The organism is Streptomyces sp. AB3(2024), assembly GCF_041862025.1.
Lineage (GTDB): Bacteria > Actinomycetota > Actinomycetes > Streptomycetales > Streptomycetaceae > Streptomyces.
The window spans coordinates 1-56527 of record NZ_JBGWAB010000027.1 but is presented as its reverse complement, the minus strand read 5'-3'; the positions used below and the strand labels follow the sequence as shown (position 1 = coordinate 56527).

Genomic DNA, 56527 nt, shown 5'->3' with positions numbered 1-56527 from the left:
GCGGCAAGCACGCCGGGACCGTCATCGACCTGCGCGACGCCATCCGTCCGAGCCTTGCCGCCGCGTACGAGGCGTACGAGAACGTGTCCGTCCCGATGCCCGACGATCCGGACGACTACGCGACCCCGGACCTGACCATCGGTCCCCGCGCCTTCAAGGAGGACGACGGCTGGCTCCTGGAGGTGGACGCGATCGCCCTCGCGGTAGAGGTCATCTCGCCCAGCGAGCGGCTGAGGGGGATCAACGAGAAGACCGCGTGGTACGCGGCGGCACGTGTCGCCCGCCTGTTGCAGATCGACCCGCGCACGGGCACGTGGTCCCTGTTCACCCGTCCGGGAGAAGGCGAGTACAAGGGCGTCGTCCACGGAAAGTACGGCGAACCGGTCCCGCTGCCCGACGACCTCGGCGGCGACCTGCCCACTTCGGGCCTTCCCCTGTACGGGACGCCGCCCGGCTCTTGAGACGCCGAGGGCGCCACGGACAGCAGTCCACAGCGCCCTCACCCATCCCAGAGGTCAGCCGAGAACCTTGGCGATCGCGAGAGCGATCCGCTCGATCCAGTCGATCGCGTCCGTCACGTCGGCGTCGGAGATGGGGCGGCGCCGCTTGAGGTCGCCGTCCAGCAGATCCGCGTCATGGGCGATCTTGTTGCGGCGGTCGGTGATCGAGATGTACTGCTTCTTGAGGGTCTGGTCGGTCATCCCCGTGCGGCCGTGGTTCCACTCGTTGAGCTGGACCGCGGCCTTGCCCCAGATGTTCTCCTCCGTGACCAGCTTCAGCGCCTCGCTGATCTTGCGCGGGTTCTGAAGGGAGGCGTTGGCCCACTTCGCCTTGACGTGCTCGGACACGGCGTCGGCGAGTGTGGTGGTTCCCCGCCGGACCTCCTCGACCTTCTCCAGCGGCAGCTCGAACTTGGTCAGCTGGTAAGGCATGCCGGGACTGTCTTCGGCGGCGAGGTCGGCCACCCGGCGGTACAGCTCCTCGTGGAACCAGTGGTCGATGGCACTGACCGCCTGCACCCACGCGGCACGGTAGAAGTCGCCGATGTCGAAGACGGGGGACTGGAAGGCGGCCAGGCTCTGGCCGGCGAGGACCATCTTCCGGGCGTACTCGATGTTGGTCTTGAACGCCTGGAACTCGCGCGTCTGTGGCTGCGGAACTGCCATGGGATGCCCCCGTCTCGCTGATCGATCGAGATCAAGACTTTCGGCGAGACGGGGACGGGTCAACTCAGTTGCGGGTCATGCGCCTTCGCCTGGCTGGATCTCGTCAGTATCGGCCGAGATCTCGCCACCGAGAGCCTCCGCGATCGCGGCGAACTCGCTGAGTGCGGCCTGCAAGTCCTCGACGATCTCCTGCGCGATCACCTCGGGCGGCAGCAGGCTGTCGGCGTCGTCGAGGGCCGGGTCCTTCATCCAGGTGATGTCGAGGTTCACCTTGTCGCGGGCGATGAGCTCGTCGTAGTCGAAGCACTTGAAACGCTCGGTTTCCACGCGCTCACTACGAGACTTGCCCGGCAGGTACGCCTCGACGAACTCCTCCAGAGCCGCGCGGGTCAGCGGGTGCTGCTTGAGGGTGAAGTGCTTGGCGGTGCGGAAGTCGTAGACCCAGAGTTTCGCGGTGTTGTGCGCGCCTCCGCTGCGGGGCGGCTTCTTCTCGAAGAACAGGACGTTCGCCTTGACGCCGCCCGCGTAGAAGATGCCGGTGGGCAGACGAAGGATCGTGTGGAGGTCGAAGTCTTCGAGCAGGCGACGCCGGATCTTCTCGCCGGCCCCGCCTTCGAAGAGCACGTTGTCGGGGAGGACCACCGCCGCGCGGCCGTTCATCTCCATCAGCGACATGATGTGCTGGAGGAAGTTCAGCTGCTTGTTGGTGGTGGTGGCGCGGAAGTCATCTCGGTCGTAGGAGATGTCCTGCTTGTCGGCCTTGCCGTCGGTGCCGACGATGGTGATCGCGGACTTCTTGCCGAAGGGCGGGTTGGCGAGGACCAGGGAAGCGTGCTGCTTGGGCTGTTCGGCGAGCGCGTCCCCTTCGGTGATGAGGGACTTGCCGTCGGCGTCACCGATGCCGTGCAGCAGCATGTTCATGGCGGCGAGGCGGGCGGTGCCGGTGACCAGCTCGTTGCCCCAGATCTTGCCGTCCCCGAGCGCGAGCCGCTCCTCGCGGGAGAGGTTCTGCAGCGCCCGAAGATCTCCTTGACCTGGGCCAGGACATCCTCGGCGTGGTCCTCACCGACCGCGAAGATCAAGGTCTTCGGCAGCTCGCTGCGGCCCGGGAACCAGCGCTGCCAGTTGTCCCGGTACGCCGTCAGCACCGCCCGGATCTCGTCCACCGTGACCACCGACCGGCCGATCTGCCCGGTCGTGTACGTGAAGTCGTCGTCCAGCTCCTGGTAGCGCTGCCGCCGGGTCTTGCGGTCCTTGATCCGTACCGTCGTACCCGACTCGATCTTCGCCCCGCCGTTCTCGCGCAGGTCGGTCCGCATCCGTACGACGTCGAAGTCGACGTTCACCCCGTCCGCGACCGCCTGCGGATAGGTGTACTCGGAGACCAGGTTGCGGCCGAAGAAGCCGAGGGTCTGGAGCGTGGGCGTGGCGGTCAGGCCGACCAGATGCGCGTCGAAGTACTCCAGGACCCCGCGCCACAGCCCGTAGATCGACCGGTGGCACTCGTCCACGATGATCAGGTCGAAGGACTCGATCGGTACATCGGGGTTGTAGGAGACATCGATCGGCTGGTCGGTCGCATACGTGTCCTCGGACATCTCGTTGTCCGCGGCCTCGTCCGCCTGGTCGTCTTCCGTGAGGGGTTCCCCGCGCAGCAGCGAGTACATCTTCTGGATCGTGCAAATGGTGACCGAGGAGGTGTCCTGGAGTCCGGCGGCACCCAGGCGGTCGACGTTGTAGATGTCGGAGAGCTTGCGGCCGTCGTCGGGCGTCGTGAACTTGCGGAACTCGTCGTACGCCTGCCGGCCCAGGTTGTTGCGGTCCACGAGGAACAGGATCCGCCGGGCCTTGGCGTGCTTGAGCAGCCGGTACGTCTGTGCCACGGCCGTGAAGGTCTTGCCGGCGCCGGTCGCCATCTGGATCAGCGCCCGCGCGCGATCTTCGCCCAGGGACTTCTCCAGACCGGTGATCGCGTCGATCTGGGCGAGGCGCAGGCCGTTGGGCTCCAGTACCGGCAGCTGACGCAGAGCCGCGCGGAACGTGAGGGCGCCCGGTGTCCCCTCGGCACGCCGCATCCACGCGGCCACCGTCTCGGGCCGGTGGAACGAGAAGACCTCGCGGGAGCGGGCGTCGGGGTCGAGGCGGTTGATGAAGTACGTCTCGGTGCCGGTGGTCGCGTACCGGAACGCGAAGGGCTCCGCCTCGCGCCAGACCGCGAGGCGGTGCTCCTTCAGGACTCCGGACGCGTAACGGTCGTTCTGCTCGACGGCGCTGGACAGGTGGTCGCCCTCGCGCTTGGCCTCGACCACGCCGACGATGTGCCCGTCGACGTACAGGACGTAGTCCGCGCGGCCGGTCGCGAGGGTGAACTCGCGGACCGCCACACCCTGACCCGCCTCCGGGTTGACCTGGTCGCGGTCCTGCACGACCCAGCCGGACGCGCGCAGCATCCCGTCGATGGCGTCGCGGGCCTGCACCTCGTTGAGCGGGGCCGGCCGCTGCGCACGGTGGATGATCGCCTCGCGGCGCTTGGCGTCCACCTGCCGGGGCTGCTGACGGGCAGCCTCGTACTTCGCCTGCTGAGTGGTACGCAGCTCATCGATCTGTGAGGTCAGCTGCTCGACGCGGGCCAGCAGCTCGCTCTTGTTCGCGTCGGCGCTGGCGATGAGGTGCTCGGCCTCGGCCCGCGCCTTGCGCTCGGCTTCGAGAGCGTCGCTGGACTCGGCGAGCCTGGTCCGGGCCTGGGTGAGCGCCTTGCGGTGGCCGTCGAGGGCCTCCCGCAGTTCGGCCAGCTCGGCCGGGTCCGTGACCTGTGCGCTGTCACCGGGATCGGTGGGCGGTACGAACTCCGCGACCGTCCGCCGCCCCTCGATGGCGTCGTGGAACCAGAGGCAGAGTTTGTAGCAGACGCGTACGGCGGCCAGAGCCTTCGCCGTGTCGAAGAGGTGGCTGTGCGCGGCCTTGTTCCGGTCGCGCCGCAACCGGTCGAAGTCGTCACGGATCTCGGGGACCAGCACTCCGGCACGGGTCAGCGCGACCAGCCGGTCGATCTGCCGGTCGCCCTCGATCCGCATGCCGATGCGGGTGATCAGCTCCTCGGCGAGGACCTCACCGAACTGGCCGGCCTGTACGAGGGACGAGTTGGGGTGGGTGAACACCGTGGCCTCGGCCGAGGCGCCGTAGAGGGAGAGCAGGGGCTGGTGCTGGTAGAGGACACCGAAGTTGGGTGACCCCTTCGCGAAATCCCGGAGCCTGTCGTCCACGTGGTGTCCCCCGAATGCTGCTGGTCTGCGGGTAGCCATGGTGCGAACACAAAAAGACCCCCCGAACAGTAGCGAAACTGTTTGGAGGGCCTCTGTGGCACTTCCTGCGAAGTGCCCCCGGCAGGATTCGAACCTGCGCACACGGCTCCGGAGGCCGTTGCTCTATCCCCTGAGCTACGGGGGCGTGTCGTTCGCGTTGCGGCGACGGGTTGAACACTACCAGCTTCCTTGGGGTGATCAGGAACCGATTTGGGCGGGAGAGGGAGGTCGGTCGCCCGGAGGGGGTGGAAGTGGCGAAAACCCGGACGCGGGGGCTTAGGGCGACCTACTCTCGAGTTGTGCCAGGCGCCTCGGGCCGGGTGCTTGTTGTCGACGACAACAAGGTCATCCGGCAGCTGATCAAGGTCAATCTCGAGCTGGAGGGCTTCGAGGTCGTGACCGCGAGCGATGGTGCCGAGTGTCTGGACATCGTTCACCGGGTGCAGCCCGATGCGATCACCCTTGATGTGGTCATGCCCCGGTTGGACGGGTTCGGGGCGGCCGCGCAGTTGCGGGCCGATCCGCGGACGCGGCACCTGCCCGTCGCCATCGTGAGTGCCTGCACCCAGCACGAGGTCGAGGCCGGGATCGCCGCCGGGGTGGACGCCTTCCTCGCCAAGCCCTTCGAGCCCGCCGAGCTGGTGCGCATCGTGCGCAGGCTCGTCGAGCGCAAGGACCGCCGTGAGCGGAAGGGCGCGTCGGCCGGCAGAGGGGCCTGAGGGTTCCTTTTGGTGTGGCCGGCCGGGGCGGTCGGAGGGGTCTGTTCCAGGGCCTGGTCCGGGGTCCGTTCACATGGGTGTTCACATGGCGAAACCGGGTGCGGGCCGACGGGGCTTCTCCCCTAGGCTGGGCGACGTGATCCCCGCCGACCTCTCTCGTGCCGTCGTACACGCCGTGCGCCGTGCCGTCGAGAGCGGCGAGCTGGGCGGTGGGTGCGTGCCCGAGCGGGTCGTCGTCGAGCGGACGCGGCCCGGCGGGGTGGGGGAGTACGCCACCCCCGTCGCCTTCCACGTGGCCAAGGGGTCCGCCCGCGTTCCCCGTGACGTGGCGGACGTGCTGGCACGGCTGCTCGCCGAAGAGCCCGGGATCGCACGCGTCGACGTCACCGGAGCCGGGTTCCTGAACTTCACCCTCGCCGCCCGCTCCGAGGCCGCCCTCGTACGGGAGGTCCTGAGCGCCGGAATCCGGTACGGGTACGCGGACGGCGGCGCCGAGGCCGACCCCTTCTGCTGGGCTCCCCACGTCGGGCCGCGCGAGCGGGCCGTCCGTGAGGCCGTCGGGCGGATCATGAGGTCCCAGGGGCAGGCGCAGGGACAGGGCTCCGGGGTCACCCCCTTGGCCCCCGTCGCCCGGCGCGACGGCGACGTGATCGCCGTCTACGGGCAGGACGCCGCCCGCTGGGCCATGCTCTGCGTCCCGGCCCGGGAGACCCCCGCCTTCACGCCCGGCCTCCTCGTCCAGGACGAGTCCAACGAGCTCTTCCGGGTGCGGTACGCCCACTCCCGCGCCCGTGCCCTGAGCCGCAACGCCGACCAGCTCGGGTTCCGGGCCGAGGCGGGTGAGGAGACGGGGAGCCACGAGCTGGTGCGCGTGATCGCCGAGTACCCGCTCGTCCTCGAAGCCGCCGCGCACCACCGTGCCCCCGAGCGCCTCGTCCGGCACCTCGTCAGCGTCGCCGACGTGCTCCTCGACCACCAGCACCACGTCCTGCCCCGAGGGGACGAGAAACCCTCGGCCGCCCACCGCGCCCGGCTGGCCCTCGCCGAAGCCGCCGGCACGGTGCTGGCCGGCGGCCTGGCCCTGCTCGGCGTAGACGCCCCCGACTTCCTGTGACCCGCGAAGAGAGATTCCGATGAGCCGTTCCGCGCACCCCGCCGGGCCCCGCCACGCCGACGTCCTGCCCGAGGGCCACTACGCCCCGCCGCCCGCCGACCTGAACGTGCTGGACGAGAAGGTCTGGGCGCGCACGGTCACCCGCGGCGACGACGGGGTCGTCTCCGTCGGCGGGATCGAAGTGACCCGGCTCGCCGAGGAGTTCGGGACCCCCGCCTACTTCCTCGACGAGGAGGACTTCCGCGCCCGCTGCCGCGCCTGGGCGCACGCCTTCGGCAAGGACGCGGACGTCTTCTACGCCGGCAAGGCGTTCCTCTCCAAGGCCGTCGTGAAGTGGCTGAAGGAAGAGGGGCTGAACCTGGACGTGTGCTCCGGCGGTGAACTGGCGACCGCCCTCGCCGCCGAGATGCCCGCGGAGCGGATCGCCTTCCACGGCAACAACAAGTCGGAGGGCGAGATCCGGCGGGCCGTCACCGCCGGCGTCGGGCGGATCGTGCTCGACTCCTTCCAGGAGATCGCCCGCGTCGCGCACATCGCCCGTGAGCTGGGCGTGCGCCAGCCCGTGCAGATCCGCGTGACCGTGGGTGTGGAAGCCCACACGCACGAGTTCATCGCGACTGCGCACGAGGACCAGAAGTTCGGCATCGCCGTGGCCGACGGCTCCGCCGCCGAGGCCGTCCGCCGCGCCCTGGGGCACGAGAGCCTCGACCTGCTCGGGGTCCACTCCCACATCGGCTCCCAGATCTTCGACATGGCCGGCTTCGAGGTGTCCGCCAAGCGGGTCATCCAGCTGCTGGCCGCCGTACGCGACGAGCACGGCGTCGAGCTGCCCGAGATCGACCTCGGCGGCGGCCTGGGCATCGCCTACACCTCCGCCGACGACCCGCGCGAGCCGCACGAGATCGCCAAGGCCCTCACCGAGATCGTGGCGCGGGAGTGCGAGAGCGCCGGGCTCAAGGCGCCCCGCATCTCCGTCGAGCCCGGCCGCGCGATCGTCGGCCCGACGGCGTTCACCCTGTACGAGGTGGGCACGATCAAGCCCCTCGAAGGCCTGCGCACCTACGTCTCCGTCGACGGCGGCATGTCCGACAACATCCGCACCGCCCTCTACGACGCCGAGTACGGGGTCACCCTCGTCTCCCGCGTCTCCGACGCCGAGCCCATGCTGGTCCGCGTCGTCGGCAAGCACTGCGAGAGCGGCGACATCGTGGTGAAGGACGCGTTCCTGCCGGCCGACCTTGCGCCCGGGGACCTCCTCGCCGTGCCCGCCACCGGGGCGTACTGCCGCTCCATGGCCAGCAACTACAACCACGCCCTGCGCCCGCCCGTCGTCGCGGTGCGCGACGGCGGGGCGCGGGTGATCGTCCGGCGCGAGACGGAGGAAGATCTCCTGCGTCTCGACCTCGGATGATTCCCATATTTCTGGGAAAAGCCCCCGGACCCCCAAAATAGGTATCTCAACGGTGTCTCACTCAATGGACCGAGGATGGAAAGTCCTGTCCATTGAGTGAGACTGGTTCAGGACCCGCGCGCAATCCGCGCACGGGTTACGGATGGAAGATCGAAAGGCGTAGGTCGAATGATGCGTACGCGTCCGCTGAAGGTGGCGCTGCTGGGCTGTGGAGTGGTCGGCTCAGAGGTGGCGCGCATCATGACGACGCACGCCGACGATCTGACAGCCAGGATCGGCGCGCCCGTCGAACTCGCCGGCGTGGCTGTGCGCCGTCCCTCCAAGGTGCGCGAGGGCATCGACCCGGCGCTCGTCACCACCGACGCCACCGCCCTCCTCAAACGCGGTGACATCGACGTGGCCATCGAGGTCATCGGCGGCATCGAGCCCGCCCGCACGCTGATCACCACCGCCTTCGAGAACGGCATCTCCGTCGTCTCCGCGAACAAGGCGCTGCTCGCCCAGGACGGCGCCGCGCTGCACGCCGCGGCCGAGACGCACGGGCTCGACCTCTACTACGAGGCCGCCGTCGCCGGCGCCATTCCGCTGGTCCGCCCGATGCGCGAGTCCCTCGCGGGCGACAAGATCAACCGCGTGATGGGCATCGTCAACGGCACGACGAACTTCATCCTCGACAAGATGGACTCGAGCGGCGCCGGCTACCAGGAGGCCCTCGACGAGGCCACCGCCCTGGGCTACGCCGAAGCCGACCCGACCGCCGACGTCGAGGGCTACGACGCGGCCGCCAAGGCCGCGATCCTGGCCGGCATCGCCTTCCACACCAGGGTCCGCCTCGACGACGTGTACCGCGAGGGAATGACCGAGGTCAGCGCCGCGGACTTCGCCTCCGCCAAGCGCATGGGCTGCACCATCAAGCTCCTCGCGATCCTGGAGCGCGCCGCGGACGGCCAGTCCGTCACCGCCCGCGTGCACCCGGCGATGATCCCGCTCAGTCACCCGCTCGCCTCCGTCCGCGAGGCGTACAACGCCGTCTTCGTCGAGGCCGAGGCGGCCGGGCGGCTCATGTTCTACGGGCCCGGCGCGGGTGGCGCCCCGACCGCGTCCGCGGTCCTCGGCGACCTCGTCGCGGTCTGCCGCAACAAGCTCGCCCAGGCAACGGGGCCCGGCGAGTCGGCGTACACCCAGTTGCCGGTCAGCCCCATGGGGGATGTCGTCACCCGCTACCACATCAGCCTCGATGTGGTGGACGAGCCGGGCGTCCTCGCCCAGGTGGCGACCACCTTCGCGGAGCACGGTGTCTCGATCGACACCGTACGTCAGCAGGGACGTCCTGAAATTGGCGGCGAGGCCTCCCTCGTCGTCGTCACCCACCGCGCACCCGACGCCGCCCTCTCCGGGACCGTCGAGGCGCTGCGGAAGCTGGACACCGTGCGCGGTGTCGCCAGCATCATGCGTGTTGAAGGGGAGTAAGGACCCATGAGCAGCAATCGCACCCACCAGTGGCGCGGCATCATCGAGGAGTACCGGGACCGCCTGCCGGTGACGGACACGACCCCGGTGGTCACGCTCCGCGAGGGTGGCACTCCCCTCGTCCCCGCCCAGGTGCTCTCCGAGCGCACGGGCTGTGAGGTGCACCTCAAGGTGGAGGGCGCCAACCCCACGGGGTCCTTCAAGGACCGCGGCATGACGATGGCCATCACCAAGGCCAAGGAGGACGGCGCCAAGGCCGTCATCTGCGCCTCCACGGGCAACACCTCCGCCTCCGCCGCGGCCTACGCGGTGCGCGCCGGCATGGTGTGCGCGGTGCTCGTGCCCCGCGGCAAGATCGCGCTGGGCAAGATGGGCCAGGCGCTCGTGCACGGCGCGAAGATCCTGCAGGTTGACGGCAACTTCGACGACTGCCTGGACCTGGCCCGCGCACTGTCCGACAACTACCCGGTGGCGCTGGTCAATTCCGTCAACCCGGTCCGCATCGAGGGCCAGAAGACGGCCGCGTTCGAGATCGTGGACGCGCTCGGCGACGCCCCCGACATCCACGTCCTGCCGGTGGGCAATGCGGGCAACATCACCGCGTACTGGAAGGGCTTCAAGGAGTACAAGGCCGACGGCCCGGCCTCCCGTACGCCCCGCGTCTGGGGTTTCCAGGCCTCGGGCTCCGCGCCGATCGTGCGCGGCGAGGTCGTCAAGGAGCCGCACACCATCGCCACGGCGATCCGCATCGGCAACCCGGCCTCCTGGGACTACGCCCTGCAGGCCCGGGACGAGTCGGGCGGCTTCATCGACGAGGTGACGGACCGCCAGATCCTGGCCGCCTACCGCCTGTTGGCCGCGCAGGAGGGCGTCTTCGTCGAGCCCGCCTCGGCCGCGTCCGTGGCCGGCCTGCTGAAGGCCGCCGAGGCCGGTCTCGTCGACCCCGGCCAGAAGATCGTGTGCACCGTCACCGGCAACGGTCTGAAGGACCCCGACTGGGCGGTCGCCGGCGCTCCGCAGCCGGTCACCATTCCGGTGGACGCCGAGGCCGCGGCCGCCCGTCTCGGCCTGGTCTGACCCCTGGCGCGGGGAGGTCGGGGCCCCGGCCCCGGCCTCCCGGCCCGCCGCCCCGTTGCCGGATTCCGGAAATCCGCGGAATCCGGCAACTCGGCCCGTACGACACCAAAAGTCAAGGCGGAACCGGGGAAGACCGCGACACGCATCGTGCGCCTCCTGTGCGCCCTATGTCGCGAGAGAACCTTCCTTCGATACGCTGTACTTACATCCGCCACCGCGCATATGACGCGGTGCTGCCCCAAGGGCCTTCGGGTGTCGTACGTTCTCCAGTACATTCGCAGCGAAGATCCCGCACCGACACCAGATCTCGCACAGTCACAAGGAGTGTCATCGACCGATGGCAGGTCCAGCGTTCCGCGCCGCCGCCGTACGGGTGCGCGTCCCCGCCAGCAGTGCCAACCTCGGCCCCGGCTTCGATGCCCTCGGCCTGGCCCTGGGGCTCTACGACGACGTGGTCGTCCGGGTCGCCGACTCCGGCCTGAACATCGACATCGCGGGTGAGGGTGCCGACACCCTCCCGAGGGACGAGAGCCACCTCCTCGTACGTTCCATGCGCACGGCCTTCGACCTGCTGGGCGGGCAGCCGCGCGGCCTCGAGGTCGTCTGCGCCAACCGCATCCCGCACGGCCGCGGCCTCGGCTCCTCGTCCGCCGCGATCTGTGCCGGCATCGTCGCCGCCCGCGCCGTGACCATAGGCGGCGAGGCCAGGCTCGACGACGCGGCGCTGCTGGAGCTCGCCACCGAGATCGAGGGCCACCCCGACAACGTCGCCGCCTGTCTGCTCGGCGGCTTCACCCTGGCCTGGATGGACGGGGGCAGTGCCAAGGCGATCCGGATGGACCCCGCCGATTCCATCGTTCCGGTGGTCTTCGTTCCGTCCAGGCCCGTTCTGACCGAGACCGCGCGGGGACTGCTGCCGCGCACCGTGCCGCACGTGGACGCGGCCGTGAACGCGGGCCGTGCCGGCCTGCTCGTGGAGGCCATGACCAGGCGTCCCGAGTTCCTGCTGCCCGCCACCGAGGACCGGCTGCACCAGGACTACCGGTCCCCCGCGATGCCCGAGAGCGTGGCGCTCGTGGGCCGGCTGCGGGGGGACGGCATCCCCGCGGTCATCTCCGGCGCGGGCCCCACGGTCCTCGCGCTGGTCGACAACGACGCGGCCGACAAGGTCGCGCAGCTCGCGGGCGAAGGGTGGGCGGCCAACCGGCTCGCACTCGACGCCGCGGGCGCGAGCGTCCTTCCGCTGGGCGCCCAGGGCGGGCAGTCCGTGTCGTGACGACACGGCCCGCCGGGGTGGGCGGCCGGGCAGGCCGCCCACCTGCGGAAGGGGCTATTGCCGGTGATTGAGAGGGGGAATAACTGTTGGATCCGGTAGTGTTAGTCTCAAGTGCGCATCCGAAGTCGCCATGGCTCGGTGCTCAGTGTCCCCATCCGGGACCACCTTTCTTCCGGGAGCCTCCCCGACTGCTTTGATCGCTGCCAGCAGTTTCGGGCACGCTCCGGAATCGGCGTGACATTCCCACGCTTCCAGCTCGGGGGCTTCTCGCCGGAACCACCCACGCACGTTTCTCTCCGCCGTACATCGATCGGCGGACCACCGCCCCGGCTGCGGTCCATGACCCATCAGGTCATGCTCCGTCGTCGGACAGCACAACCGGTCGCCGAGCCAGACAGGCCGACGTCCGCTCCAGGGAAGGACCCTTCGTGAGCGACACCACCGATCTGATGGGCGCTGCCGACACCAACGTCGACACCAGTGCCCCCGCCGCGGGCGCCGCACCCAAGCGCCGCCGCTCCGGCACCGGCCTTGAGGGCATGGTCCTGGCCGAGCTGCAGCAGGTCGCGTCGGGCCTCGGGATCAGGGGCACCGCGCGGATGCGCAAGAGCCAGCTGATCGAGGTCATCAAGGAGGCGCAGGGCGGCAGCGCCCCCAAGGCCGCGGCCCCCGCCGCCGACGCCGCCGAGGCCAAGCCGAAGCGCCGCGCCACCAGCAAGGCCCGTACGGGCGAGGCCGCCGCCCCGGCGCCCGCCGCCGAGAAGCCCGCCGTCCAGGCGCAGATCGACATCCCGGGTCAGCCGGCAGGCGGCCCCTCCCGCGCGAGCGAAGCCGAGCGTGGGGGAGAGGACGCACCGGTCGGCGAGCGCCGCCGCCGTCGGGCGACCGCGCCCTCCGGCAGCCCGGAGTCCTCGGCACCCGCCGTCGTGGCGGTCGAGCAGAAGACCGAGGCCGCTCCGGCTGCCTCGGCCGAGCCCCAGGCCGAGGCGGCGACCGCCGTCACCGCCCAGGGCCAGGCGCAGGAGGCCGGCGAGGGCCGTACCCGCCGTGACCGCCGTGACCGCGGCGAGCGCGGTGACCGTGCCGAGCGCGGTGACCGTCCCGAGCGGGGCGAGCGCCAGCAGAGCCGCCGCGAGCGCGGCGCCAAGGCCGACGACCAGGGCCAGGGCGGTCAGGGTCAGGGCGGTCAGAGCCAGGGTCAGGGCCAGGGCGGCGGCCGGCAGGACCGCGCCGACCGTCAGCAGCAGGGTGGCCGGGGCCAGGGTCAGCAGGGTCGTCAGGACCGTCAGGACCGTCAGGACAACGGCCCGCAGGACGACTTCGACGGTGAGGACGGCCGCCGTGGCCGTCGCGGCCGCTACCGCGACCGCCGTGGCCGTCGTGGCCGCGACGAGTTCGCGCCGAACGAGCCGCAGGTCGCCGACGACGACGTGCTGATCCCCGTCGCGGGCATCCTCGACATCCTCGACAACTACGCGTTCATCCGGACCTCGGGCTACCTGCCCGGCCCGAACGACGTGTACGTCTCCCTCGCCCAGGTCCGCAAGGCGGGTCTGCGCAAGGGCGACCACACCACCGGTGCGGTCCGCCAGCCCAAGGACGGCGAGCGCCGCGAGAAGTTCAACGCCCTCGTGCGTCTGGACTCCGTCAACGGCATGGCGCCCGAATCCGGCCGCGGCCGCCCGGAGTTCCAGAAGCTGACCCCGCTCTACCCGCAGGACCGGCTCCGTCTGGAGACCGACCCGGGGGTGCTGACCACCCGCATCATCGACCTCGTGTCGCCGATCGGCAAGGGCCAGCGAGGCCTGATCGTGGCCCCGCCGAAGACCGGCAAGACCATGATCATGCAGGCGATCGCCAACGCGATCACCGTCAACAACCCCGAGTGCCACCTGATGGTCGTCCTGGTCGACGAGCGTCCGGAAGAGGTCACCGACATGCAGCGGTCGGTCAAGGGCGAGGTCATCTCCTCGACCTTCGACCGCCCGGCCGAGGACCACACCACCGTCGCCGAGCTGGCCATCGAGCGCGCCAAGCGTCTCGTCGAGCTCGGTCACGACGTGGTCGTCCTGCTGGACTCCATCACCCGTCTGGGCCGCGCGTACAACCTCGCGGCGCCCGCCTCCGGCCGCATCCTGTCCGGTGGTGTCGACTCGACCGCGCTGTACCCGCCGAAGCGCTTCTTCGGTGCGGCGCGCAACATCGAGGACGGCGGTTCGCTGACCATCCTGGCCACCGCGCTCGTCGACACCGGCTCGCGCATGGACGAGGTGATCTTCGAGGAGTTCAAGGGCACCGGCAACATGGAGCTCAAGCTCGACCGCAAGCTCGCCGACAAGCGCATCTTCCCGGCCGTCGACGTCGACCCGTCGGGCACCCGCAAGGAGGAGATCCTCCTCAACAGCGAGGAGCTCGCCATCGTCTGGAAGCTGCGCCGGGTGCTGCACGCGCTCGACTCGCAGCAGGCGATCGAGCTGCTTCTCGACAAGATGAAGCAGACGAAGTCGAACGCCGAGTTCCTGATGCAGATCGCGAAGACGACCCCGGCCGGCAAGAACGACGACTGACCGGGTCCGCCTCACCGAAGCCGCCCCCGCCGCACCCGCGGCGGGGGCGGCTTCGTGTCGTCACGCCCCACGGTTTCCGCGTTCGGGGCCTGTGCGACCTTCGCCACATTCGTGCCTCGGAATGAACCCCTGAGCAGGCTCGTACGTTCTCGATCCGAACCCCGGGTGGCCGCGGCGTCACGCGCTGTCGACCCCCGTCGAGGGGAGCCGCCCCCGGGGTTCCGTACGCCCCGCGCGCCGTGGAACCCTGGAACGCACTCGTCCGTCTGAGTGAGAGATACAGCGGGCAACGCATGCAGGACTGAGGAGAGCATGAGCGAGGAAACCAAGGGCCGCGGCCGGCGTGCCGTCACCCGGCGCCGCCGGAAACCGCCGCAGCGCCGCCGCGCCCTCACCGTCGCCGCGTGGACCGCAGCGGGTGTCGTCCTGCTCGGAGGCGGTGGCCTCGGCTGGTTCTACTTCAAGCTCAACGGCAACCTGAAGACCGTCGACATCGACCAGGCCCTCGGCAAGGACCGCCCGCCCAACGTCGACAACGGCTCCATGGACATCCTCGTCCTCGGCTCCGACTCCCGCGACGGGGCCAACAGCGAATACGGCGCGGACGACGGCGGCTCCGCCCGCTCCGACACCGCGATGATCGTCCACCTCTACGACGGCCACAAGCAGGCCAGCGTCGTGTCGATCCCGCGCGACACCATGCTCCCCAGACCCGCGTGCGCCGTCGGCAAGGGCAAGACCGACCCCGGCAGCAAGCGCGCGCAGTTCAATGAGGCCTTCACCATCGGCGGGGCCGCCTGCGCGGTCAAGACGGTCGAGACGATGTCGGGGATCCGTATGGACCACTACATCGAGGTCGACTTCACCGGGTTCAAGAAGATCATCGACAACCTCGGCGGGGTCGAGCTCACGACCACCAAGCCGATCAAGGACCACGGCAGCCACCTCGATCTGCCGGCCGGCTCCCACAAGCTCAACGGCGAGCAGTCCCTCGGCCTCGTCCGCACGCGCAAGAGCGTCGGCGACGGCGGCGACCTGGGCCGAATACAGCTGCAGCAGGCCTTCATCAAGGCGCTGATCAAGCAGGTCAAGGGCGTCGGCGTCTTCGACAGCCCGAAGAAGCTCTACGGCCTCGCCGACTCCGCGACGAAGGCGATCACCACCGACAAGGCCCTCGGCGACGTGAAGGCCCTCGCGGGCTTCGCGCAGGGCCTCCAGGGCATCGGCGCGGAGAACATGCACATGATCACCCTGCCGGTCGGGCAGGACCCGCTCGACAAGGACCGCGTGGTGGCCCTGCCCAAGGGCTCCAAGATGGTCTGGGACGCCCTGCTGGCCGACCAGCCCATCCCCGCCGCCGCCACCGAGAACTCCACCGGGGACAAGAGCGCGGCCGGCTCCATCGTCCAGTGACCGCTCCCGCCCGACCCGGCCGGAATAGATGCGAGGCCTTCCCCGTTGAGGGGAGCGTCCTCAGAATTTTGACAGGCGGCCCGGTCCTGGCAGACTGGTCTGTCGGCCCCGGTTCACGCAGTGCGCAATTCGGCTCCTGCGACCCGGCGCCCTCCCGAATCTAGGAGACACCTTGAAGCGCGATGTTCACCCCGAGTACGTCGAGACCCAGGTCAGCTGCACCTGTGGCGCGTCGTTCACCACCCGTAGCACCCTGACCGAAGGCACCATCCGTGCCGAGGTCTGCTCCGAGTGCCACCCGTTCTACACGGGCAAGCAGAAGATCCTCGACACCGGTGGCCGTGTGGCCCGCTTCGAGGCCCGCTTCGGCAAGGGTGCGGCCAAGAAGTAGCGCGACCCAGGCGCCGGTCACCGGCCGCCCCCTGACTTCGCGGGGGCGGCCGGACCGGCGCCTTTGTCGTCGTTCAGCCGAACCAGCCCATTTTTGACTTTCACCACAGGAGCACCCGATGTTCGAAGCGGTCGAGGAACTGGTCGGCGAGCACGCCGATCTTGAGACGAAGCTCGCCGACCCTTCGGTCCACTCGGATCAGGCCAACGCGCGCAAGCTCAACAAGCGCTACGCGGAGCTGACCCCGATCGTCGCGACCTTCCGTGCGTGGAAGCAGTCGGCCGAGGACATCGAGACGGCCAAGGAGCTGGCGGCCGACGACCCGGACTTCGCCGCCGAGGTCAAGGAACTGAGCGCCCAGCGCGAAGAGCTCACCGAGAAGCTCCGCCTGCTGCTCGTCCCGCGCGACCCCAGCGACGACAAGGACGTGCTCCTGGAGGTCAAGGCCGGCGCCGGCGGCGACGAGTCCGCCCTGTTCGCGGGCGACCTGCTGCGCATGTACCTGCGCTACGCCGAGCGCGTGGGCTGGAAGACCGAGATCATCGACGCCACCGAGTCCGAGCTCGGCGGCTACAAGGACGTCCAGGTCTCCGTCCGCACCAAGGGCGGCAACGGCGCGACCGAGCCCGGCCAGGGCGTCTGGGCCCGCCTGAAGTACGAGGGCGGCGTGCACCGCGTGCAGCGCGTTCCGGCCACCGAGTCGCAGGGCCGCATCCACACCTCCGCCGCCGGCGTGCTCGTCACCCCGGAGGCCGAGGAGGTCGAGGTGGAGATCAACATGAACGACCTCCGCATCGACGTGTACCGCTCGTCCGGCCCCGGCGGCCAGTCCGTCAACACCACCGACTCGGCCGTGCGCATCACGCACCTCCCGACCGGTGTGGTCGCCTCCTGCCAGAACGAGAAGAGCCAGCTCCAGAACAAGGAGCAGGCCATGCGCATCCTGCGCTCGCGCCTGCTGGCCGCCGCCCAGGAAGCCGCCGAGCAGGAGGCCTCCGACGTGCGCCGCAGCCAGGTGCGCAGCGTGGACCGTTCGGAGAAGATCCGTACGTACAACTACCCGGAAAACCGGATCTCGGACCACCGGACCGGTTTCAAGGCGTACAACTTGGACCAGGTGCTCGACGGCGACCTCGACTCGGTCATCCAGGCCTGCGTCGACACGGACTCCGCGGCCAAGCTCGCCGCCGCGCACTGATCCGGCCCGACCCCGTCCGCCCCCCGCACCACCCCCCCGTACGACAGCAGCCCGGAGGACCAGCGTGAACTTGCTGCTTGCCGAGGTGGCCCAGGCCACCCAGCGGCTGGCCGCCGCCGGCGTGCCCTCTCCGCGTTTCGATGCGGAGGAGCTCGCGGCCTTCGTGCACGGCGTCAAGCGGGGGGAACTGCACCACGTCAAGGACGCGGACTTCGACGCCCGCTACTGGGAGGCCGTCGCCCGCCGCGAGGCCCGCGAGCCGCTCCAGCACATCACCGGCCGTGCCTTCTTCCGCTACCTGGAGCTCCAGGTCGGCCCCGGGGTGTTCGTGCCCCGGCCCGAGACCGAGTCGGTCGTGGACTGGGCCATACAGGCCGTCCGGGCGATGGACGTCGTCGAACCGCTGATCGTGGACCTGTGCACCGGCTCCGGCGCCATCGCCCTCGCCATGGCCCAGGAGGTGCCGCGCTCGCGCGTGCACGCCGTGGAACTGTCCGAGGACGCCCTGCGCTGGACCCGCAAGAACGCCGAGGGCTCCCGGGTCACCGTCCACCAGGGCGACGCGCTGAGCGCGCTGCCCGAGCTGGACGGCCAGGTCGACCTGGTGATCTCCAATCCGCCGTACATCCCGCTCACCGAGTGGGAGTACGTGGCTCCGGAGGCCCGCGACCACGACCCCGAGATGGCGCTGTTCTCCGGTGAGGACGGTCTCGACACCATCCGCGGGATCGAGCGCACCGCGCACCGGCTGCTGCGGCCCGGCGGCATCGTCGTCATCGAGCACGCCGACACCCAGGGCGGGCAGGTGCCGTGGATCTTCGCCGACGAGCGCGGCTGGGCGGACTCCGCCGACCACCCCGACCTGAACAACCGTCCGCGCTTCGCGACCGCCCGCAAGGCGATGCCGTGACCGGCGCGACCCCCCTTTCCGCCACCACCCCGCTGTACGAGGAGGCCCGCTGATGGCCCGGCGATACGACTGCAACGACGCGACGGACCGCAAGACCGGTCTGCGTGAAGCGGCATCCGCCGTACGCCGCGGCGAACTCGTCGTGCTGCCGACCGACACCCTCTACGGGATCGGCGCGGACGCCTTCAGCAAGGAGGCCGTCGGCGACCTGCTCGCCGCCAAGGGCCGGGGCCGCAACATGCCCACCCCCGTTCTCATCGGGTCCCCGAACACCCTGCACGGCCTCGTCACCGACTTCTCCGAGCAGGCCTGGGAGCTCGTCGACGCCTTCTGGCCGGGCGGGCTCACGCTCGTTGCCAAGCACCAGCCGTCGCTGGCCTGGGACCTGGGGGAGACCCGCGGGACCGTCGCCGTACGCATGCCCCTGCACCCCGTCGCGATCGAGCTGCTGACGGAGGTCGGTCCGATGGCGGTCTCCTCCGCCAACCTGTCCGGGCACCCGGCGCCCGAGGACTGCGACGCGGCGCGCGCCATGCTGGGCGACTCCGTCTCCGTGTACCTGGACGGCGGCCCGACGCCCAGCACCCTGCCGTCGTCGATCGTCGACGTCACCGGGAAGGTTCCCGTCCTGCTGCGTGCGGGGGCGCTGACCGCCGCGCAGCTGCGGGAGGTCGTACCCGACCTCGAGGTGGCCCCGTGAGCCCTGAGGGGCGTGGCATAGCCAGGGGGCACCGGCCGCCCGCGGCCGGGGGAGACTCCTTCCGCATACTCCACGTCAGCACCGGCAACGTGTGCCGCTCGCCGATCACCGAGCGGCTGACCCGGCACGCCCTGACGCACCGGCTGGGCGCCCTCGGTCTCGTGGCCGGCGACCTCATCGTCGAGAGCGCGGGCACCTGGGGCCACGAAGGGGCCCCGATGGAGGCGAACGCCGCCGCCGTCCTCGCGGACTTCGGCGCCGACGCCACCGGCTTCACCGGGCGCGAGCTGCTGGACGAGCACGTCATACGCGCCGACCTGGTGCTGACGGCCACGCGGGACCACCGGGCGCAGGTCATCTCCATGGGCCACTCGGCGGGGCTGCGGACCTTCACGCTGAAGGAGTTCACCCGTCTCGTGCGGGCGATAGACCCGGCGACGCTGCCGCCGCTCGACGACGGCATGGCCGAGCGTGCCCGTGCGCTGGTACGGGCCGCCGCCGCACTGCGCGGCTGGCTGCTGGCACCTTCCGCCGACGCGGACGAGGTGTACGACCCGTACGGGGCGCCGATCACCTTCTTCCGCTCGATCGGCGACGAGATCAACCAGGCCCTGGACCCCGTGGTCACGGCGCTGACGGGCGTCACCGCCCCGCGCTGACCCGCCCCGCGCTGACCGGGCAAGGAGGGCCGCGACCGGACCCTGGACCCCGTGGTCACCGCCCTGACGGGCGCCACCGCCCCCACTCCGGCCCCACGGGCGGCGAGCCACGCCGACGGCGGTGGCGCGGGCGGGCACGCGGAGGGGGCCGGGGCTATCGTGGCTGGTACCTGACGGGTCGCCCCTGGAGCCGCGCCATGAGCGTCATCACCCCGGCCACGGACCTGCTGCGGCAGCAGGATCCGCAGATGGCCGACGTCCTCGCGGGGGAGCGGCAGCGCCAGGCCGAGACCCTGCAGCTCAGCGCCGCCGAGAACTTCACCTCGCCCGCCGTGCTCACCGCCCTCGGTTCCGCCCTCGCCAACAAGTACGCCGAGGGGTACCCGGGCGCCCGCCACCACGGCGGCTGCGAGTACGCCGACCTCGCCGAGCGGGTGGCCGTGGAACGGGCCAAAGCGCTGTTCGGGGTCGAGCACGCGAACGTACAGCCGCATTCCGGCTCCTCCGCCGTCCTCGCCGCGTACGCCGCGCTGCTGCGCCCCGGCGACACGGTCCTGGCGATGGGGCTCGCGTACGGCGGGCACCTCACGCACGGCTCGCCAGCGAACTTCTCCGGCCGCTGGTTCGACTTCGTCGGGTACGGGGTCGACGCCGCCACCGGTCTCATCGACTACGCGCAGGTGCAGGAGCTAGCCCGTACGCACCGGCCGAAAGCCATCGTGTGCGGGTCGATCTCCTACCCCCGCCATCCCGAGTACTCGGCGTTCCGGGAGATCGCCGACGAGGTGGGGGCCTACCTCATCGCCGACGCCGCGCACCCGATCGGGCTGGTCGCGGGCGGGGCCGCGCCGAGCCCCGTCCCCTACGCGGACCTGGTGTGCGCGACCACGCACAAGGTGCTGCGCGGCCCGCGCGGCGGGATGGTCCTGTGCGGCGCGGAATTCGCGGAGCGCGTCGACCGGGCGGTGTTCCCCTTCACCCAGGGCGGCGCGCAGATGCACACCATCGCGGCGAAGGCGGTGGCCTTCGGGGAGGCGGCCGGACCGGCCTACACGCGGTACGCGCACCGGGTCGTGGCCAATGCCCGCGCCCTGGCCCGGGCCCTGGAGGACCGCGGCTTCACGCTCACCACCGGTGGCACGGACACCCACCTGATCAGCGCCGATCCCGCGCGGCTCGGGATCGACGGGCCGACGGCCCGCGGCCGGCTCGCGGCCGCCGGGATCGTCCTGGACACCTGTGCGCTGCCGTACGGGGACCAGCGCGGGATCCGTCTCGGCACTGCGGCGGTGACCACGCAGGGGATGGGGGAGCCGGAGATGGTCCGGATCGCCGGGCTGTTCACGGCCGCGCTGCGCGGCGGGGCGGCCGCGCGGACCCGTAAGGAAGTCGCCGAGCTGACCGGTGGATTTCCCCCGTATGGGGATTGAAGGGGCATGCTGCGCTTACCGCAACCAGTAAGGGGTACCCGCGCGTCCTCTTGACCGGAGACATCGCGGCTAATGTGTGGGGCTGAGATGGCCGGCGATACATCTGGGGCAGCCAGTGCGTGAATATCTGCTGACGCTTTGCGTCACGGTCGCGGTGACCTACCTGCTGACCGGGCCCGTGCGGAAGTTCGCGATCGCGGTCGGCGCCATGCCGGAGATCCGTGCCCGCGACGTCCACCGCGAGCCGACGCCACGGCTCGGCGGTATCGCCATGTTCGGCGGTCTGTGCGCGGGGCTGCTGGTCGCCGACCACCTGCGCAACCTCAACGGGGTCTTCGAGCTGTCGAACGAGCCCCGGGCGCTGCTCTCCGGCGCCGCGCTGATCTGGCTGGTCGGCGTCCTGGACGACAAGTTCGAGCTTGACGCGCTGATCAAGCTCGGCGCGCAGATGATCGCCGCCGGTGTGATGGTCATCCAGGGTCTGACGATCCTGTGGATCCCCGTCCCCGGCATCGGCACGGTCGCGCTCACCCAGTGGCAGGGCAACCTGCTCACCGTCGCCCTCGTCGTGATCACCATCAACGCGGTGAACTTCGTGGACGGCCTGGACGGCCTGGCGGCCGGCATGGTCTGCATCGCGTCCGCGGCGTTCTTCCTCTACGGCTACCGGATCTGGTTCGGCTACGGGATCGAGGCGGCCGCCCCCGCGACGCTCTTCGCCGCGATCCTGATGGGCATGTGCCTGGGCTTCCTGCCGCACAACATGCACCCGGCGCGGATCTTCATGGGCGATTCCGGCTCGATGCTGATCGGCCTGGTGCTGGCCGCGTCGACCATTTCCATCACGGGGCAGGTGGATCCGGACACGATGGCCCTCTTCGCGGGTGGTGAGCGCAATGCGACCCACGCGATGCTGCCCGCCTTCATCCCGCTGGTGCTGCCGCTGAGCATCGTCGCGATTCCGATCGCGGACCTGGTGCTGGCGATCGTGCGGCGCACCTGGAAGGGCCAGTCGCCCTTCGCCGCGGACCGTGGTCATCTGCACCACCGGCTCCTGGAACTCGGGCATTCCCACAGTCGCGCCGTACTCATCATGTATTTCTGGTCGGGGCTGATCGCATTCGGAGCGGTGGCCTATTCGGTTCATTCCACGTCGATGTGGATCGTCCTCGGCATCGCCGCGCTGAGCGGGCTGGGACTCGTACTGCTCCTGCTGCCGCGGTTCACCCCGCGGGCGCCGCGCTGGGCGGAGGTGCTGGTGCCGCCGCGCTACCGGCACGCGGAGCGGGCGGCGGAGGCGGCCGTACGGGAGGACGCGGGGACGGAACCGGAGCCGGCGCGGCCGATCGCGGCCGGAGTCTCGGGCGTCAACGGCGCTACCGCCATTGGCCCCCGTTCGCGCTTCCCCGACCGGCGGAAGGCTGGATCCGCACGCTGACGGACGGGACGCATGTCCGACATGAACGCCCTTTACCAGACAACCCGCTGGGGAGTCGCGCACACACGCGCGGGGTCACTCTCATGTGTGACAGTCAGCACACCGGACAGGTAAAGCTCTCATCAAATAGTTTGTGATACCGTTCACTAAACCCGGCGACAGAGCCGAAGGACCGTAGTGCGACGGTCCATTGGCCCGAGGCTCTCACTCGGACCGGGCTTACGCTCGTCCCGTACGAGTCCCGTGCCCCCACCACCACGCGGAGCAAACCGCCATGCGGTCAGATGACGTCCGATCCCTCCTGCAAACCGCCGTACCCACCGCTGCAGCCGGCGCAGTAGCCGCCGTGATCAGCGCGTTGGTCGTAGGCGGCAAGGGGGCCGTCGGGGCCATCGTGGCGACCGTGGTCGTGATTCTCTTCATGGGCATCGGATTCGTGGTTCTGCAGCGCACCGCGAAATCACTTCCGCACCTGTTCCAGGCCATGGGTCTCATGCTCTACGCGGCCCAGATCCTGTTGCTCTTCGTCTTTCTCGCCGTGTTCAAGAACACGACGCTGTTCAACCCCCGGGCGTTCGCGATCACGCTTGTGGCCACCACCCTCGTGTGGATCGGCGCACAGACGCGCGCTCACATGAAAGCCAAGATCCTCTACGTAGAGCCCGACTCGTCGAAGACCGAAAAGCCCGAAAATCCGGGGTCGAAGTCGTGAGGGGTAGGGCCGGGATAAGGGCACGTTCGAGATCCTGCTATCGTCCGGTTCCAACTGCGGCACTGCGGGCGCGGGCATCTGAGCTGATCGCCTGTTCCATCGCGAGGCTCGATGCCTGACTGCCGCCCCCACATCCGTTACACCAGTCCAGTGCCGAACCGCGGCTGTGCGCCGCGCCGACACAACGAGGTTGCCGTACCTATGCGCCACGCTGAAGGAGCCCGCGGTGAGTGCTGACCCGACTCAGGTGCTCGCCTTCGAGACCGACTGTCACATCTTCGACGGATGTGGCTTCCCCGGCCCGGGCCTGCACTCGTTCCTCTTCGAGCCGCTCTGGGGCGAAGCCGGCACCACCAGTGCTTACTTCAACAAGCCGATGCTGCTGGCCCTGCTGGGCTCGATCATCATCGTGGGCTTCTTCTGGGCCGCCTTCGGCAAGCCGAAGATGGTCCCGGGCAAGCTCCAGATGGTCGCCGAGGCCGGCTACGACTTCGTCCGCCGCGGCATCGTCTACGAGACGCTCGGCAAGAAGGAGGGCGAGAAGTACGTCCCCTTCATGGTCTCGCTGTTCTTCTTCGTCTGGATCTTGAACGTCTGGTCGATCGTCCCCGTGGCCCAGTTCCCGGTGACCGCGATCATCGCGTACCCGGCCATCCTGGCCCTGATGGTCTACTTCGTGTGGATGTCGGTCACCTTCAAGCGCCACGGCTTCGTCGGCGGCCTGAAGAACCTCACCGGCTACGACAAGAGCCTCGGCGGCGTCCTGCCGCTCATCATGGTCATCGAGTTCTTCTCGAACGTCCTGGTGCGCCCGTTCACCCACGCGGTCCGACTGTTCGCGAACATGTTCGCCGGTCACACCCTGCTGCTGCTCTTCACGATCGCCAGCTGGTACCTGCTGAACGGCATCGGCATCGCCTACGCGGGTGTCTCGTTCGTGATGGTCATCGTGATGACCGCCTTCGAGCTCTTCATCCAGGCCGTCCAGGCGTACGTCTTCGTCCTCCTGGCCTGCAGCTTCATCCAGGGCGCGCTCGCCGAGCACCACTGAGCCAGGCCCGCCCCCGCTCAGCCCCCATTCGTCCGGTGGCCAACCCCCACCGGTCCGTGAAAGAGAAGGAAGAACTGGCATGTCCCAGACCCTTGCCGCCGTCACCGGCTCCCTCAGCTCCGTTGGTTACGGTCTCGCGGCCATCGGCCCCGGCGTCGGCGTCGGCATCATCTTCGGTAACGGCACCCAGGCCCTCGCCCGTCAGCCCGAGGCTGCCGGCCTGATCCGCGCCAACCAGATCCTCGGCTTCGCCTTCTGTGAGGCGCTCGCCCTCATCGGTCTGGTCATGCCGTTCGTCTACCCGAGCTCCTGATCTTCGGTCTCGACGAACAGTCCATTAGACGAAAGGCACTGATGTGAACCTCATGGTTCTGGCGGCCGAGGAGATGGAAAACCCCCTCATCCCGCCGATCCCCGAGCTCGTCATCGGTCTGATCGCCTTCGTCATCGTCTTCGGCTTCCTCGCGAAGAAGCTCCTCCCGAACATCAACAAGGTTCTGGACGAGCGCCGCGAGGCCATCGAGGGCGGTATCGAGAAGGCTGAAGCCGCTCAGACCGAGGCCCAGAGCGTGCTGGAGCAGTACAAGGCCCAGCTCGCCGAAGCCCGGCACGAAGCCGCGCGCCTGCGCCAGGACGCGCTGGAGCAGGGCACTGCGCTCAAGGAAGAACTGCGCGCAGAGGGCCAGCGGCAGCGTGAGGAGATCATCGCTGCCGGCCACGCCCAGATCGCCGCGGACCGCAAGGCCGCGTCTCAGGCGCTGCGTCAGGACGTGGGCAAGCTCGCCACCGACCTGGCCGGAAAGCTCGTCGGCGAGTCCCTGGAGGACCACGCCCGGCAGAGCCGCACGATCGACCGCTTCCTCAGCGAGCTTGAGGAGAAGGCCGAGGCGGCCCGATGAACGGAGCGAGCCGCGAGGCGCTGGCCTCCGCGCGCGAGCGTCTCGACGCGCTGACGGACAACACGTCCGTCGACGCGGCGAAGCTCGCCGGTGAGCTGGCAGCCGTCACCGCGCTGCTCGACCGTGAGGTCTCGCTGCGTCGGGTCATCACGGACCCGGCGCAGTCCGGCGAGGCCAAGGCCGAGCTGGTCGGCCGGCTGCTGTCCGGCCAGGTGGGCGGGGAGACCCTCGACCTGGTGTCGGGCATGGCGCGGTCGCGCTGGTCGCAGTCCCGCGACCTGGTGGACGCGCTGGAGGAGCTGGCGGCCACCGCCGACCTCACCGCGGCCCAGCAGGGCGGCGCGCTCGACAACGTCGAGGACGAGGTGTTCCGGTTCGGCCGGATCGTCGCCTCGAACACCGAGCTGCGCTCCGCGCTGACCGACCGTGCGGCCACCGTCTCCGCCAAGGGCGAGCTGCTGCGCAGCCTGCTCGGCGGAAAGGCGAACCCGGTCACCGAGCGCCTGGTCACCCGTCTTGTCACGCACCCGCGTGGACGTAGCCTGGAAGCGGGACTGGAGTCCCTTTCCAAGCTCGCCGCCGAGCGCCGGAATCGTATGGTCGCCACCGTGACCAGCGCGGTTCTGCTCAGCGACGTGCAGAAGCAGCGTCTCGGCGCGGTGCTGGCCAAGCTGTACGGCCGCCAGATGCACCTGAACCTCGACGTGGACCCCGCGGTCCTCGGCGGGATCACGGTGCGGGTCGGCGACGAGGTCATCGACGGCACCATCGCGGACCGCCTCTCCGAGGCGACCCGTCGCATGGCCGGCTGACCTCAGCCAGCAATAGAACAAAAGCATTCCTAGCGGCCCGGTTGGGCCGTGCAGAACTTGCAGAAGATTCCTGGGGGTCGCCCCCAGACCCCTAAGAAGCTTCAGGCCCAACAAGGAGAGCAGGGAACCCAGATGGCGGAGCTCACGATCCGGCCGGAGGAGATCCGGGACGCACTGGAGAACTTTGTCCAGTCGTACCAGCCGGACGCGGCCTCGCGCGAGGAGGTCGGAACGGTCAGCGTTGCCGGCGACGGCATCGCGAAGGTGGAGGGCCTGCCCTCCGCCATGGCGAACGAGCTGCTGAAGTTCGAGGACGGCACCCTCGGTCTCGCCCTCAACCTCGAGGAGCGCGAGATCGGTGCGGTCGTCCTCGGCGAGTTCAGCGGTATCGAGGAGGGCCAGCCGGTGCAGCGCACCGGTGAGGTGCTCTCCGTCGGCGTCGGCGAGGGCTACCTCGGCCGTGTCGTCGACCCGCTCGGCAACCCGATCGACGGTCTCGGCGAGATCGCGACCGAAGGCCGTCGCGCCCTGGAGCTGCAGGCTCCGGGCGTCATGGTCCGCAAGTCGGTCCACGAGCCCATGCAGACCGGCTACAAGGCCATCGACGCCATGGTGCCCGTCGGCCGCGGCCAGCGTCAGCTGATCATTGGTGACCGTCAGACGGGTAAGACCGCTCTGGCCGTCGACACGATCATCAACCAGCGCGACAACTGGCGCTCGGGCGACGTGAACAAGCAGGTCCGCTGCATCTACGTCGCCATCGGCCAGAAGGGCTCGACCATCGCGTCCGTTCGCGGCGCCCTGGAAGACGCCGGTGCGCTCGAGTACACGACGATCGTCGCCGCCCCGGCGTCCGACCCGGCCGGCTTCAAGTACCTGGCGCCGTACACCGGTTCCGCCATCGGCCAGCACTGGATGTACGCCGGCAAGCACGTCCTGATCATCTTCGACGACCTGTCGAAGCAGGCCGACGCCTACCGCGCCGTGTCGCTGCTGCTGCGCCGCCCGCCGGGCCGCGAGGCCTACCCGGGTGACGTCTTCTACCTGCACTCCCGTCTGCTGGAGCGCTGCGCGAAGCTGTCCGACGACATGGGTGCCGGTTCGATGACGGGTCTGCCGATCGTCGAGACCAAGGCGAACGACGTGTCGGCGTTCATCCCGACCAACGTCATCTCCATCACCGACGGCCAGTGCTTCCTGGAGTCCGACCTGTTCAACGCGGGCCAGCGCCCGGCGCTGAACGTCGGTATCTCGGTCTCCCGCGTCGGTGGCTCCGCCCAGCACAAGGCGATGAAGCAGGTTTCCGGCCGTCTGCGCCTGGACCTCGCCCAGTACCGCGAGCTGGAGGCGTTCGCCGCCTTCGGTTCCGACCTGGACGCCGCGTCGAAGGCCTCGCTGGAGCGCGGCAAGCGTCTGGTCGAGCTGCTGAAGCAGGGCCAGTACCAGCCGATGCCCGTCGAGGAGCAGGTCGTCTCCGTCTGGGCCGGCACCACCGGCAAGATGGACGACGTCCCGGTCAACGACATCCGTCGCTTCGAGTCGGAGCTGCTGGAGCACCTGCGCCGCGAGCGCAAGGACCTCCTCACCTCCATCGCCGACGGCGGCAAGATGTCGGACGACACCCTGTCCTCCATCGCGGACGCCATCGCCGGCTTCAAGCAGCAGTTCGAGACCTCGGACGGCAAGCTCCTGGGCGAGGACGCGCCGGCCGTCAACGTCTCCAAGTGACGACGGAAGGGACCTGACTCATGGGAGCGCAGCTCCGGGTCTACAAGCGTCGCATCCGTGCCGTCACGGCGACCAAGAAGATCACCAAGGCGATGGAGATGATCGCCGCCTCGCGCATCGTCAAGGCGCAGCGCAAGGTGGCGGCATCGATGCCGTACGCGACCGAGCTCACCCGTGCGGTGACCGCGGTGGCGACCGGCTCGAACACCAAGCACGCCCTGACGACCGAGGTCGAGCAGCCGACCCGTGCCGCGATCCTGCTCATCACGAGCGACCGCGGTCTGGCCGGCGGCTACTCCTCGAACGCCATCAAGCAGGCGGAGCGGCTCACCGAGCGGCTGCGCGGCGAGGGCAAGGACGTCGACACGTACATCGTCGGCCGTAAGGGCCTGGCCTACTACGGCTTCCGCGAGCGCAAGGTCGCGGATTCGTGGACCGGCTTCACCGACAGCCCGGCCTACGCCGACGCCAAGCGCGTCGCCGGGCCGCTGATCGAGGCCATCCAGACGGAGACGGCCGAGGGCGGCGTCGACGAGCTGCACATCGTCTACACGGAATTCGTGTCGATGATGACGCAGAACCCGGTCGACGGCCGGATGCTGCCGCTCAGCCTCGAAAAGGCTCAGGAGGAGGACGGCGCGAAGGGCGAGATCCTTCCGCTGTTCGAGTTCGAGCCGTCGGCGGAGGACGTCCTCGACGCCCTGCTGCCGCGCTACGTCGAGAGCCGTATCTACAACGCACTGCTGCAGTCGGCCGCTTCCGAGCACGCCGCCCGCCGCCGCGCGATGAAGGCGGCCACCGACAACGCCGGAGACCTCATCAAGAGCCTCTCCCGGCTTGCCAACGCGGCCCGCCAGGCCGAAATCACCCAGGAAATCAGCGAGATCGTCGGTGGCGCGAGCGCCATGGCTGACGCGACCGCGGGGAGTGACAAGTAATGACGACCACTGTTGAGACGGCCGCCGCCACGGGCCGCGTCGCCCGGGTCATCGGCCCGGTCGTCGACGTGGAGTTCCCCGTCGACGCCATGCCCGAGATCTACAACGCGCTGAAGGTCCAGGTCGCCGACCCGGCCGAGGACGGCGCGCTCAAGACCCTGACCCTTGAGGTCGCGCAGCACCTGGGTGACGGCCTCGTCCGTACCATCTCGATGCAGCCGACCGACGGTCTGGTCCGCCAGGCCGCGGTGACCGACACGGGCGAGGGCATCACCGTCCCCGTCGGTGACTTCACCAAGGGCAAGGTGTTCAACACCCTGGGTGAGGTGCTCAACTACCCCGAGGCGAACGCCGAGGTCACCGAGCGCTGGCCGATCCACCGCAAGGCCCCTCGCTTCGACGAGCTTGAGTCGAAGACCGAGATGTTCGAGACCGGCGTCAAGGTCATCGACCTTCTCACCCCGTACGTCAAGGGTGGAAAGATCGGTCTGTTCGGTGGTGCCGGTGTCGGCAAGACCGTTCTGATCCAGGAAATGATCTACCGCGTCGCCAACAACCACGACGGTGTGTCGGTGTTCGCGGGCGTCGGTGAGCGTACCCGTGAGGGCAACGACCTCATCGAGGAAATGGCCGACTCCGGCGTCATCGACAAGACGGCGCTCGTCTTCGGCCAGATGGACGAGCCGCCGGGCACGCGTCTGCGCGTCGCCCTTGCCGGTCTGACCATGGCGGAGTACTTCCGCGATGTGCAGAAGCAGGACGTGCTCTTCTTCATCGACAACATCTTCCGGTACACCCAGGCGGGTTCCGAGGTGTCGACCCTGCTCGGCCGTATGCCCTCCGCGGTGGGTTACCAGCCGAACCTGGCCGACGAGATGGGTCTCCTCCAGGAGCGCATCACCTCGACCCGTGGTCACTCGATCACCTCGATGCAGGCGATCTACGTCCCCGCGGACGACCTGACCGACCCGGCGCCGGCGACCACCTTCGCCCACCTCGACGCGACGACGGTTCTTTCCCGTCCGATCTCCGAGAAGGGCATCTACCCGGCCGTGGACCCGCTGGACTCGACGTCCCGCATCCTCGACCCGCGGTACATCGCGGCGGACCACTACGCCACGGCGATGCGCGTCAAGGGGATCCTGCAGAAGTACAAGGACCTCCAGGACATCATCGCGATCCTCGGTATCGACGAGCTGGGCGAGGAGGACAAGCTCGTTGTCCACCGTGCCCGTCGTGTCGAGCGCTTCCTGTCGCAGAACACCCACGTCGCCAAGCAGTTCACCGGCGTGGACGGTTCGGACGTTCCGCTCGACGAGTCGATCACCGCGTTCAACGCCATCTGCGACGGTGACTACGACCACTTCCCCGAGCAGGCGTTCTTCCTGTGCGGTGGCATCGAGGACCTGAAGGCCAACGCCAAGGAGCTGGGCGTCTCCTAGTCGGCCGCGTTCTACGGAACGCAGTCTTCGAAGAACGAAAAGGAGAGGGGCGGGGTACGTCCCGTCCCTCTCCCCACGCCCATTAGAATTTGACCCAACACCCGGCTGAACCGCCGGGTGGTGACCCGAGGAGCCACCTTGGCTGCTGAGCTGCACGTCGAGCTGGTCGCGGCGGACCGCAATGTCTGGTCCGGCGAGGCCACCCTTGTTGTCGCCCGCACCACGTCCGGCGACATCGGCGTCATGCCCGGTCACCAGCCGCTTCTCGGTGTGCTGGAATCGGGCCCGGTGACCATCCGTACCAGCGAGGGCAACACCGTTGTCGCCGCGGTGCACGGCGGATTCATCTCGTTCGCGGACAACAAGCTGTCCCTGCTGGCCGAGATCGCCGAGCTCGCGGACGAGATCGATGTCCAGCGGGCGGAGCGGGCACTGGAGCGCGCGAAGTCGGAGGCCGACGCGGCCGCCGAACGTCGCGCCGATGTCCGGCTGCGCGCGGTGACGGGGCACTGAGTCCCGTACCGAAGAGTTTGTGACCTCAGCCGCGGTCCGTGCTGGAATTTTCCAGACCGGGTCGCGGCTGAGGCGATGCGGATCCGTTTTGTGTTTTGCGGGATTTCGATGAGCGAGGAGGTCGGTGAAGATGCTCCTCGCTCTGCTTGTGAGCGGCCTGGTCGTAGCCCTGGTGGTGATCGGGCTGTTTGTCTTCGGCCTGCGCCGCAGACTCATCCAGCGTTCCGGCGGCACCTTCGACTGCAGCCTGCGCTGGGGCATGGCCGAGGAGCCGGACGTCTCCGGCAAGGGCTGGGTCTACGGGGTCGCCCGCTACAGCGGTGACCGGATCGAGTGGTTCCGGGTGTTCTCGTACTCCCCGCGCCCGCGCCGGCTGCTGGAGCGTTCCTCGATCGAGGTGCTCGCCCGCCGGGCGCCCGAGGGCGAGGAGGAGCTGGCGCTGCTGTCCGACGCGATCGTGCTCGGCTGTTCCCACCGGGGGACGCGCCTGGAGCTGGCGATGAGCGAGGACGCGCTGACCGGGTTCCTGGCCTGGCTGGAGGCGGCGCCTCCCGGCCAGAGGGTGAACGTCGCGTAGGACACGCGGAAGAAGCCGGGGGGACGGGGGCGGACCCGTCCCCCCGGCTTCGTCGTGTCCCGGGGGTCGCGGTTACTGCAGGCCGGTGTGGACGGCGTTGGCGAGCTCGCCGTTCGCGGTGTCGCCGCTGAACTCCCAGAAGAAGGCGCCCTTGAGGCCCTGCTGCTTGGCCCAGGACATCTTCCCGGCGATGGTGGCGGGGGTGTCGTAGCTCCACCAGTTGCCGCCGCACTTGGCGTAGGCGGTGCCGGCGACGGTGCCGGTGGCGGGGCAGCTGCTCTTGAGGACCTTGTAGTCCTCGATGCCCTGCTCGTAGGTGCCGGGCGCGGGACCGGTGGCGGTGCCGCCGGGGGCGTCCTGGGTGACCCCGGTCCAGCCGCGGCCGTAGAAGCCGATGCCGAGGTTGAGCTTGGAGCCGGGGATGCCCTTGCCCTTGAGCTTGGTGATGGCGGCCTCGGAGTTGAAGCCGGCGATCGGGATGCCGGCGTAGGAGGTCAGCGGGGAGTGCGGGGCGGTCGGGCCCTTGGCGTCCCAGGCACCGAAGAAGTCGTACGTCATGACGTTGTAGAAGTCGACGTACTGGGCGGCGCCGCCGTAGTCGGCGAGGTCGAGCTTGCCGCCGTTGGAGCCGTCGGCGGAGATCGCGGCGGTGACCAGGCTGGAGCCGCCGAACTTGGCGCGCAGGGCCGACATCAGGTTCTTGAAGGAGGCGGCGCCACTGGTGTCGCAGGACAGCCCGCAGGCGTTCGGGTACTCCCAGTCGATGTCGATCCCGTCGAAGACGTCCGCCCAGCGGGGGTCCTCGACCAGGTCGTAGCAGGACTGGGCGAAGGCGGCCGGGTTCTGGGCGGCCTGGCCGAAGCCGCCGGACCAGGTCCAGCCGCCGAAGGAGTAGATGACCTTGATGTTCGGGTACTTGGCCTTCAGCTTGCGCAGCTGGTTGAAGTTGCCGCGCAGGGGCTGGTCCCAGGTGTCGGCGACGCCGTCGACGCTCTGGTCGGCGGTGTAGGCCTTGTCGTAGTCGGCGTAGGAGTCACCGATGGTGCACTTGCCGTTCTGGACGTTGCCGAAGGCGTAGTTGATGTGGGTGATCTTGGCCGCCGTGCCGGAGGTGACCAGGTTCTTCACGTGGTAGTTGCGCTGGTAGACGCCCCAGTCCGTGAAGTATCCGAGCTTGACCCTGGCGCCCGGGTCGGGGCCGGGGCCCGGGTCCGTGCCGCCGCCGCCCGGGGTGGTGACGGAGAGGGCGCCGGAGGAGGGGCCGGTCTGGTCGGCGGTGTCACGGGCGGTGACCGTGTAGCCGTACGTGGTGCCCTTGGTCAGGCCGCTGTCGTTGAAGGTGGTCCCGGTGACGGTGGCGATCTTGGTGCCGCCCCGGTAGACGTCGTAGTTCTTGACGCCCTTGTCGTCGGTGGCCGCCGACCAGGACAGGGTCAGCGTGGTCTCGGTGACTCCCGTGGCGGTGGGAGTGCCGGGGGCCGAGGGCGGGGCGTCGGTGGGGGTGGTGCCGCCCTCGCAGGAGCCGCCGTTGACCTTGCAGCCGGCAGGGGCGCCGGGGCCCGCCCCGTTGAAGCCGAAGCTGGCGGTGGCGCCGGGGGCGAGGGTGCCGTTCCAGCCGACGTTCTTGGCTGTCCAGTGGGTGCCGGAGCCGGTGACGGTGGCGTCCCAGGCGGAGGTGACCGAGGTGCCGGAGGGGTAGTCCCACTCCACGGTCCAGCTGCTGAGCGTGGTGGTGCCGGTGTTCTTCACCGTCCACTTGCCCTCGAAGCCGGAGCCCCAGTCGGAGACCTTGGTGAAGGTGGCGGTCGCCGAGGCGGCGGCCTGCGCGGGGCCGGCGAGGCCGACGAGGCCGGCGACGGGCAGGGCGAGGGCGGCCGCCGTGGCGGCCAGCCTCCGGAACAGGCGGATGCGTCGTGGGGGTGCTGTGCTCAAGGGTGCTCCTCCGTAGGTCCGTAGCAGTCGCGGGGCCGACTGCTGCATGGGGGTGGGACCTGCGCCGCCCGTGAGCACGCGGTGTCGTGGGCCGGGACCCTTGACATGGCACGCTCACCACAGTGTTGCGGTGAGAGTAGAAAGGTCTGGACCAAGCGTCAAGAGGTCCAGACCTCACCTCCGGTGTCGGTCTGGAACCCCAACTCCCGCGCCAGTACGGCCGCTTGGACCCGACTGCGCAGCCCCAGTTTGTTCAGGAGGCGGCTGACGTGCGTCTTCGCCGTCGCCTCCGCCATGTCCAGCCGGACGGCGATCTCCGCGTTCGACAGACCCGCGCCCAGTGCACCGAGCACTTCCCGCTCGCGTCGCGTCAGCGACTCCACCGCCGCCGCCGTCTCCGGGCGCACGGAGCCGGGGACCGGCCGCGGCGTCGCGAACTCGGCGATCAGGCGGCGGGTCACCGCCGGGGCGATCAGCCCCTCGCCGCGCGCCACCGTCCGCACCGCCGTGATCAGCTCCGCCGCGTCCGTGTCCTTCAGCAGGAAGCCGGAGGCCCCCGCGCGCAGCGCCCCGAAAACGTACTCGTCCAGGTCGAAGGTGGTCAGGACGAGCACGTCGGCCAGCCCCTCCGCGACCACCTGGCGGGTGGCCGAAACCCCGTCCAGACGCGGCATCTGCACGTCCATGAGGACGAGGTCCGGCCGCAGCTCGCGGGCCAGGCGCACCGCCTCCTCGCCGTCGGCCGCCTCGCCCACCACCTCGACGTCCCCGGCGCTGCGCAGGATCAGCACGAGGCCGGCCCGTACCGCGCTCTGGTCCTCGGCCACCACGACCCTGATGCTCATTCCCGTACCGCCTTCTCCTCGGCGGGCAGGACCGCCCGCACCCGCCAGACGGGACCCGCCGGGCCCGCCGTGAACGTGCCGCCGAGCAGTTCCGTCCGCTCGCGCATGCCGATCAGCCCCGCCCCGGAGCCGGGGGCGCGGGGGCCGGACCGCTCTCCGTAGGGGGAGTCCACGCCCACCGTCAACAGCATCCCGTCGTTCTCGTGGGCCACCCTGACCGCGACCGTGCCGGGGGCCGCGTGCTTGAGGGCGTTGGTCAGCGACTCCTGCACGATCCGGTACGCCGCCAGCTCCACCGGGGCCGGCGGCGCCGGCCCGTCCGTCCGGGCGTCGTCCAGCACGAAGTCCAGCCCGCTCGCCGCCCCGTTGGTGCGGGCCTGCCCGACCAGTGCGTCCAGTCCGTCCAGCGAGGGCACGGCCACCGCCTCCTGCCCGGCGCCCGCATCGCGCAGCAGACCGATCAGGCGGCGCATTTCGGCCAGTCCTTGGACGCTGTTCTCGCGGATCACCCCGAGGGCCTCCCGGCTGGTGGCGGGGGAGTCGATGGACAGTGCGGCGGTGGAGTGGATGGCTATCGCCGAGAGGTGGTTGGCCACCATGTCGTGCAGCTCCCGGGCCATCCGGGCCCGCTCGCCCGCCACCGCCTGCGTACGGTCCATCTCGGCCAGCAGCGCCGTCTGCTCGGCGCGCAGCCTGGCTGCCCCGGCGGCCTCCCGGTGGTTGCGCAGGGTGGCGCCCGTCAGCGCGGGGGCGAAGCTGACGATGCCGGCGACGATGCCGATCAGCAGGGCCTGCGGGGTGCGCAGCCAGGCGAGGGCGGCGACGGTGACGACGACGGTGAACAGGCCGGTGCCGACCGGCAGCCGGCGGGCCATGGCGGGCTTGCCGTAGACCACGGCCGCGTACATCAGGTCGGTGAAGATCACGACGGTGGCCAGGTTGCCCACGGTGAACTGGTCCGCGATCACCCCGAGGGTGCCGACGGTCAGGGTGAGGTTCGCCAGCGTGCGGCGCACCAGTTCCAGGGAGCCGAGCACCAGCAGCGGGACCAGGGCCGCCCAGTCGGGCAGGAAGTGCCGGTAGCCGGTGCTGTGGACCCCGAGCGACCACAGCAGCAGGCCGGTGAGCACACTGGCGACCGCGAGCAGGACGTCGTCGCGGTGCGGGGGAGGGATCTTGGGGAGCACGGCCCCATCCAACAGGGCGGGCGGGGCCGGTGCCTCGCCATGGGGGCGGAGGAGCCGCTACACCGAAGGATGCAGTCGGCTTTCGTCACGGAGGACGAGGTGGCGGCGCCCGTCGGCCGGGACGCTGGAGGGGAACCGTCATCCCGCCCTACCGGAACGGAGTGTGCGCCGTGCTCGTCGCCCTGATCATCGCCTGCGAGGTCGGCTTCTGGGTGCTGCTCGCCGGCGGACTGGCGCTGCGCTACCTCGCCGGGATGCCGCGGCTGGGGGCCGCCGTCCTGCTGTGCGAGCCGCTGCTGGAGCTGGCCCTGCTGGCCGCCTCCGTCGTCGACCTCGCGAACGGCGGCGAGCCGGGCTGGAGGCACGGCCTGGCCGCCCTCTACCTCGGTTACACCGTCGGCTACGGGCACTACACGCTGAAGTGGCTCGACCGGCACGCCGCCCACCGCCTCGCCGGTGGCCCGAAACCGCCGGGCGCGAAGTACGGCCGGGAGCGCGCGGTCCACGAGTGGAAGCTGTGGACGCGGACCCTGGCGGGCGCCGCCGTCGCGCTCGCCCTGCTCCAGGCCGGCGTCTGGTACGTCGGCGACGCCGCCGACACCGGTGCCCTGCGGGCCTGGCAGTCCGTGGCCCTGCGGGTCCTGGGCATCCAGGCGCTGATCGCCGCGACCTACTCGATCTGGCCGCGCAAGGCCCCGGCGGGCGCGGGCCCGGCGGCCGGTGAGGCGGAGGCCCTGGCCGGAAAGGACCGTTAGGCCCTGTCGCCTGGGCCCTAGCGCTCGCCGCCGGGCACCCACAGCACGTCGCCGATCTCCTTGTTGGCCGTGCGGGCCAGGATGAACAGGAGGTCGGAGAGACGGTTGAGGTAGGTGGCCGTCAGCGGGTTCATCACCTCGCCGTGCTCCTCCAGCGCCGCCCACGTCGAGCGCTCGGCGCGACGGACCACCGTGCAGGCCTGGTGCAGCAGGGCCGCGCCGGGGGTGCCGCCGGGCAGGATGAAGCTGCGCAGCTTCTCCAGTTCCTCGTTGAAGGCGTCGCAGTCGGCCTCCAGCTTGTCGACGTAGAACTGCTCCACGCGCAGCGGCGGGTACTGGGGGTCCTCCACCACCGGCGTGCACAGGTCGGCGCCGACGTCGAAGAGGTCGTTCTGGATCCGGACGAGCACCTTCACGACCGGGTCCGGCAGGGAACCCAGCGCGATGGCGGTGCCGATCGCGGCGTTGGCCTCGTTGGTGTCGGCGTACGCGGAGATGCGCAGGTCGGTCTTGCGCGTACGGCTCATGTCGCCGAGGGCGGTCGTGCCCTGGTCGCCGGTACGGGTGTAGATACGCGTCAGGTTCACCATGCGGCCAGCGTAGTGCGGGGCCGCCGGGGACCCGAACGGCAGCCGCCCGTCGGCGGCGGCGGGTGAACTGGGCGGCGGCGCACGGGTGCTGGGCCATACCAGTGTGATGTCCGTCATCTGAGACGTGACGCGTGTTACTTCACGGTCACACCGTCCCTCACGGGCGCTAGTCTCCGCCGGAGAGGCCATGAGACTGGCCCGCATGGGAAACGAGGGGTGTGCAGTGGCTGGGAAGCTCGCCGTCATCGGTGCCGGACTGATGGGTTCCGGGATCGCTCAGGTCTCCGCTCAGGCGGGTTGGGACGTCGTCCTGCGGGACGTCACCGACGCCGCGCTGACCCGTGGTACCGACGGGATCAAGGCCTCGTACGACCGGTTCGTCGCCAAGGGCAGGATGACGGCCGAGGACGCCGAGGCGGCGCTCGCCCGGATCACGACCACCACCGACTTCGACGCGGTCGCCGACGTGGACATCGTCGTCGAGGCCGTCTTCGAGAAGATCGAGGTCAAGCACGAGATCTTCCGCACCCTGGACGAGCTGGTCCGCGAGGACACGGTCCTGGCCTCCAACACGTCCGCCATCCCGATCACCAAGATCGCGGCCGTGACGAAGCGTCCGGAGCGGGTCGTCGGCGCGCACTTCTTCTCGCCCGTGCCGATGATGCAGCTCTGCGAGCTGGTGCGCGGCTACAAGACGAGCGACGAAACCCTCGCCACCACCCGCGCGTTCGCCGAGTCCGTCGGCAAGACCTGCATCGTCGTCAACCGCGACGTCGCCGGATTCGTGACGACCCGTCTGATCTCCGCGCTCGTCGTCGAGGCCGCGAAGCTCTACGAATCGGGCGTCGCCTCCGCCGAGGACATCGACATCGCCTGCAAGCTGGGCTTCGGCCACGCGATGGGGCCGCTGGCCACCGCCGACCTCACCGGCGTCGACATCCTGCTGCACGCCACCAGCAACATCTACACCGAGTCGCAGGACGAGAAGTTCGCGCCGCCGGAGCTGATGCGCCGCATGGTCGACGCGGGCGACATCGGCCGCAAGAGCGGACAGGGCTTCTACAAGCACTGAGAACGACCGTTCGAATCTCCGCACCCTACGGGGTGAATTAGGTATCGGTTCGCTCACGGTCGGCAACTTCCCCGCCCGCGGGGCAGTCAGTTGCAGTGAGAGTTGCCGACCACGGATCAGTCGGACCAGACGCACGCAGGACAGCCGGGGAGTACACATGCACATCAGGGGCGACCACGCCGAACTCGCTGTCGGGGGTCGCCTCGACGTGCGCAGCGCGGCGGACGCCCGTACGGTCCTGCACACCGCCCTCGACGACGGCCACGGCGACCTCGTGCTCGACCTGACCGGACTGGACTCCTGGGACGCGACCGGACTCGGCGTGATCATGGGAGCCCACCGGCGGGCCGGGCGCAGCGGCCGGCGCCTCGTTCTGCGCGGGGTGCCGGACCGGATGCAGCGCCTCCTGGTGGCGACCCGGCTGCACCGGATCCTGGCGATCGAGGGCGGGCTGGAAGCGGAATCCCTGCCCCGGGTCTGAGCGGCCGTCCGCCCTTCCGCTCCCCTCCGCTGCGCCCCGGACGTAACCGGAGGAAACGTAACGGTCCGGTGGTGAAGACACCCCTGCGGTTCCCGCGCGCCCGGCCACGGTCTAGGGTTCGGGCGGAAACCGGACGAGTAGCGACAGCGGCGCGAGCGAAGGCCGGGCGTAATGACGGCGGCGACGGCGGCGCGCGCGACGCGATCGGGGGACTTGGTCATGGACCGTACGGACGGTACACAGGGGCAGCCCGAGCCGGGCGGACCGGCCGCGCACCAGCCCGCGGGCGGAACGGCCGGGTCGCCCCCGGCCACGCCGGCACCCGCCCGGATCGTGACCCTGACCGCGGGGGACTTCACCCTCGCCGTCAACCCCGTCGACGGCAGCGAGATCGAGCCCCTGCGCCCCACCGCGGCCCCCGCCGCCGGCCGTGGCCCCGCCAAGCGCGACGCGGCCTCCCGTGCCGCCCGCGACACCGCCGCGCGGCCCCCGGTGCTCCCGGGACCGCCCGTCCCCGACGTCCCCCTCCTGGGCCGTGACGGGGAACGGGAGCGGATCGTCCGGCTGCTGGGGCGCGGACGCTCCGTCCGGCTGACCGGGCCCGCCGGATCCGGCCGCTCCGCCCTCCTCGACGTGGTCGCCCGGGACTGCGCCGGCCTCGCCCCCGACGGCGTCGTCCGGCTGAGCGGGTACGGCCTCCAGCAGCCGGCCGAGCTGCTGTACGCCCTCTACGCCGCCGTGTACGAGGCCCCCGACCGGCGCCCCGACCGTACGGAACTCCTCGCGCGGGCCGGTGAGATCGGTGCCGTCGTCCTCCTCGACGACCTGGAGCTGGGCGGCGCCGGCCTCGACGAACTGCTGCGCGCCACCCCCGAATGCGCCTACCTGCTCGCCGCCGCCCCCGACACCAAGTCCCCCTCCGACGACGTGCACCTGGAGGAGGTCTTCCTCGGCGGCCTCGGCCGGGCCGACTGCGTGACCCTGCTGGAGGCGGGCACCGGCAGGCCGCTGACCGACGAGGAGACCGCCTGGGCGGGCGACCTGCGCTTCGCCTCCGAAGGGCTGCCGCTGCGCTTCGTCCAGGCCGCCGCCCTGCTGCGGCAGCGCGACGAGATCAACCGGATGTCCGCCCAGGACGAGGACGAGGAACCGGGCGTCTTCGAGGAACGCCCCCGCGACCCCGCCCACGTGCCGCTGCCCACCCTCGCGGAGGGCGCGGCCCCCGCCGAACTGCTGGCCTCCCGGGTCAGCGAGTCGGCACGGGCCGCCCTGCGGATCGCCTGCGCGCTGGGCGGCGAACTCCCGCACCACGCGCACCTGCCCGCGCTGGTCGGTGACACGCACGCCGACTCCGCCGTCGCCGAACTGCTGGGCTGCGGGCTGATCACCCCCGTCGGGCCGCGCCACCGCCTCGCGGAGGGGGTCGCCCGGCAGCTGGAGGAGGCCGGGTACGGGGACACCGCTGCCGAGGAGGCCCGTACCGCCGCCCGGCACTACGCCTGGTGGACCGGGCACGCCTCGGTGACCCCGGAGCGGGTCGCGGCGGAGGCCGACGCGGTGCTGGCCGCGCTGGCCGGGGCCGATGTGGTGGCGGCCGTACTCCTGGCCCGCACGGCGGCGCCGGCCTTCGCAGCCTTCCTGCACTGGGAGGCGTGGGAGCGGGTGCTGCGGGCGGGTGCGGAGGCCGCGCGGAAGGCGGGGGAGGTCGCCGAGCAGGCCTACTTCCACCACGAACTCGGTGTGCTCGCGCTGTGCGAGGGACGACTGGACCGGGCCCGTGCGGAGCTGGAGGCCTCCATCGGGCTGCGCGGCGCGCTCGCGGACAAGCGGGGGACGGTCGCGGGCCGGCGGGCCCTGGCACTGGTCACCGACCGGGAGGCGCTGGGGGTGGAGGTGTCGCCGCCGCTGCGGCTGGAGCCGCCGGTGAACCTCGCGGGGGCCGCTCCGGCGGCCTTCCCCGGGGCCGCGATACCGGCCCGGACGCAGGCTCCGGCCCTGGGTCAGGCCCCGACGGCCCCGACGGCCGTGACGGCCGTGACTGCGGTGACGGCCGTGACTGCGGTGACGGCGGTGACGGCCGTGACGTTGCCCGTCTCGATGGCGAAGTCAGACGCCGGCCCGGCCGCGGCGCCCGAGGCCCCCGAGGGTTCCGAGGCCGTCACCCGGATCACCCCGGTGATCGGGCGGCCGTCGTCGCCGACGTCCACGCCGACGACCCTGTCGCAGGTGTTCGAGGACGCCTTCCCGAAGCTCCCGCAGCCCGCGCCGGTTCCGACCGGCCCCGGCCGCTCGGAACCCGAACCGGCGGGGCGGCGCAAGACGGTGCTGCTGGCCGCCGCCGGCGCGCTCACGGTGGTCGCGCTCGGCACCGTCGTCGGCCTGGCGCTGGCCTCCGGGGACCCGGAGCAGCCGCAGGCCCCCGCCGTGTCCTCGACCCCGGACACCCCGCCGGCGGTCCAGCCGCAGGTGCCGGGCGGCGGAGGGAACGATCCCGCACCCGAGCCGGGCGCCTCCTCGCCCCCGCCGCCGTCGGCGCCTTCCGTACCCGAGCCGGGCACGGGGGAGTCCGGGAAGCCGACCCCGCCCGCCCGTACGACCGGTCCGCAGCGGCCCCCGGTGACCACCCCGCCCGCGACGCGGCCGACCCCGCCGACGAAGCCCCCGGCCTCCTCCGAGGCGCCGGTCACCCCGCCCCCGACGAAGCCGACCGACCCCCCGACGGCCACCGCGCCCGTGACGCCCCCGGCCACCTCGACGGCGGCCCAGTCCCCGACCGCGCCCCAGTCCCAGTCCCCGTCCGCGGCGGCGACGGCCTGACACGACGACGGCCCCCCGAGCGCTCAAGCTCGCTCGGGGGGCCGTCGCCCATGTCGCAAAGACCGGCTCAGAAGAGGCGGAGCTTGTCGTCCTCGATGCCGCGCAGGGCGTTGTAGTCGAGGACCACGCAGTCCATGCCCCGGTCGTTGGCGAGCACCCGTGCCTGCGGCTTGATCTCCTGGGCCGCGAAGATCCCCCGGACCGGTGCCAGGTGCGGGTCGCGGTTGAGGAGCTCCAGGTACCGGGTGAGCTGCTCGACGCCGTCGATCTCCCCACGGCGCTTGATCTCCACCGCCACCGTCGCACCCGACCCGTCCCGGCACAGGATGTCCACGGGGCCGATCGCCGTCATGTACTCGCGCCGGATCAGGGTGTAGCCGTCGCCCAGGGTGTCGATGCGGTCGGCGAGCAGCTCCTGGAGGTGCGCCTCGACGCCGTCCTTGATGAGCCCGGGGTCGGTGCCCAGCTCGTGGGAGGAGTCGTGGAGGACCTCTTCCATGGTGATGATGAGCTTCTCACCCGCCTTGTTGACGACGGTCCAGACGCCCGCGTCGTCTCCCGTCCCCTCCTTGAGGGTGCACGGGGGCGACATCCAGTTGAGCGGTTTGTACGCTCGGTCGTCCGCGTGGATCGAGACACTGCCGTCGGCCTTCACGAGGATCAGACGGGGTGCCGAGGGCAGATGGGCGGTGAGCCGGCCCGCGTAGTCGACGGAGCAGCGGGCAATGACGAGACGCATGGTCGGCAACGCTACTCGACGAGAAGGCCTCCACGCGATTCGCCCCTGAAAGCCCCGTTCGCCGATGGCGCGTTGTATGCGCATTCTCCTGGTGCGGCACCCGGTGGGCGCCTACCGTGGTGAGCGGGAGGTTGCCGAGCGTGCACGCTGCGTCGCGGCCTCCCTCCCTGCCCGTAAGACTCCGGCAACCCAATCGTCCGGGGTCACGAGAGGAGAACCCATGTCGCTCGACGTCTCACCGGCCCTACTCGAACAGGCCGAGCGAGGCGAGGTCGACGAAGCCGCATTCGTCGACTGCGTCCGGACCTCCCTGCCCTACGCATGGGAGATGATCAGCTCGTTGACGGCCCAGCTGGAGGTTGAGGGCGGAGAGTTCGCCGACAACCAGACGCCGCCGCCGGACGAGCAGGCCCGTGGGCAGCTGCTGCGCGCGCTCGCGAGTGACGCGATACGCGGTGCGCTGCAGCGGCACTTCGGGGTGCGCCTGGCATTTCAGAACTGCCACCGGGTAGCGGTGTTCCCGCTCGATCCCTCGGTGGACGACCGGCTGGCCAAGTTCACGTCGATCCGCGGCCAGCTGCTCAACCAGTCGCCGGTACTGCGCGACTGCTAGCGGGACCGTACTTCGCTGCCGCTCCGTGTCGCGGGAGGTGCGACTGACACCGGAGCGGCAGCCCAGGCCCCTCCCCGGCCCCGGGCCCGCCGCGTCCCGCCCGCGTCACACCAGCAGCGGCAGGACCTCCGTGCCGAGCCGCCTGACGTTCTCCTCCGTCGCCGCGAGGTCGCCGGAGCCCTCGGTCAGCAGGGCGAAACGCGTGATCCCGGTGCGCTCGGCCGTCGCCGCCAGCCGGTCCGCCGCCAGGGCGGGGCTGCCGACCGGATGCAGGTCACACAGGAGTTCCGTGTACGCGACGGGGTCGCGCATCGCGCGCTGCCGGCCGTCCACCGTCACATGGGCGTCCAGACCCTGCCGGAACCAGCCCGGCATCGCCTTGAGCAGGGATTCCCGGGCGTCCGCCGTGCGGTCCGCCAGCTGGCACACCCCGGCCGACACGTGCCCGGCCGCCCGTACGGTCTCGGGGGAGTGGCCAGCCTCCAGCGCGGTCCGCCCCCACAGCGCGACCATCTCCGCCTTCTCCTCGTCCCCGCTGTGCATGCCCAGCAGCATCGGCAGCCCCCGCTCGGCGGCGAGGCGCACGGACGCCGGGGAGGTGCAGGCGACGATCACTTCCGGCCCCGTCCCGTCCCCGTCCAGGGCCTGCGCCGGGCAGGGTACGACGGCCACCTCGCGGAAGCCGTGCCGGGCGCCGGCCGCGCCCACCCGGGGCTCGGTCAGCCAGCGCCGCAGCAGGTCGAGGTCCTCCGGGAAACCCGTCTCGTACGCCTCCAGGCCGCCCCCGAACACCTCCAGGTCCACCCACGGACCGCCCCGTCCCACCCCCAGGGTGAACCGGCCGCCCGAGGTGACGTGGAGCAGGGCCGCCTGCTCCCCGAGGGCCACCGGGTGCGTGCTGGGCAGCACGCTCACCGCCGTGCCGACCCGCAGCCGCCGGGTCCGCCCCAGCAGCAGGGCCGCCAGGGTCACCGCCGACGGGCAGACCCCGTAGGGCACGAAATGGTGCTCGGCGAGCCAGACCGAGTCCAGTCCGGACTCCTCGCCCACCTCGGCGGTCCGCACCGCCCGGTGCAGTGCCTCGCCCTGTCCCTGGCCCGGGAACTGGGCCGCCAGTACAAACGCTCCTACGCGCATCGCCTTAGCCTCCTCGCGGCTGACGCGGCCTCCCCAGGTGGACCGACTCGTTGATGACATCAACATCTGATGGCAACAACGTCTGACACGTGCCAAAGGCACGGCCTGACAGCAAAGTTATTGAGATTGTCGGGCCGGTCCCCTCGTGGCGGCCGGCCTTCCTCCGCCACCCTGCGGGTACCCGGGCTCGCTGCGCGTAGTCTGGGAGAAAGTCACTGTCGGCCGCCCATTCGTGAGGTATACGTGTCACCGCGCCACAACCGCCCCAGGGGCGGCGAGACTCCGGACGAACGACCTGCGACCGGCCTCGACCGGTACGGCTTGGAGCGGACCGAGGAGTACCAGGGCGAGGAGTGGAAGGTCCGGCACGTGGCGGGGGCGAGCGCGGCGGGCAAGCGCTACCGCTGCCCCGGCTGCGACCAGGAGATTCCCTCGGGCACCCCGCACCTGGTGGCCTGGCCCGAGTACGGCGGCGTGGACGACCGGCGGCACTGGCACAAGGCCTGCTGGAACGCGAAGGACCGCCGCACCTCGAAGGTGCAGCGGTCCCGCAACGCGCCGAAGTACTGACCGGTTTGGGGCTCAGACGTCGCGGCGGCGCACCACCACGTACGAGGCCGCCACGGTGAGCGCGGTGACCAGGACCAGCAGCCCCAGCTGGGCCGGGGCGCTGGGGGCCGGGCTGCCGTTCATGCCGCTGTTGGGCAGACCGAAGAGCTGGATCAGCCCCACCGGCGCGTTGTAGCTGACCACGGTCAGGCCGATGCCCTTGGTGACGGGCCACATCGTCAGGATCCCCCCGAGGACCGGGGGCATGGTGACCAGGCCGAGCATGACGGCGATCGCGCCGGCCGAGTGCCGTACGAGGGAGCCGACGGCGAGCGCGAGGACGCCCAGCAGGGTCACGTAGAAGCAGCCGCCCAGAGCGCCCAGCCACTCGCCGCCACCGTGGTGGCCGGCGGCGGGGCCGCTGTGCAGGAGGGCGGCGGCGATGCCCACGAACCCCGCCGAGCCCAGGGTGACGCCGAAGGCGACCGTGCCGAAGACGAGGTACTTGGCGGTGAGCACCCGCAGCCGGTCCGGGGCGGCGGTGAAGGTGGTCCGGATCAGGCCGGTGCCGTACTCGGAGGAGACGGTCAGCACCCCGAGCACGATCACGGCGAGCTGGCCGACCATCATGCCGAAGAGGGCGGGTGCGACGAAGGGGATCGACGTGTAGTCGCCGGAATCGGTCTGGAGCACGGCGAGCAGGCCGATGCCGACGACCAGGGCCACCAGGGAGCCGAGGGTCCACACGGTGGAGCGTACGGAGGTCAGCTTGGTCCACTCCGAGGCCAGGGCGTGCCCGAGGTGGGGCCGCGGAGTGGGCAGCGGCGAGCTGTAGCCGTCGGCCCGCCCCGCGCTCGCGGGCGGGGTCGCGTCGGCGGTGGCGGTCATCGGGGTTCCTCGGGGCTGTTCTGGGCGGCGGGGGCGAGATCGGCGGCGCTGCCGGGCATCAGGAAGGGCCGGGTGCCGGCTCCGGGGGGCGGGGGAGCGAAGAAGCTCGCCGCGGTCTCGGCGGGGACCACGGGGGCCTGCGCCTCCTCCTCCCAGTCCGGGACGGTCAGCGGCTCGGGCTCCCACAGCTCCGCGCGCGGGTCGTCGGTGGAGGTGTACTCGACGGAGGGCTGGGTCATCCGCATGTAGGCCTCCTCCAGCGAGGCCCGGTGCGGGGAGAGCTCCCAGAGCCGTACGCCGGTCTCGTGCGCGAGGTCGCTGATGCGGGGCAGCTCCAGCCCGGTCACCCGCAGGGCGCCGTCGGGCTCCTGGAGCACCCGGCCGCCCGCCTTCGTCAGCGCGGTCCCCAGGATGACCCGGCCGTCGGGGCCGTTGCCCGCCGCCCGGACCCGGGCGAATCCGGCCGAGTTGTGCGTGATGAAGTCCTGGGTGCTCATGTCGGACAACAGCCGCCCCCGGCCGATCACGATCAGGTGGTCGGCGGTCAGGGCCATCTCGCTCATCAGGTGTGAGGAGACGAACACCGTGCGGCCCTCGGCGGCGAGCCGGCGCATCAGGTTGCGGACCCAGAGGATGCCCTCGGGGTCGAGGCCGTTGACCGGCTCGTCGAAGAGCAGGACCTGCGGGTCGCCGAGGAGGGCGGTGGCGATGCCGAGCCGCTGCCCCATGCCGAGGGAGAAGCCCTTGGTGCGCTGGCGGGCCGCGTCCTGGAGCCCGACCACGCCCAGGACCTCGTCGACCCGCTTCTCGGGGATCCCGGAGAGCTGGGCGACGGACAGCAGGTGCGCGCGGGCCCGGCGGCCGCCGTGCGCGGCCTTGGCGTCGAGCAGGGCTCCGACGTGCCGCTGGGCGTTCGGCAGCTCCCGGAAGGGGAGGCCGTTGATCGTGACCTGGCCGGCGGTGGGCCGGTCCAAGCCGAGGATCATGCGCATGGTGGTGGACTTCCCGGAGCCGTTGGGCCCGAGGAATCCGGTGACGTGACCCGGCTTGACCTGGAAGGAAAGCCCGTCGACGGCGGTCTTGGCGCCGAAGCGCTTGGTCAGGCCGACTGCCTCGATCATCGTGCTGCCCCTTGCCAGGCCGGGACGGCTCTCGCCCACGTACGCCTTAAGAGGATATCGAGTCCTCTCCGGTTCCCTCCCGGAGCGGATCCCTGAGGTCTCCCTGAGATCCGGCTCCGGGATGTCCCGTAGTACGGGAGGCGTCCGTCACAGGGAGGACGCCGGGCCACTCCCGTCCCTCACGCGTCGCGCTTCTTGAGCACGAGGTACCCGCCGAGTACGGCCGCCAGCACCCAGAGGAGCATGATCCCGAGGCCGCCCCAGGGGCCGTAGGGCGTCTCGGTGCTGCCCATGGCGTCCGGCACGATCTGCATGATCTTGGACCCTGCCTTGTCGGGCAGGTACTGGCCGTACTTACGGGTCGATTCGAAGCCGCTGAGGATGTTCGAGACGATCAGGAAGAACGGGATCAGGATGCTGATCGAGGCGACCGAGCTGCGCAGCATGGTGGCCACGCCCATGGAGAACAGGGCGAGGAGCGCCATGTACATGCCGGCACCGATCACCGCGCGCAGGACGTCGTCCGCGCCGAGGCCGGTGCCGTGGTCCCCCAGGATCGCCTGCCCGAGGAAGAACGACACGAAGCTGGTCAGCAGGCCGACCGCGAGCGCCAGCGCCGTGGCGACGGTGAGCTTGCCGAGCAGGAAGCCGGCGCGCGAGGGAACGGCGGCCAGCGAAGTGCGGATCATGCCCGTGCTGTACTCGGTGCTGACCACCAGCACTCCGAAGATGATCATCGACAGCTGGCCGAACGACATCCCGCTGAAGCTCAGCAGTACGGGGTCGAACGTGGCCCGCTCGACCGGCTTCATGCTGTCGAAGCTCGCGCTGACCGCGGCGCAGAAGGCGGCGCTGAAGCCGACGGTGGCGATGAAGGCGATGGCGAGGGTCCAGCTCGTGGAGGCGACCGTGCGGATCTTGATCCACTCGGACCGGGCGACGGCGGAGAAGGCCATGGTCACTCGCCGCCTTCGCGCGTCGCCTCGTAACCGGCGCCCCATGCGGGGGCGGCGGTGGCCGCGCCCGCGGGCGCCGGGGCCCCCGGCGCGTGGGCGTGGTACTCGACGGAGTCCGCCGTCATCCGCATGAACGCTTCCTCCAGTGAAGCCCGTTGCGGGCTGAGTTCGTGCAGCACGATCTGGTGCTGGGCGGCCAGCTCGCCGAGCCGCTCGGCCGTGACGCCGTCGATCTCCAGCGTCCCGGTGGCGGGCACGCTGACGGCGTCGATCCCGGCCTCGTGCAGGACGTCCTTCAGCCGCTCCTGCTGCGGGGAGCGCAGGCGCACGTAACTGCGGGAGTTCTGCTGGATGAAATCGGACATCGACAAGTCGGCAAGGAGCTTTCCTTGTCCGATCACCACCAAATGGTCCGCAGTGAGGGCCATTTCGCTCATCAGATGGGAGGAGACGAAGATCGTCCTCCCCTCTGCGGCCAGCCCCTTCATGAGATTGCGGATCCAGAGAATTCCCTCCGGGTCCAGACCGTTGACGGGCTCGTCGAACATCAGGATCTCCGGATCACCGAGCAGCGCGGAGGCGATTCCCAGCCTCTGGCCCATCCCGAGCGAAAATCCTTTCGACTTCTTCTTGGCCACCGGGGTCAGGCCGACGAGGTCCAGCACCTCGGTCACCCGGCTCCGCGGGATCCGGTTCGACTCGGCCAGGCAGAGGAGGTTGTTGTACGCGCTGCGGCCGCCGTGCATGGCCTTCGCGTCCAGCAGCGCCCCGATGTGCTTCAGCGGTTCCGGCAGTTCCCGGTAGTGCTTGCCGTCGATCCGGACCGTACCGCCGGTCGGGTTGTCGAGGTCGAGCATCATGCGCATGGTCGTGGACTTCCCCGCCCCGTTGGGGCCGAGGAAGCCGGTCACCACCCCCGGTCTGACCTGGAAGCTGAGGTTGTCCACGGCGGTCTTGGCGCCGAATCGTTTGGTAAGTCCCTCAAGCTCGATCATGCGGCCACGCTAGAACGCCGAAGGGCCGTACGCCACCTCAAAAGAGTGACGTACGGCCCTACGCCGTGCGGTCGTGTACTAGCGGCTCTGCTGGGCCGGCACGCCCCGGGACACGGGCTCGTCGTCGACGATCGGGTTGGCCGCGGCGACGGCCGCGCCGGTCAACGTCGCCAGCATCTCGCGGACGTTGGTCAGCTGCGCGTTGATGGAGTCGCGACGGTTGGTGAGCGCCGCCAGCTCGCGCTCGGACTCGCTGCGGATCCGGTCGGCCTTCGCGTTCGCGTCGGCGACGATGTCCTCGGCCTGGCGCTGCGCGGTCTCCACGGTCTGGCGGGCCCGGCGCTCGGCGTCCGTACGCAGCTTCTCGGCCTCCAGGCGCAGCTGCTCCGCCCGGTGCTCGATCTCCGCGAGGCGCTTCTCGGCCTTCTGCTGACGCGAGGCCAGGTCGCGCTCGGACTGCTCGCGCCGCTTGGCCAGGTTGGTCTCGAAGTCCGCGGCGGCCTGGGCGGCCTTGGCGCGGGTCTCCTCGAACAGGGCGTCGGCCTCCTCGCGCTTGGAGGCCGCGTCCTTCTGAGCCTCGGCGCGCAGGGTGGAGGCGTCGCCCTTGGCCTTCTCGACGATGCGGACGCCCTCGTCCTCCGCCTTCGACTTGCGGTCCGCCGCGAACGACTCGGCGTCGTTGCGCACCTGCTGGGCGGCCGACTCCGCCAGCTCACGGTGCTGCTCGGCCGCGCGACGGGCCTCCTCGCGCAGGTCCTTCGCCTCCTCCTCGGCCAGCCGCAGGATCTTCTCGACCCGGGCGCCCAGACCGGCGTACGACGGCTCCGCGTCGCTCACCTGGGCCTGGGCGTTCTGTGTTTCGAGGTGTAGCTCCTCGATCCGCTTTTCCAGAGAGTTGATGCGTCCAAGTGCGCTGTCGCGGTCGGAGACCAGCTTGGTAATGCGGTCGTCCACCTGACCGCGGTCGTAACCACGCCGCACGAGCTCGAAGCCGAAGGGGGAGGAAGTGTCGCTCATGGGGTTCCTGTCGAATGAGACCGATGAGGTGCTACGTGAGGTGTTAAGGGGAATCCTAGGCGCCCGGGCGGCGTGTCATCGAGTCAATCCGGGTTTGCCCTGGACAATGACACCCCTTTTGAGTGGCAGGACCGCAGAATGCCCGTCACTCCGTCGCCTGAACTTCCCTCAGAAGCACACATCCCATGTTCTGGCTACCCCTCTGACGCCTTGCCACCCGAACGCGTGGAACCCGCTGTTGCCCCGGCCTTCACGCCCCCCGCGCCCTGGCCACCCAATGCGGGCTTTCCGCCACCCGAAGGTGCCTCGAATGATTCCAACGCCTCAAGAACGTCCTGGACACGGGAGATCTCCGCCTGAATGTCCTCGCGCCTGCGCACCAGGACCTCCAGCTCACGACGGCCTTCGTCGACGAGCCGCTCGGCCTCCGCCTGTGCCTCGGCGAGCGCCTTCTCGGCCTGCCGCGACAGGTCGGCCTTCTTCTGCTCGGCCTCCTTGAGCAGCGCCTCGGCCTTGCGCACCGCCGCGATGCGGACCTTGCTCGCCTCGCTGCTCGCGTCCGACACCAGCTCCTTGGCCTTGGCCTCCGCCTCGACGCTCTGCTCCGTCGCCGCACGCACCAGCTTGTCCACGCGCTCGCCGGCCGACTTCATCTGCTCCGCCGACTCCCGGCGGGCGCGCTCGTGCAGCTCCTCGACCTCGGACTCCACCCGGCCGCGCAGGTCTTCCGCCCGCTCCCTTATGGCAGCGGCGTCCGTACGCGCCCCGACCAGCAGCTCGTCGGCGTCGGTACGGGCCTTCTCCACCATGGAGTTGCCCTCGACGGTCGCCTCCGAGGTGATCCGCGCGGCCTCCTTGCGCGCCGCGTCGACCATCGCGTCGGCCTGCTCCTCGGCCGCCGTGGTGGCGGCGAGGGCCTGCAGACCCGCCTCGGAGGTGAGCTTCTCGGCTTCCGCCGCCGCCTCCGTGATGAGCCGGTCCACCTGCTCCGCGGCCTCGGTACGGCGCTTGTTGGCCCCCTCGCGCGCCTCGTCCAGCAGCCGCTCCGACTCCGTACGGGTCTCGGTGCGCGTGCGCTCCGCGTCGCTCGCCGCCTCCGCCTTGACCCGCTCCGCCTCGGACCGGGTACGCGTCGCGTGCTCCTGCGCCGAGGCCAGCGCCTCCGCCGCGTCGGCGCGCAGCCGCTCGGCCTCGTTCTGGGCCTCGCCGACCGTCCGGTCGTTGTCCTTGCGGGTCTGCTCGGTGAGCTTCTCCGCCTCGGTGATGGCCTCGGTGATGAGCCGGTCCGCCTGCTCGGCGGCCTCCGTGCGGACCCGGCCCGCCTCGGTGCGGGCCTCGTCGAGCGTCTGCTCGGCCTCCCGCTCCGCACCCGCCAGGGTCTCGTTCGCCGCGACCGTGACGCGCTCCGCCTCCGCGGTGGCCTCGCCGATGATCCGGCCGCCCTCCGCCCGGGCCTCGTCCAGGGTCTGCGTCGCCTCGGTGCGCAGCCGCTCGGCCTCCGCCGCGGCCTCGCCGACCGTCAGCTCGTTGGCCGCGCGGGTCTCCTCGACCAGCCGGTCGCCCTCGGCACGGGAGTCGACCAGGATCCTCGCCGAATCCCGCTCGGCCGCGGCCAGCGTCTGCGCCGCCTGCGCCGTGAGCTTCTCCGCCTCGGTGGCGGCCTCGGTGATGAGCCGGTCCGCCTGCTCGGCGGCCTCGGTGCGCAGCCGGTTTGCCTCGGCGCGGGCCTCGTCGAGGGTGTCCGCCGCCTCGGCGCGCAGCGCGTCGGCCGCCTCCTGCGCCTCGCCGACCGTCAGCTCGTTGGCCGTACGGGTCTCCTCCGTGAGCCGCTCCGCCTCGGCGGTGGCCTCGGTGATGAGCCGGTCCGCCTGCTCGGCGGCCTCCGTACGGAGCCGGCCCGCCTCGGTGCGGGCCTCGTCCAGGGTGGCCGCGGCCTCGGCGCGGGTGGCCTCGGCCGCCTGCTCCGCCTCCGCGGTCAGCCGCTCGGCCTCCGCCCGCGCCTCGTCGACCGTCAGCGCGTTCGCGGCCAGGGTCTCCTCGGTGAGGCGCTCCGCCTCCGCCGTCGCCTCGGTGACGATCCGGCCGCCCTCGGCGCGCGAGGACTCCAGGGACTCCGCCGCCTCGCCGCGGATCCGGTTCGCGTCCTCGCGGGCGTCCGCCCGGGTCCGGGCCGCGTCGCGCTCGGACGACGCCAGGGCGTCCGTCGCCTCCGTGCGGACCCGCTGCGCGTACTCCGCCGTATCGGCGCGCAGCTGCTCCGCCTCGGCGATCGCGTCGCCGACCGTGCGCTCCGCCAGGGACTTCGCCGCGTCCGTCTCGACACGGGCCTCGCTGCGCAGGCGCGCCGCGTCCTCGGCCGCCCGCTCGCGGTCCGCGCGGGCGTCGGCGCGGACCCGGTCCGCCTCTTCCTCGGCCTCCGTACGCGTACGGTCCGCCGCGTGCTCGGCCGCGCTGCGCAGCCCCGCGACCTCCTCCTCGGCCTGCTCGTGCAGGCCGGCCACGGAGTCCCGCACCTGCTGGGCGGTGGCCTCCGCCGCCGCGACCAGCTCCGCGGCGCGGCTCTCCGCCTCCTCGGTCAGCCAGACCGCCTCGGCCTGCGCCTCCTCGGAGCGCTTGCGCGCCTGCGCCAGCAGTTCCTCGCTCTGCTCACGGGCCTGGGCCCGCTCGTTGCCCGCGTCCGTACGGGCCGCCGACAGGGTCTCCTCGGCCTCCCGGCGACGCCGCGCGGCCTCCTCCTGGGCGGCCGCGAGGGCCTCCGCGGCCTCCGCCGCGACCCGCTCGGCAGCCGCCTTGGCCTCGGCGCGCAGCCGGTCCGCGGTCTCCTGCGCCTCGGCGCGCAGCCGCTCCGACTCGGTCTCCGCCTCGGCGCGCAGCCGTACGGACACCTGCTCGGCCTCCGCACGGACCCGGCCCGCGTCCTGGGCGGCCTCCGTGCGCAGCTGCTCGGTCTCCGCCTCCGACTGGGCCCGGAGGGTGCGGATCCGCTCCGCCGCCTCGGCGCGCAGCCGGTCGTTCTCCTCGGTGGTCTCCCTGCGGATGCCCTCCGCCGCGGCGCGGGCGTCGCGCAGCGTCTGCTCCGCCGTCGCCAGCCGTCCCTCGGCGTCCGTGTGCAGGCGCACGAGCTCCTGATCGGCCTCCGCCCGCTTCGCGGCCAGGGCCTGCTCGGTCTCCTCGCGCCGCGCCCGCACGGCCGCGTCCGCCTCGGCGACCAGGGCCTCGGCGTCCTCCTCGGCGTCCGCGCGCAGCCGCTCGGCCTCCGCGCGGGTGCGCTCCAGGGTCTCCTCGGCCTGCCGGCGCAGGGTCGTCGCCCGCTCCACGGCCTCGGCGCGGACCCGCTCGCTCTCGGCGCTCGCGCCGCCGCGCAGCTCGTCCGCGTCAGACTTGGCCTTGCCCAGCAGTTCCTCGGCGGTCCGGGCCGCCTCCTCGATCTGCTGCACCGCCTCGCGGCGGGCCTCCCCGCGGATCCGCTCGCCCTCGGCCACGGCCTCCGCGCGCAGCTGCTCCGCCTCGCCGCGCAGCCGCCGGGCCTCAGCCTGGAGTTCGACGGTACGGGCCCGGTACTCCTCGGTGTCGTCCTTCGCCGCGCCCTTGAGCTCGTCGGCCGTGGCCGCCGCCTGCAGGCGCAGCCGGTCGGCCTCGGCCTCCGCCTCGCGGCGGATCCGCTCGGCCTCCTCGGACGCGGCACGGGTGGTGGCGCGGGCGTCCTCCGAGGCCTTGTTGAGCACGTCCTCGGCGGTGCGGGCCGCCTTCGCCAGCTGCGCCGCGGTGTCCTCGGCGGCGGCCGTACGGGCCTGCTCGCCGGCTTCGGTGCGCAGCCGCTCCGCCTCGGCGCGGGCGTCGGCCAGCGCCTGCTCGGCCTCGGCCTTGAGGGCCTCGGTCTCCTTGGTGGCCTCGCCGACCAGCCGGGCGACCTGCTCCTTCGCCGTGCGGGTGCGCTGCTCGTTGACGGACTCCGCCGAGGCGAGCTGCCGGGCGGCGCTCTCCTTGGCGTCCGCGAGCAGGGTCTCGGCCTCCGCGCGGGCCGTGCGCAGCGCCCCGTCGGCCTCCTGCACCCGTGCCTCGGCCACCCGGCCGAGGTCCAGGGTCTGCTGCCGGGTCTGCTCGGCCTCGGCGGAGGTGCTGCTGCGCAGCCGCTCCGCGTGCTCGGTGGCCTCCTGGGCCTGCGCCGAGGCGGCGGCGAGCAGCCGCTCGGCCTCCTTGCGGGCGCGCAGCAGCGTGGATTCGGCCTCGGTACGGGCGGCCTCCGCGTCGGCGGCGAGCCGACGGCGGGCCTCCTCCACGGTCCGGGCGGCCTCGGCGCGGGCGGCGTTCAGCGCCTGCTCGGCCTCGGCGCGGGACTCGTCCATGAGCCGGCGGGCCTGGGACTCGGTCCGGGCGCGCAGCTGCTCGGCCCAGGCGACGTTCTCGTTGACGTGGGCCTCGACCGTCTGGCGGCGCTCGTTGAGCTCCTGGTCCAGGCGCTGGCGCCGGTTGACGGCCTCGGTGTGCAGCTCGGCCTGGAGGCGCGCCTGGTGCTCGGCGTGCTCCTGGAGGATGCGCTGGGTCTGGGCCCGGGCATCGCGAAGCTCGCGCTCGGCGTCCGAGCGCATCTGGTCGGCCTGCACCTGGGCATTGCGGAGCAGCTGCTCCGCCTGGTACCCCATGTCCGCGCCGTCGTACGCGGGGCGGGACGCGAGATTGCGGCGCACCTCATGGAGCTTGGCGCGCAGCACCTCGACCTGATACCCGAGGTCCTCCGCGTGCTGGACGGCCTTCCCGCGCTCCTTCTTCAGCCGCTCCATCTCGGCCTCGAAGCGCGAGAGATGGTCGGCTTCGGCCTGATGGCTCTCCTGGCTTTCGTAGCCCCGCACAGCGCGGTCCCATCCGTCCCCTGGTCGCAAGCTCACTCCCAATTGAGCATCGCTCGCCCGCTGAACGACGCCCCCGGGGAATGGTGTCAGATACCGGGGCAGGGGTTCGGGCCCCGACCCCGTCTCCGCACCGAACCCCGGCCGAGCCAGTGCCACTCTACCGGCCGGGGAATGGGGGCATCAGTGATCAGGGTTGGAGGTGACCAGTTCGGTGAGGACTCCGTGGCAGTCCTTGGGGTGCAGGAAGGTGATCCGGGAGCCCATGGAGCCGGTTCGCGGCTCGTCGTAGAGGACCCGTACGCCCTTGCCGCGGATGGCTTCGGAGTCGCCGTCGACGTCCGCGGTGCCGAAGGCGATGTGGTGGACGCCTTCGCCGTTCTTGGCCAGCCACTTGCCCACCGCGGAGTCCTCGCGGGTGGGCTCCAGGAGCTGGAGGTAGGAGGCCCCGCCGTCGGAGGTCTCGTTGATCTTGAGCATGGCCTCGCGCACGCCCTGCTCTTCGTTGACCTCGGTGTGGAACACCTCGAAGCCGTACGTGGCACGGTAGAACTCGACGGTCTTGTCGAGGTCGAAGCAGGCGATCCCGATGTGGTCGATTCTTGTCAGCATGGGTCCAGTCCACCGCCGCGGAGGGTGGTTACGCAACGTGCCAGCGATCACACCGACTGCCCGGTGACGGCGCGGGTACTGCTCAGTACATTCAGGTAAACCCTCGTTCACTCCTCATCCAAGGGGCTGTGCCTCATGTCCGGAACGAACAACACCACTTCAGTGATCGTCGCCGGGGCCCGCACGCCCATGGGGCGTCTGCTCGGCTCGCTGAAGTCCTTCTCGGGCGCCGACCTCGGCGGATTCGCCATCAAGTCGGCGCTGGAACGGGCCGGCATCTCCGGCGACCAGGTCCAGTACGTGATCATGGGCCAGGTGCTCCAGGCCGGCGCGGGCCAGATCCCCGCCCGCCAGGCCGCCGTCAAGGCGGGCATCCCCATGAACGTCCCCGCCCTCACCATCAACAAGGTGTGCCTCTCGGGCCTCGACGCCATCGCCCTGGCCGACCAGCTCATCCGCGCCGGCGAATTCGACATCGTGGTCGCGGGCGGCCAGGAGTCGATGACCAACGCCCCGCACCTGCTGCCGAAGTCCCGCGAGGGCTTCAAGTACGGCGCCATCGGGATGCTGGACGCGATGGCCCACGACGGCCTCACCGACGCCTTCGAGAACATCGCGATGGGCGAGTCCACCGAGAAGCACAACACCCGGCTGGGCATCGAGCGCGCCCCGCAGGACGCGTTCGCGGCCGCCTCCCACCAGCGGGCCGCCGCCGCGCAGAAGAACGGCGTCTTCGAGGCCGAGATCACCCCGGTCGAGATCCCGCAGCGCAAGGGCGACCCGGTGCTGTTCACGGCGGACGAGGGCATCCGCGCGGAGACCACCGTGGAGTCGCTCGGCAAGCTGCGGCCGGCCTTCGCCAAGGACGGGACGATCACCGCCGGCACCTCCTCGCAGATCTCCGACGGCGCCGCCGCCGTGGTCGTGATGAGCAAGGCCAAGGCCGAGGAACTGGGCCTGGAGTGGATCGCCGAGATCGGCGCCCACGGCAACGTGGCCGGTCCGGACAACTCCCTCCAGTCGCAGCCCTCGAACGCGATCCTGCACGCCCTGAAGAAGGAGGGCTTGGAGGTCTCCGACCTGGACCTCATCGAGATCAACGAGGCCTTCGCGGCGGTCGCCGTGCAGTCAATGAAGGACCTCGGCGTGACCCCGGAAAAGGTGAACGTCAACGGTGGCGCCATTGCCCTGGGGCACCCCATCGGCATGTCCGGTGCCCGCGTGGTGCTGCACCTGGCGCTGGAGCTCAAGCGCCGCGGTGGCGGCGTGGGCGCGGCCGCGCTCTGCGGCGGCGGCGGCCAGGGCGACGCCCTCGTGATCCGCGTCCCGAAGGCGTAGGTGCGCGGATGACGACGGTGGACGTCCCCACGCTGGTGGCGCAGGCCCGCGAGGGCCGGCCGCGGGCCGTGGCCCGGCTGATCTCACTGGTCGAGGGGGCGTCCCCGCACCTGCGCGAGGTGATGGCCGCCCTGGCCCCGTTGACCGGTGGCGCGTACGTGGTCGGTCTGACCGGCTCGCCCGGCGTCGGCAAGTCGACCTCGACCTCGGCGCTCGTCACGGCCTACCGCAAGGCCGGCAAGCGGGTCGGCGTGCTGGCCGTGGACCCGTCCTCGCCCTTCTCGGGCGGGGCGCTCCTCGGCGACCGGGTCCGGATGTCGGACCACGCCTCCGACCCGGGGGTCTACATCCGCTCGATGGCGACCCGCGGGCACCTCGGCGGCCTGGCCTGGGCCGCCCCGCAGGCGATCCGGGTGCTGGACGCGGCGGGCTGCGACGTGATCCTGGTCGAGACGGTGGGCGTCGGTCAGTCCGAGGTGGAGATCGCCTCGCAGGCCGACACCTCGGTGGTGCTGCTGGCACCCGGAATGGGCGACGGGATCCAGGCCGCGAAGGCCGGAATCCTGGAGATCGGCGACGTGTACGTGGTGAACAAGGCGGACCGGGACGGCGCGGACGCGACGGCCCGTGAGCTCAACCACATGCTGGGCCTGGGCGAGGCCCGGGGCCGGGAGGACTGGCGGCCGCCGATCGTCAAGACGGTCGCGGCGCGCGGGCAGGGCATCGACGAGCTGGTCGAGGCCCTGGAGAAGCACCGGGCCTGGATGGACGAGCACGGGGTGCTGGACGGGCGCCGTGCGGCGCGTGCGGCCCGCGAGGTGGAGACGATCGCGATCACCACCCTGCGCGGCCGGCTGGCCGACCTGCACGGGGACGCGCGGCTCGACGCGCTGGCCGTACGGGTCGCCGCGGGCGAGCTGGACCCGTACGCGGCGGCGGACGCCCTGCTGGACGGCCTCGCGGAGGGCTGAGCGGGGCCCGGGGCCCGGCGCCCGAGGGGGAAGTGCGCAGTGGGGGGGGGGGGGGGGGGGGGGGGGGGGGGGGCCCCGCCCGCCGCCGCCCGGGCCGCCGGGCCCGGTCGGGGCGGCGCTGTTTGGTCTGGTGGCGGCGTCCAGAGCCTCGC

General features: G+C 71.0%; 50 protein-coding genes and 1 tRNA gene (1 of these 51 cut by a window edge). 34 read left to right on the top strand and 17 right to left on the bottom strand.

The window, feature by feature from the left end; translation table 11 throughout:
* Positions 1 to 461, top strand: the 3' portion of a protein-coding gene (locus tag ACEPPI_RS14340; RefSeq protein ID WP_373915606.1) for a Uma2 family endonuclease. The gene continues 133 nt to the left of window position 1, outside the view; only the last 461 of its 594 coding nucleotides appear in the window; its start codon lies off the left edge, out of view; its stop codon occupies positions 459 to 461.
* A gap of 54 nt (positions 462 to 515) precedes the next feature.
* Here ACEPPI_RS14340 and ACEPPI_RS14335 read toward each other — a convergent pair whose 3' ends face one another.
* The 4 genes from ACEPPI_RS14335 to ACEPPI_RS14320 all read right to left on the bottom strand — a co-directional run bounded on the left by ACEPPI_RS14335 (position 516) and on the right by ACEPPI_RS14320 (position 4613).
* Positions 516 to 1166 carry a hypothetical protein gene (locus tag ACEPPI_RS14335; RefSeq protein WP_267838985.1) on the bottom strand — a complete coding sequence of 217 codons (651 nt, stop codon included), beginning with the start codon at positions 1164 to 1166 and terminating at the stop codon, positions 516 to 518.
* Positions 1167 to 1241: 75 nt separating this feature from the next.
* A complete protein-coding gene (locus ACEPPI_RS14330) occupies positions 1242 to 2087 on the bottom strand; it encodes a class I SAM-dependent DNA methyltransferase (protein WP_373915605.1) in 846 nt (281 codons plus the stop codon).
* Positions 2084 to 4429 carry a DEAD/DEAH box helicase family protein gene (locus ACEPPI_RS14325; RefSeq protein ID WP_373915604.1) on the bottom strand — a complete coding sequence of 782 codons (2346 nt, stop codon included), beginning with the start codon at positions 4427 to 4429 and terminating at the stop codon, positions 2084 to 2086. Before ACEPPI_RS14325 ends, ACEPPI_RS14330 begins: the two co-directional genes overlap by 4 nt.
* Before the next feature lie 112 nt (positions 4430 to 4541).
* Positions 4542 to 4613, bottom strand: a tRNA-Arg gene (locus tag ACEPPI_RS14320).
* A gap of 106 nt (positions 4614 to 4719) precedes the next feature.
* Between ACEPPI_RS14320 and ACEPPI_RS14315 the strand changes: the two genes are divergently transcribed.
* From ACEPPI_RS14315 to ACEPPI_RS14195, 25 genes are all read left to right on the top strand, one after another.
* Positions 4720 to 5187, top strand: a complete 468-nt coding sequence (locus ACEPPI_RS14315) for a response regulator (RefSeq protein ID WP_373915603.1) — start codon at positions 4720 to 4722, stop codon at positions 5185 to 5187.
* 136 nt (positions 5188 to 5323) lie between these two features.
* Positions 5324 to 6301 (top strand): ArgS-related anticodon-binding protein NrtL, encoded by a 978-nt coding sequence (gene nrtL / locus ACEPPI_RS14310; RefSeq protein ID WP_373915602.1) that lies wholly within the window; start codon positions 5324 to 5326, stop codon positions 6299 to 6301.
* 19 nt (positions 6302 to 6320) lie between these two features.
* Positions 6321 to 7712, top strand: coding sequence for a diaminopimelate decarboxylase (gene lysA / locus ACEPPI_RS14305; RefSeq protein ID WP_373915601.1), 1392 nt, complete (start codon positions 6321 to 6323; stop codon positions 7710 to 7712).
* Between the two features lie 168 nt (positions 7713 to 7880).
* Complete coding sequence (locus ACEPPI_RS14300) at positions 7881 to 9182, top strand: homoserine dehydrogenase (protein WP_373915600.1); 1302 nt, start codon at positions 7881 to 7883, stop codon at positions 9180 to 9182.
* Positions 9183 to 9188: 6 nt separating this feature from the next.
* Complete coding sequence (gene thrC / locus ACEPPI_RS14295; protein ID WP_373915599.1) at positions 9189 to 10259, top strand: threonine synthase; 1071 nt, start codon at positions 9189 to 9191, stop codon at positions 10257 to 10259.
* A gap of 337 nt (positions 10260 to 10596) precedes the next feature.
* Positions 10597 to 11535 (top strand): homoserine kinase, encoded by a 939-nt coding sequence (gene thrB / locus ACEPPI_RS14290; protein ID WP_373915598.1) that lies wholly within the window; start codon positions 10597 to 10599, stop codon positions 11533 to 11535.
* Positions 11536 to 11963: 428 nt separating this feature from the next.
* Positions 11964 to 14102, top strand: a complete 2139-nt coding sequence (rho, locus tag ACEPPI_RS14285) for a transcription termination factor Rho (protein ID WP_373915597.1) — start codon at positions 11964 to 11966, stop codon at positions 14100 to 14102.
* Between the two features lie 312 nt (positions 14103 to 14414).
* Positions 14415 to 15515, top strand: coding sequence for an LCP family protein (locus ACEPPI_RS14280; protein WP_373915596.1), 1101 nt, complete (start codon positions 14415 to 14417; stop codon positions 15513 to 15515).
* A 172-nt stretch (positions 15516 to 15687) separates the two neighbouring features.
* On the top strand, positions 15688 to 15906 hold the full coding sequence (gene rpmE / locus ACEPPI_RS14275) for a 50S ribosomal protein L31 (protein WP_007266580.1): 219 nt from the start codon (positions 15688 to 15690) through the stop codon (positions 15904 to 15906).
* Between the two features lie 118 nt (positions 15907 to 16024).
* Positions 16025 to 17104 carry a peptide chain release factor 1 gene (gene prfA, locus ACEPPI_RS14270; protein WP_373915595.1) on the top strand — a complete coding sequence of 360 codons (1080 nt, stop codon included), beginning with the start codon at positions 16025 to 16027 and terminating at the stop codon, positions 17102 to 17104.
* Positions 17105 to 17168: 64 nt separating this feature from the next.
* Positions 17169 to 18014 carry a peptide chain release factor N(5)-glutamine methyltransferase gene (gene prmC, locus ACEPPI_RS14265; protein WP_030235773.1) on the top strand — a complete coding sequence of 282 codons (846 nt, stop codon included), beginning with the start codon at positions 17169 to 17171 and terminating at the stop codon, positions 18012 to 18014.
* Between the two features lie 52 nt (positions 18015 to 18066).
* Positions 18067 to 18714 (top strand): L-threonylcarbamoyladenylate synthase, encoded by a 648-nt coding sequence (locus ACEPPI_RS14260; protein ID WP_373915594.1) that lies wholly within the window; start codon positions 18067 to 18069, stop codon positions 18712 to 18714.
* Positions 18711 to 19373, top strand: coding sequence for a protein-tyrosine-phosphatase (locus ACEPPI_RS14255; RefSeq protein WP_373915593.1), 663 nt, complete (start codon positions 18711 to 18713; stop codon positions 19371 to 19373). The genes ACEPPI_RS14260 and ACEPPI_RS14255 overlap by 4 nt, the downstream gene beginning before the upstream one ends.
* Before the next feature lie 197 nt (positions 19374 to 19570).
* Entirely contained in the window at positions 19571 to 20803 is a 1233-nt protein-coding gene (glyA, locus tag ACEPPI_RS14250; RefSeq protein ID WP_373915592.1) for a serine hydroxymethyltransferase, read from the top strand.
* 103 nt (positions 20804 to 20906) lie between these two features.
* On the top strand, positions 20907 to 22241 hold the full coding sequence (locus tag ACEPPI_RS14245; RefSeq protein ID WP_373915619.1) for an MraY family glycosyltransferase: 1335 nt from the start codon (positions 20907 to 20909) through the stop codon (positions 22239 to 22241).
* Positions 22242 to 22515: 274 nt separating this feature from the next.
* Entirely contained in the window at positions 22516 to 22953 is a 438-nt protein-coding gene (locus ACEPPI_RS14240) for a hypothetical protein (protein WP_373915591.1), read from the top strand.
* A gap of 211 nt (positions 22954 to 23164) precedes the next feature.
* Positions 23165 to 24004 carry a F0F1 ATP synthase subunit A gene (atpB, locus tag ACEPPI_RS14235; RefSeq protein ID WP_356209958.1) on the top strand — a complete coding sequence of 280 codons (840 nt, stop codon included), beginning with the start codon at positions 23165 to 23167 and terminating at the stop codon, positions 24002 to 24004.
* Between the two features lie 79 nt (positions 24005 to 24083).
* On the top strand, positions 24084 to 24317 hold the full coding sequence (gene atpE / locus ACEPPI_RS14230; RefSeq protein WP_007266589.1) for an ATP synthase F0 subunit C: 234 nt from the start codon (positions 24084 to 24086) through the stop codon (positions 24315 to 24317).
* Between the two features lie 52 nt (positions 24318 to 24369).
* Positions 24370 to 24903, top strand: a complete 534-nt coding sequence (locus ACEPPI_RS14225; RefSeq protein WP_030235791.1) for a F0F1 ATP synthase subunit B — start codon at positions 24370 to 24372, stop codon at positions 24901 to 24903.
* Positions 24900 to 25715: a F0F1 ATP synthase subunit delta gene (locus ACEPPI_RS14220; RefSeq protein WP_373915590.1), complete on the top strand. Its 816-nt coding sequence runs from the start codon at positions 24900 to 24902 to the stop codon at positions 25713 to 25715. Before ACEPPI_RS14225 ends, ACEPPI_RS14220 begins: the two co-directional genes overlap by 4 nt.
* A gap of 132 nt (positions 25716 to 25847) precedes the next feature.
* On the top strand, positions 25848 to 27443 hold the full coding sequence (gene atpA / locus ACEPPI_RS14215) for a F0F1 ATP synthase subunit alpha (protein ID WP_266625406.1): 1596 nt from the start codon (positions 25848 to 25850) through the stop codon (positions 27441 to 27443).
* A gap of 20 nt (positions 27444 to 27463) precedes the next feature.
* Complete coding sequence (locus ACEPPI_RS14210) at positions 27464 to 28381, top strand: F0F1 ATP synthase subunit gamma (protein ID WP_373915589.1); 918 nt, start codon at positions 27464 to 27466, stop codon at positions 28379 to 28381.
* Positions 28381 to 29823 (top strand): F0F1 ATP synthase subunit beta, encoded by a 1443-nt coding sequence (atpD, locus tag ACEPPI_RS14205; RefSeq protein ID WP_373915588.1) that lies wholly within the window; start codon positions 28381 to 28383, stop codon positions 29821 to 29823. The genes ACEPPI_RS14210 and atpD overlap by 1 nt, the downstream gene beginning before the upstream one ends.
* 138 nt (positions 29824 to 29961) lie before the next feature.
* Positions 29962 to 30336 (top strand): F0F1 ATP synthase subunit epsilon, encoded by a 375-nt coding sequence (locus tag ACEPPI_RS14200; protein WP_008738187.1) that lies wholly within the window; start codon positions 29962 to 29964, stop codon positions 30334 to 30336.
* A 130-nt stretch (positions 30337 to 30466) separates the two neighbouring features.
* On the top strand, positions 30467 to 30913 hold the full coding sequence (locus ACEPPI_RS14195) for a DUF2550 domain-containing protein (RefSeq protein ID WP_266842335.1): 447 nt from the start codon (positions 30467 to 30469) through the stop codon (positions 30911 to 30913).
* Positions 30914 to 30985: 72 nt separating this feature from the next.
* On the opposite strand, the gene ACEPPI_RS14190 is transcribed toward ACEPPI_RS14195, so the two are convergent.
* The 3 genes from ACEPPI_RS14190 to ACEPPI_RS14180 all read right to left on the bottom strand — a co-directional run bounded on the left by ACEPPI_RS14190 (position 30986) and on the right by ACEPPI_RS14180 (position 34877).
* The gene (locus ACEPPI_RS14190; RefSeq protein WP_373915587.1) at positions 30986 to 32893 is read right to left on the bottom strand and encodes a glycosyl hydrolase family 18 protein; all 1908 of its coding nucleotides are present in this window, start codon (positions 32891 to 32893) and stop codon (positions 30986 to 30988) included.
* A 110-nt stretch (positions 32894 to 33003) separates the two neighbouring features.
* Complete coding sequence (locus ACEPPI_RS14185; RefSeq protein WP_373915586.1) at positions 33004 to 33690, bottom strand: response regulator; 687 nt, start codon at positions 33688 to 33690, stop codon at positions 33004 to 33006.
* The gene (locus tag ACEPPI_RS14180; protein ID WP_373915585.1) at positions 33687 to 34877 is read right to left on the bottom strand and encodes a sensor histidine kinase; all 1191 of its coding nucleotides are present in this window, start codon (positions 34875 to 34877) and stop codon (positions 33687 to 33689) included. Before ACEPPI_RS14180 ends, ACEPPI_RS14185 begins: the two co-directional genes overlap by 4 nt.
* 170 nt (positions 34878 to 35047) lie before the next feature.
* On the opposite strand from ACEPPI_RS14180, the gene ACEPPI_RS14175 reads away from it, so the two are divergent.
* On the top strand, positions 35048 to 35632 hold the full coding sequence (locus tag ACEPPI_RS14175; protein ID WP_373915584.1) for a hypothetical protein: 585 nt from the start codon (positions 35048 to 35050) through the stop codon (positions 35630 to 35632).
* A 17-nt stretch (positions 35633 to 35649) separates the two neighbouring features.
* On the opposite strand, the gene ACEPPI_RS14170 is transcribed toward ACEPPI_RS14175, so the two are convergent.
* A complete protein-coding gene (locus ACEPPI_RS14170) occupies positions 35650 to 36222 on the bottom strand; it encodes a cob(I)yrinic acid a,c-diamide adenosyltransferase (protein ID WP_266842340.1) in 573 nt (190 codons plus the stop codon).
* A 223-nt stretch (positions 36223 to 36445) separates the two neighbouring features.
* On the opposite strand from ACEPPI_RS14170, the gene ACEPPI_RS14165 reads away from it, so the two are divergent.
* From ACEPPI_RS14165 to ACEPPI_RS14155, 3 genes are all read left to right on the top strand, one after another.
* A complete protein-coding gene (locus ACEPPI_RS14165) occupies positions 36446 to 37294 on the top strand; it encodes a 3-hydroxyacyl-CoA dehydrogenase family protein (protein ID WP_373915583.1) in 849 nt (282 codons plus the stop codon).
* A gap of 157 nt (positions 37295 to 37451) precedes the next feature.
* Complete coding sequence (locus ACEPPI_RS14160; RefSeq protein ID WP_030235822.1) at positions 37452 to 37775, top strand: STAS domain-containing protein; 324 nt, start codon at positions 37452 to 37454, stop codon at positions 37773 to 37775.
* Positions 37776 to 37994: 219 nt separating this feature from the next.
* The gene (locus ACEPPI_RS14155) at positions 37995 to 40592 is read left to right on the top strand and encodes an ATP-binding protein (RefSeq protein ID WP_373915582.1); all 2598 of its coding nucleotides are present in this window, start codon (positions 37995 to 37997) and stop codon (positions 40590 to 40592) included.
* A gap of 67 nt (positions 40593 to 40659) precedes the next feature.
* Here the strand turns inward: ACEPPI_RS14155 and nucS are convergent, their stop codons facing one another.
* Entirely contained in the window at positions 40660 to 41331 is a 672-nt protein-coding gene (gene nucS / locus ACEPPI_RS14150; RefSeq protein ID WP_373915581.1) for an endonuclease NucS, read from the bottom strand.
* Positions 41332 to 41551: 220 nt separating this feature from the next.
* Here nucS and ACEPPI_RS14145 point away from each other — a divergent pair, with 220 nt between their 5' ends.
* On the top strand, positions 41552 to 41944 hold the full coding sequence (locus tag ACEPPI_RS14145; protein WP_373915580.1) for an SCO5389 family protein: 393 nt from the start codon (positions 41552 to 41554) through the stop codon (positions 41942 to 41944).
* Between the two features lie 105 nt (positions 41945 to 42049).
* On the opposite strand, the gene ACEPPI_RS14140 is transcribed toward ACEPPI_RS14145, so the two are convergent.
* The gene (locus ACEPPI_RS14140; RefSeq protein ID WP_373915579.1) at positions 42050 to 43081 is read right to left on the bottom strand and encodes an LLM class flavin-dependent oxidoreductase; all 1032 of its coding nucleotides are present in this window, start codon (positions 43079 to 43081) and stop codon (positions 42050 to 42052) included.
* 243 nt (positions 43082 to 43324) lie between these two features.
* Between ACEPPI_RS14140 and ACEPPI_RS14135 the strand changes: the two genes are divergently transcribed.
* On the top strand, positions 43325 to 43651 hold the full coding sequence (locus tag ACEPPI_RS14135) for an ATP/GTP-binding protein (RefSeq protein ID WP_267012173.1): 327 nt from the start codon (positions 43325 to 43327) through the stop codon (positions 43649 to 43651).
* A gap of 12 nt (positions 43652 to 43663) precedes the next feature.
* Here ACEPPI_RS14135 and ACEPPI_RS14130 read toward each other — a convergent pair whose 3' ends face one another.
* The 7 genes from ACEPPI_RS14130 to mce form a co-directional block, all read right to left on the bottom strand.
* Positions 43664 to 44518 carry an ABC transporter permease gene (locus tag ACEPPI_RS14130; protein WP_373915578.1) on the bottom strand — a complete coding sequence of 285 codons (855 nt, stop codon included), beginning with the start codon at positions 44516 to 44518 and terminating at the stop codon, positions 43664 to 43666.
* Entirely contained in the window at positions 44515 to 45639 is a 1125-nt protein-coding gene (locus tag ACEPPI_RS14125) for an ABC transporter ATP-binding protein (RefSeq protein WP_373915577.1), read from the bottom strand. Before ACEPPI_RS14125 ends, ACEPPI_RS14130 begins: the two co-directional genes overlap by 4 nt.
* A gap of 179 nt (positions 45640 to 45818) precedes the next feature.
* Positions 45819 to 46595 (bottom strand): ABC transporter permease subunit, encoded by a 777-nt coding sequence (locus ACEPPI_RS14120; protein WP_373915576.1) that lies wholly within the window; start codon positions 46593 to 46595, stop codon positions 45819 to 45821.
* Between the two features lie 2 nt (positions 46596 to 46597).
* On the bottom strand, positions 46598 to 47590 hold the full coding sequence (locus tag ACEPPI_RS14115) for an ABC transporter ATP-binding protein (protein ID WP_373915575.1): 993 nt from the start codon (positions 47588 to 47590) through the stop codon (positions 46598 to 46600).
* A gap of 78 nt (positions 47591 to 47668) precedes the next feature.
* Positions 47669 to 48607 carry a cellulose-binding protein gene (locus ACEPPI_RS14110; protein ID WP_280916187.1) on the bottom strand — a complete coding sequence of 313 codons (939 nt, stop codon included), beginning with the start codon at positions 48605 to 48607 and terminating at the stop codon, positions 47669 to 47671.
* Between the two features lie 194 nt (positions 48608 to 48801).
* A complete protein-coding gene (gene scy, locus ACEPPI_RS14105; RefSeq protein ID WP_373915574.1) occupies positions 48802 to 53457 on the bottom strand; it encodes a polarized growth protein Scy in 4656 nt (1551 codons plus the stop codon).
* 180 nt (positions 53458 to 53637) lie between these two features.
* Positions 53638 to 54066: a methylmalonyl-CoA epimerase gene (gene mce, locus ACEPPI_RS14100; RefSeq protein WP_356209660.1), complete on the bottom strand. Its 429-nt coding sequence runs from the start codon at positions 54064 to 54066 to the stop codon at positions 53638 to 53640.
* Between the two features lie 135 nt (positions 54067 to 54201).
* Between mce and ACEPPI_RS14095 the strand changes: the two genes are divergently transcribed.
* Together ACEPPI_RS14095 and meaB are read left to right on the top strand one after the other, a co-directional pair.
* Positions 54202 to 55404: an acetyl-CoA C-acetyltransferase gene (locus ACEPPI_RS14095; protein WP_373915573.1), complete on the top strand. Its 1203-nt coding sequence runs from the start codon at positions 54202 to 54204 to the stop codon at positions 55402 to 55404.
* 8 nt (positions 55405 to 55412) lie between these two features.
* Entirely contained in the window at positions 55413 to 56375 is a 963-nt protein-coding gene (gene meaB, locus ACEPPI_RS14090; protein WP_373915572.1) for a methylmalonyl Co-A mutase-associated GTPase MeaB, read from the top strand.
* Positions 56376 to 56527 lie beyond the last annotated feature (152 nt).

Excerpts from the sequence above, each read along its gene's own strand:
- ACEPPI_RS14330 (WP_373915605.1), bottom strand. The coding sequence starts at position 2,087 with ATGAACATGCTGCTGCACGGCATCGGTGACGCCGACGGCAAGTCCCTC.
- ACEPPI_RS14160 (WP_030235822.1), top strand. The coding sequence starts at position 37,452 with ATGCACATCAGGGGCGACCACGCCGAACTCGCTGTCGGGGGTCGCCTC.
- ACEPPI_RS14300 (WP_373915600.1), top strand. The coding sequence starts at position 7,881 with ATGATGCGTACGCGTCCGCTGAAGGTGGCGCTGCTGGGCTGTGGAGTG.
- ACEPPI_RS14095 (WP_373915573.1), top strand. The coding sequence starts at position 54,202 with ATGTCCGGAACGAACAACACCACTTCAGTGATCGTCGCCGGGGCCCGC.
- ACEPPI_RS14190 (WP_373915587.1), bottom strand. The coding sequence starts at position 32,893 with ATGCAGCAGTCGGCCCCGCGACTGCTACGGACCTACGGAGGAGCACCC.
- atpD (WP_373915588.1), top strand. The coding sequence starts at position 28,381 with ATGACGACCACTGTTGAGACGGCCGCCGCCACGGGCCGCGTCGCCCGG.
- prfA (WP_373915595.1), top strand. The coding sequence starts at position 16,025 with ATGTTCGAAGCGGTCGAGGAACTGGTCGGCGAGCACGCCGATCTTGAG.
- mce (WP_356209660.1), bottom strand. The coding sequence starts at position 54,066 with ATGCTGACAAGAATCGACCACATCGGGATCGCCTGCTTCGACCTCGAC.
- thrC (WP_373915599.1), top strand. The coding sequence starts at position 9,189 with ATGAGCAGCAATCGCACCCACCAGTGGCGCGGCATCATCGAGGAGTAC.
- ACEPPI_RS14220 (WP_373915590.1), top strand. The coding sequence starts at position 24,900 with ATGAACGGAGCGAGCCGCGAGGCGCTGGCCTCCGCGCGCGAGCGTCTC.
- meaB (WP_373915572.1), top strand. The coding sequence starts at position 55,413 with ATGACGACGGTGGACGTCCCCACGCTGGTGGCGCAGGCCCGCGAGGGC.
- atpA (WP_266625406.1), top strand. The coding sequence starts at position 25,848 with ATGGCGGAGCTCACGATCCGGCCGGAGGAGATCCGGGACGCACTGGAG.
- ACEPPI_RS14145 (WP_373915580.1), top strand. The coding sequence starts at position 41,552 with ATGTCGCTCGACGTCTCACCGGCCCTACTCGAACAGGCCGAGCGAGGC.
- ACEPPI_RS14125 (WP_373915577.1), bottom strand. The coding sequence starts at position 45,639 with ATGATCGAGGCAGTCGGCCTGACCAAGCGCTTCGGCGCCAAGACCGCC.
- ACEPPI_RS14225 (WP_030235791.1), top strand. The coding sequence starts at position 24,370 with ATGGTTCTGGCGGCCGAGGAGATGGAAAACCCCCTCATCCCGCCGATC.
- ACEPPI_RS14240 (WP_373915591.1), top strand. The coding sequence starts at position 22,516 with ATGCGGTCAGATGACGTCCGATCCCTCCTGCAAACCGCCGTACCCACC.
- ACEPPI_RS14335 (WP_267838985.1), bottom strand. The coding sequence starts at position 1,166 with ATGGCAGTTCCGCAGCCACAGACGCGCGAGTTCCAGGCGTTCAAGACC.
- lysA (WP_373915601.1), top strand. The coding sequence starts at position 6,321 with ATGAGCCGTTCCGCGCACCCCGCCGGGCCCCGCCACGCCGACGTCCTG.
- nucS (WP_373915581.1), bottom strand. The coding sequence starts at position 41,331 with ATGCGTCTCGTCATTGCCCGCTGCTCCGTCGACTACGCGGGCCGGCTC.
- glyA (WP_373915592.1), top strand. The coding sequence starts at position 19,571 with ATGAGCGTCATCACCCCGGCCACGGACCTGCTGCGGCAGCAGGATCCG.
- ACEPPI_RS14185 (WP_373915586.1), bottom strand. The coding sequence starts at position 33,690 with ATGAGCATCAGGGTCGTGGTGGCCGAGGACCAGAGCGCGGTACGGGCC.
- ACEPPI_RS14115 (WP_373915575.1), bottom strand. The coding sequence starts at position 47,590 with ATGATCGAGCTTGAGGGACTTACCAAACGATTCGGCGCCAAGACCGCC.
- ACEPPI_RS14120 (WP_373915576.1), bottom strand. The coding sequence starts at position 46,595 with ATGGCCTTCTCCGCCGTCGCCCGGTCCGAGTGGATCAAGATCCGCACG.
- ACEPPI_RS14210 (WP_373915589.1), top strand. The coding sequence starts at position 27,464 with ATGGGAGCGCAGCTCCGGGTCTACAAGCGTCGCATCCGTGCCGTCACG.
- ACEPPI_RS14280 (WP_373915596.1), top strand. The coding sequence starts at position 14,415 with ATGAGCGAGGAAACCAAGGGCCGCGGCCGGCGTGCCGTCACCCGGCGC.
- ACEPPI_RS14155 (WP_373915582.1), top strand. The coding sequence starts at position 37,995 with ATGGACCGTACGGACGGTACACAGGGGCAGCCCGAGCCGGGCGGACCG.
- ACEPPI_RS14110 (WP_280916187.1), bottom strand. The coding sequence starts at position 48,607 with ATGAGCGACACTTCCTCCCCCTTCGGCTTCGAGCTCGTGCGGCGTGGT.
- ACEPPI_RS14260 (WP_373915594.1), top strand. The coding sequence starts at position 18,067 with ATGGCCCGGCGATACGACTGCAACGACGCGACGGACCGCAAGACCGGT.
- ACEPPI_RS14195 (WP_266842335.1), top strand. The coding sequence starts at position 30,467 with ATGCTCCTCGCTCTGCTTGTGAGCGGCCTGGTCGTAGCCCTGGTGGTG.
- atpE (WP_007266589.1), top strand. The coding sequence starts at position 24,084 with ATGTCCCAGACCCTTGCCGCCGTCACCGGCTCCCTCAGCTCCGTTGGT.
- thrB (WP_373915598.1), top strand. The coding sequence starts at position 10,597 with ATGGCAGGTCCAGCGTTCCGCGCCGCCGCCGTACGGGTGCGCGTCCCC.
- ACEPPI_RS14130 (WP_373915578.1), bottom strand. The coding sequence starts at position 44,518 with ATGACCGCCACCGCCGACGCGACCCCGCCCGCGAGCGCGGGGCGGGCC.
- ACEPPI_RS14140 (WP_373915579.1), bottom strand. The coding sequence starts at position 43,081 with ATGCGCGTAGGAGCGTTTGTACTGGCGGCCCAGTTCCCGGGCCAGGGA.
- ACEPPI_RS14170 (WP_266842340.1), bottom strand. The coding sequence starts at position 36,222 with ATGGTGAACCTGACGCGTATCTACACCCGTACCGGCGACCAGGGCACG.